Here is a 57671-nt window from a genome sequence, read left to right as displayed (position 1 = left end):
AATTAGGCTTTCCTGCGCATATGTCTAAATTAGTGCGCTCAAGGTCAGCGCGCTTCACCCTCGATGATGCAATCAGCTTAGAGGAATTGACTGAGCTAGCCGGCAAGGGAGAAGTCCAAGAGGTTTTAAGACCTATTGAAGAAGGAATAGTGGATTTGCCGAGGATTAGCGTGTCAGCGGCTTTGGCAGGAAGAGTTCAAAATGGAGCGGTTCTGACAGTCCGCGATCTCATGGCCGAAGGTGTGAATAGCCCATTTGCCGTATTGGATGAACAAGAGAAGCTGTTGGCTGTTTATCAGCACCACCCGGAAAAGAAAGGGTTATGCAAACCTGTTAAAGTTATTCCAAATGTATAGTAAACTATTTGTGGAGACTAGATAAAAGGGGAATCATTATGGAAATAATCAATATTCATCATCCCCATGCTTTCAATGGGGATGAATTTCCCCCATTGGCCATTGCGCTTGGCTATTTTGACGGCGTCCATGCCGGACACCAAAAAGTCATCCAAACGGCTATTGAAGCGGGAAAAGAAAAAGGACTGCATACCGCTGTTATGACATTTGACCCTCATCCTTCTGTCGTTTTAAACAAGGAAGTCAAGCATGTCAGGCAGCTTACGCCCATGAAGGAAAAAGTGGAGCTCCTCGAGCAAATGGGCATTGACTATTTATTTATCGTGCATTTCACGAAGGAATTTGCGAGTTTGAGTCCTCAATCCTTCGTTGAGAAATATTTAATCTCCCTGAATGCCAAGCATATCGTGGCTGGATTTGACTATACATACGGCCATCGCGGTAAAGGAACAATGGAGGATCTGCCGCATTATTCCGAAGGGAAATTAGCACAAACAATCGTTTCAAAACAGGAGCTGGATGCTGAGAAAATAAGCTCTACGAGAATACGGAAGGAACTTCTCGCCGGGAATATGGAAGAGACCGCTCGCCTTCTTGGTAGAGGATTCACTGTGAAGGGGCATGTAATTGACGGTGAAAAGAGAGGACGGCTGCTTGGCTTTCCAACTGCCAATATTGAGGTCGGCAAGGATTATTACTTGCCTGGCGTAGGTGTATACTGCGTTAGAATGCTCGTAAAAGGCGCTTGGCATAATGGTATTTGCAATGTAGGCTATAAACCTACCTTCCATTCGGTAAAGGATGAGATACCGACTGTAGAGGTCCATCTATTAGATTTCGAGGATAATATATATGGTGAAGATGTCTGTATTGAGTGGAACACAAGAATACGAGACGAGAAGAAGTTTGAAGGTCTTGAGGCTCTTGTGGCACAGCTCGAGAAAGACAAAAAGTGTGCGATAGAATATTTCGAAAACTTCTAAGTACTTGCTTTTTCAAGCGGATAGTAGTATTCTAATAAACGTATTAAATGAACCTTTCCTTGGCTGTGCGCATCACCAACGCCTGCTCAGGAACAGGGGATTGAAAAATTAGGAGGTGAATTAGGATGGCATTAACGCAAGAGCGTAAAAATCAGATCATCAATGAGTACAAAACTCATGAGAGCGACACTGGGTCTCCAGAAGTTCAGATCGCTGTCCTTACTGAACAAATCAACACTTTAAACGAACACTTACGCATGCACAAGAAAGATCACCACTCTCGTCGTGGCCTTTTGAAAATGGTAGGTAAACGTCGTAACTTACTTACTTATTTGCGTAACAAAGACGTTACTCGTTATCGCGAACTAATCAACAAGCTTGGTTTACGTCGATAATCTACTCAGAAAAAGCGGGATTTATCCCGCTTTTTTGTTATACATAGAGGGTAATAGCCCACTTTGTGGACACTTTAGCTTTTTAAACTGGGCAATAATAGAGTATACTAATAGTAATTTGGTGTTAAAATCCCACTTTTGTCTGCAAGGACAAAATATTAGGATAAATTATGTATGTTAACGCAGTAGAGAGGAGTTTTGAAGAAATGGAGCAAACAAAACGCACATTTTCTTTAGATTGGGCAGGCCGTCCATTGACGGTAGAAATTGGCCAATTAGCAAAGCAGGCTAATGGCGCTGCCTTAATTCGTTATGGCGACTCGGCAGTATTAAGCACAGCCGTTGCGTCAAAAGAACCGAAGAATCTTGATTTCTTCCCATTAACCGTAAGTTATGAAGAAAAATTGTATGCAGTAGGAAAAATCCCTGGAGGATTTATTAAAAGAGAGGGCAGACCGAGTGAAAAGGCTGTATTAACAAGCCGTCTGATTGACCGTCCAATTCGCCCGCTATTCGCGGATGGATTCAGAAATGACGTTCAAGTGGTCAGCATGGTTTTATCAGTCGATCAGGATTGCCCGACTGAAATGGCTGCTATGTTTGGTTCTTCCCTTGCTTTATGTGTATCAGACATTCCATTCGAAGGCCCGATTGCAGGTGTTATCGTTGGCCGCGTGAATGATGAATTCGTTATTAACCCGACAATTGAGCAGCTTGAGAAGAGTGATATTCACTTGACAGTTGCCGGAACAATGGATGCCATCAATATGGTTGAAGCTGGAGCAGATGAAGTGCCGGAAGAAACAATGCTTGAGGCAATTATGTTTGGACATGAAGAAATCAAGAAATTGATTAAATTCCAGCAGGAAATCGTTGAAGCTGTCGGAAAAGAAAAGCGCGAGATCGTTCTTTATGAACTAGATCAAGCTTTAGTGGAAGAAGTTAAAGGCATGTGCCTGGAGGAAATGAACGCAGCGGTTCAGGTTCAGGAAAAGCATGCGCGTGAGGATGCCATTACTGCAGTAAAAGAGAAGGTTCTTGCTGTATTTGAAGAAAGAGAAGCTGATGAGGATACGGTTAAGCAAGTAAAAGAAATCCTCAGCAAATTAGTGAAGGATGAAGTACGCCGTTTAATTACGGAAGAAAAGGTTCGTCCAGACGGAAGAAACCCGGAAGAGATTCGTCCGCTTTCATCTGAAGTTGGTCTGTTGCCTCGTACACACGGCTCTGGACTATTTACTCGCGGACAGACTCAGGCGCTTTCTATCGCGACGCTAGGGGCTCTGGGAGACGTTCAAATTCTTGACGGCCTTGGCCTTGAGGAATCAAAACGCTTCATGCACCACTACAACTTCCCGCATTTCTCTGTTGGTGAAACTGGACCTATCAGAGGACCGGGCAGACGTGAGATCGGACATGGAGCATTGGGTGAACGTGCTCTTGAGCCTGTTATCCCGAACGAAAATGATTTCCCTTACACAATTCGTCTTGTGTCAGAGGTGCTTGAATCCAACGGCTCCACGTCACAAGCTAGTATTTGCGCAAGCACATTAGCCCTAATGGATGCTGGTGTTCCGATTAAAGCCCCAGTTGCTGGAATCGCTATGGGTCTGATCAAGCAAGGTGAACATTATACTGTCCTATCTGACATTCAAGGAATGGAAGATCACCTTGGCGATATGGACTTCAAAGTAGCAGGAACGAAAAAAGGTGTTACAGCCTTGCAGATGGATATCAAGATTGCTGGACTTACGCGCGAGATTTTGGAAGAAGCTCTTATGCAAGCTCAAAAAGGACGCAATCATATTCTTGAGCACTTAATGAGCACGCTTGATGAGCCGCGTGAACAGCTTTCTCAATATGCTCCGAAGATCTTGACTATGACCATCAAGCCGGATAAAATTCGGGATGTTATTGGACCAAGCGGAAAACAAATCAATAAAATCATCGAAGAGACCGGTGTTAAGATTGATATTGAGCAAGATGGAACAGTCTATATCGCTTCTACCAACCAAGAGATGAACGAAAAAGCGAAAAGCATCATCGAAGACATCGTACGTGAGGTTGAAGTTGGCCAAATGTATCTAGGTACCGTTAAGCGCATTGAGAAGTTCGGCTGCTTCGTCGAAATCTTTAAAGGAAAAGATGGACTTGTTCATATTTCTGAATTGGCTGAGGAACGTGTCGGAAAAGTTGAAGATGTCGTGAAGATTGGAGACGAAATCCTTGTCAAAGTAACAGAAATCGACAGACAAGGCAGAGTAAATCTCTCAAGAAAAGCAGTCTTGAAGGAACAAAAAGAAAAAGCAGAACAGCAGTAATGCAATTGACGGCTAGGAGACACATGTTTCCTAGCCTTTTCATTCATCTCGTGAGCATTATCGGGCGGCTTCAAAGCCAGTCTTCAGATAGCCGGCCTTGGCAGCGGCAGAATTAGCAGGGCATGTTCATGCCAGTATGTAAGCTAAAGAGAAGTTCTAACCTGTCCAATCCCCTCATACATTCTCATTATAGGGGGGAGTACACCGTGAATAAAAAAATGTCGCAATTTCTTGCAATATGTACCATCGGCGGTTTATCATGGGTGTTGGTGCAAAATCCATGGACAGATAGTTATCTCGCCGGCATAAAAAGAGAGCCGGCAAAGCTTGTTTCTGTTAATGACCGTTTGTATGAAGAAATACAACAAGCTTCAGAAAAATATAATGAAAAGCCTGCCGATGCTGTCATTGACCGTGTTTGGAAAAAGACGCCTGGGTACAATGGGATCGAAATTGATGTGAATAAATCCTATAAAAGGATGAAAGCAAAGGGTATTTTTAACGAAAAGCTGCTTATTTTCAAGGAAACCTCCCCTGCAGTCCATCTAAAGGATTTGCCGCCATCGCCCATTTATAGGGCCAATCCTAAGAAGCCTTCTGTTTCTTTTATTATTAATGTGGCTTGGGGGAACGAATATATAGGCTCCATGTTAGACACATTAAAAAAGCACCATATTAAGGCAACGTTCGTACTTGAAGGACGTTGGGTCAAGAACAACCCAGAGATGGCAAAAACCATTGCCAAAGAAGGGCATGAGCTCGGCAATCATTCCTATACACATCCCGATATGAAAAACCTTTCGATGCAAGCCTCTGTGAAGGAAATTGAGGAGACAAATAAAGTCATTCAAGAGGTAACAGGAGTTAAACCGGCTTTGTTTGGACCGCCAAGCGGAAGCTTTAATGATACGACTGTCAAAGCGGCAGCCAGCTTGGGGATGGAAACAATCCTCTGGACGGTAGATACGGTAGATTGGAGGAAACCAGCCCCTGAGGAATTGATCAACAGGGTCGTGACAAAGCTTCATAATGGAGCTCTCGTGTTAATGCATCCGACAGACCCGACTTCAAAATCACTGGAGACCTTAATCACATCCACAGAGAAAAATTACAAGATTATGCCAGTGGGCGAGGCACTTTCTGAAAGCCGAAGCAAGCGATAATTTCTTACCCAATTAGGGAAGTATTCTCTAATTTACGGTGATTTGTACATACATAATGGGTATGGTTATAAAGAGCAACATGAATAGGAGGAAGAATCTTTGATCACTAAATATACATGTCAAAATGGAGTTCGCATCGTATTGGAACCCATTCCGACCGTTCGCTCAGTAGCGATTGGCATATGGATAAAAACTGGATCTCGAAATGAAGGACCAAGCAATAATGGTATTTCTCATTTCTTGGAGCATATGTTCTTCAAGGGGACGACAACACGCACAGCTAAGGAAATCGCTGAGTCATTTGACCGGATTGGCGGGCAGGTTAATGCCTTTACTTCTAAGGAATATACTTGCTATTATGCAAAAGTCCTTGATAATCATGCTACCTATGCCCTTGATGTGCTTGGAGACATGTTCTTCAATTCAACTTTTGCTTCAGAAGAGCTGAAGAAAGAAAAGAATGTTGTTTGCGAAGAGATTAAGATGTATGAAGATACACCTGACGATATTGTTCATGACCTTTTGAGCCAAGCAGTATTTGAGAAGCATCCGCTTGGTTATCCGATTCTTGGAACAGAAGAAGTGCTCGAAACGATTACAACTGATACGTTAAAGCAATATGTCTATGATCATTATACGCCTGATAAGGTGGTCATTTCAGTTGCCGGAAATGTGACTGATGCATTCATCAAGCAGGTTGAAAAATTATTTGGCCAGTACGAGGGCGGGAAGGCCCGTCCGGAACTTGAAAAGCCATCCTTCCATGCAAATAAGCTGGTCAGGAAAAAGGACACAGAGCAATCCCACTTATGTCTTGGCTATAACGGTTATGATGTCGGTCATGAAAATGTCTATAGCTTAATTATCTTGAACAATGTACTTGGAGGCTCTATGAGCAGCCGTCTCTTCCAAAGTGTAAGGGAGGAGCGGGGTCTTGCTTATAGCGTATATTCCTACCACACATCTTATCAGGATAATGGACTTGTCGTCCTGTATGGCGGTACTGGTGCTAATCAGGTAAATGAGCTCTTCTCAACTATTCAATCTACACTCGATCTAATCTCGCGTGAGGGAATTACGACGAAAGAACTTGAAAATTCAAAGGAGCAGCTGAAAGGCAGCCTGATGCTAAGCTTAGAAAGCACAAATAGCCGAATGAGCCGAAACGGCAAGAATGAGCTTTTATTAGGACGGCATCGCTCTCTTGATGACATTGTTGAGTTAATTGATAAGGCATCAATTGACAGTGTGAATCAATGTATTGAGGATGTATTTAAGGGTCCTTATGCTGCGGCGCTTATTGGACCTCAGGATACATGGAATTTATAATATAGCCGCTTATTTAGCAGGCTGCCCGGTCTACATTAGCCAGGGCAGCCGCTTTTTTATGCTCATAAACCTCCCTCAAAGATTCATCTGCGAAAACCGCTTCTAAACAAGCATGAATGCCATATAGATTATATATAAACTATTCTTTTGCAGAAAGAAGGTAAAGCATGAAGCTAAGTGAATTAAGCGGGAAGGAAATCGTCGATGTGAAGCGAGCGGAAAGGCTGGGAGTGCTTGGTCAGACTGATTTTGAAATCAATGAATTAACTGGCCAGATTACCGCTTTGATTATTCCTTCTGGCAAATGGTTCGGTTTCAGAAAGCATGGCAATGAGGTAAGGGTACCTTGGACACATATTCAAAAAATCGGCACGGATATGATCATTATTGATATCCCTGCAAATGGAGATTTTCAAGTTGACTGAATTGAATTTCCCAAAAAAACGCCGATAGGCGTTTTTTTTGTTTATCTATACATAGCACCCCTCAAGGAATTGGTCATATGATGTGAGAGAACTATATGCACGTAGTGAATAACTGCGTTAAAGTAATCACCAGCATACAACCAAACAAAAAAGAAGGTGAAACTCCTCCATGCTCACAGGGATGCAGATTGCTGTCCTTGGCGGTGACGCCAGGCAGCTTGAAGTAATTCGTAAATTGACGGAATTGGATGCAAAAGTGTATTTAACCGGCTTTGAACAATTGGCACATGCTTATACAGGAGCGGTGAAGGAATCGCTTGAGGACCTTCCTGTCACTGAACTGGATGCCATCATTTTGCCGGTAGCGGGAACCAATATGGAAGGCAAAATAGAGACAATCTTCTCTAGCAGCCAGGTTGTCCTTACAGAGGATTTCTTGAACAATACACCAGAGCATTGCACGATATATTCGGGAATTAGCAATGATTATTTATCTGAATTGACCGCTAAGGCGAACCGAAAGCTTGTTCAGCTCTTTGAAAGAAATGATGTAGCCATTTATAACTCCATCCCAACGGTCGAGGGAGCCATCATGATGGCCATCCAGCATACCGATTTCACCATCCATGGCTCGAATGTCATTGTGCTTGGTCTTGGCAGGACAGGAATGAGTGTCGCGCGCAGCTTTCATGCCCTAGGGGCCAAGGTGAAGGTCGGCGCCAGAAAAACAGAGCATATAGCCAGGATTAGCGAAATGGGACTAACTCCTTTTTTCACCTCGGAATTGGAGAAAGAAGTGGATCATGTGGATATTTGTATTAATACGATTCCACACAAAATCATCACGGCCAATGTTCTTGCGAAAATGCCGTCCCGTACATTGATAATCGACCTTGCTTCAAAGCCTGGAGGCACCGATTTCCGCTATGCTGAAAAACGTGGCATAAAAGCGATTCTAGCCCCCGGTTTGCCTGGCATTGTTGCCCCAAAAACAGCTGGTAAAATCCTGGCGAATGTCCTAGGCCAACTTTTGTATGAGGAACTTGAGAAGGGAAAGGGGAAACAATCATGAAGATTAAAGGCAAGCGTATAGGCTTTGGGTTAACTGGTTCTCACTGTACGTATGATGAGGTATATCCTCAAATTGAAAATCTTGTGAATGGCGGTGCTGAAGTCATTCCTGTCGTAACCCATACAGTGAAAAATACGGATACGAGATTTGGCAATGGCGAGGATTGGGTAGCTAGAATTGAAAAACTGACGAATCGCAAAGTCATTGATACAATTGTAGATGCGGAGCCGCTTGGGCCAAAGATGCCCCTTGATTGCATGGTCATTGCCCCAATGACCGGAGTTTCCATGAGCAAGTTTGCCAATGCGCAAAATGATTCTCCGGTTTTGATGGCAGCGAAGGCAACATTAAGAAATCATCGCCCAGTTGTGCTTGGAATCTCAACAAATGATGCCTTAGGTCTTAATGGCGTCAATTTGATGCGATTATTAAGCACAAAGGATATCTTCTTCATCCCATTTGGTCAGGATGATCCTCATAATAAGCCAAATTCAATGGTGGCGAAAATGGATAGCTTGATTGAAACAGTTGAATATGCCCTCGAGATGAAACAAATTCAGCCGATATTAATCGAAAGATTCTCATGAAAAGCACGATGAATCGACAAAAATATAGTATAATATATTCTTAAAAGAACGAATTATCACCAGCAGGGAAAAAATGTTGCTCTTTTTCATAATGGATATGATAATAGTTGTGATAATTGTTTAAATTTTTTCTACAGATATAGCTCATAAATCTATCTATAAATGTTTACGGAAGGGGTAACAAACATGTCTCAAAAAAAATTTCATGTAGCCGTAGTAGGCGCAACTGGCGCTGTTGGCCAGCAAATGATTGAAACGCTCCAAAAAAGAAGCTTCCCAATCGGGGAAATCAGTTTATTATCCTCTTCTCGTTCTGCAGGAAAAGAAATTGAATTCAACGGGGAAAAGGTTATTGTACAAGAAGCGCGTCCAGAAAGTTTTGAGGGCGTTGATATAGCTTTGTTCAGTGCGGGAGGAAGTATTTCAAAGAAATTGGCTCCTGAAGCGGTTAAGCGCGGGGCTATCGTGGTTGACAATACGAGTGCATTCCGTATGGATGAAAATGTTCCGCTTGTGGTACCTGAGGTCAATGAAAGTGATCTTCATGGACATAACGGAATTATCGCTAACCCGAATTGTTCCACCATCCAGATGGTCGCGGCTCTTGAACCGATCCGTGAGGCATTTGGGCTGAAGAAGGTGGTTGTCTCTACCTATCAAGCTGTTTCTGGAGCTGGAGCAGCAGCGATTGAAGAATTGCATACTCAGACTGAGGCGATTCTAAATAATGAAGCACCTAAAGCAGAAATCCTTCCAGTGAAGGGAGCAGAGAAGCATTATCAAATCGCGTTTAATGCTATCCCTCAAATCGATGTATTTACGGAAAATGGATTCACGTATGAAGAAATGAAGATGATCAACGAAACAAAGAAAATCATGCATATGCCTGAACTGAAAGTATCCGCAACTTGTGTGAGACTTCCGATTGCTGTCGGGCACTCTGAATCCGTCTATATTGAAATTGATCAAGAAGGCGTCACGGCTGAGCAGATTCAAAAGCTGCTAAGTAACGCTCCCGGGATCGTTCTTCAAGATAATCCATCCGAACAGATATACCCTATGCCAGCGGATTGTGTCGGCAAGAATGACGTATTTGTCGGTCGTATTCGGAAAGATTTGGATGAAGACAAGGGATTCCATATGTGGGTTGTTTCCGATAATCTATTAAAAGGAGCAGCTTGGAATTCTGTCCAAATTGCAGAGAGCCTTATTCGGTTAGGAATTGTTAAATAACTTGAATTTATAAGAATTGTTTATATATCTATCGGATCTTTAGAACTTACTTGAGTGTAGTATATCCGGCCTTTTTGATTGTTGCAGATCAAAAAGGCCGATTTCGAGGTGTAAAAATGAAAATTATCATTCAAAAATTTGGCGGTACATCCGTTCGTGATCCAAAGAGCAGGGAACTTGCCTTAAATCATATTCGGAACGGACTGAATGAAGGATATAAGGTTGTCGTCGTTGTATCTGCCATGGGCAGAATGGGAGACCCTTATGCGACAGATACATTGCTTTCACTTGTTAATGGTCCAGCTACACTTTTGAATGAACGGGAACAGGACTTGCTTTTATCCTGTGGCGAAGTCATCTCATCAGTGGTATTCGCGAACATGCTTCTTCAAAATGGAATTAAAGCAACAGCTTTAACCGGAGGACAGGCTGGGTTCCGCACGAGTCAGGATTATACGAATGCGAAGATATTGGAGATGGAGACCGATCGCCTCTTACAAGAACTTGAAAGCTCTGATGTCATCGTTGTTACTGGATTTCAAGGTGTGGCCGAAAATGGTGATGTTACGACCATTGGCCGGGGTGGCAGTGACACGTCAGCGGCAGCTCTCGGTGCAGCATTAGGAGCAGAATATGTAGATATATTCACTGATGTGGAAGGTATCATGACAGCAGACCCGCGTATTGCAGAAAAAGCGCGCCCGTTGTCTGTTGTCACTTATACGGAAGTTTGCAATATGGCCTACCAAGGAGCAAAAGTGATTCATCCTCGGGCAGTTGAAATTGCCATGCAGGCAAAAGTACCAATGAGGATTCGTTCCACATATACTGATGGAGAGGGTACATTGGTTACAAGCCATCCGAAGCATCGCCGCGGAAGTGATATCCAGGAGCGGCTTGTTACGGGGATTGCCCATGTTGGTCAAATTACACAAATCAAGGTCCAAGCAAAGGAAGGGCAATATGATTTGCAGACAGAAGTATTCACGGCAATGGCCAATGCCAAAATCAGCGTTGATTTTATTAACATCTATCCGAATGGTGTTATCTACACAGTTTCAGACAAGGACGCTGATACGGCCATTTCTGTCCTAAGGGATCTTGGTCATGATCCGGCTATCGAGCCGAATTGTGCTAAAGTATCGGTTGTCGGAGCGGGAATAACAGGTGTGCCTGGTGTGACGGCCAAGATCGTGACACCATTATCGGAGAGAGGAATTCAAATCCTTCAATCGGCAGACAGTCATACAACCATCTGGGTACTTGTGAAGGAAAAGGACTTGGTGGAAGCTGTCAATGCCCTTCATAGTGCATTTAATCTTCATCTTGAGGACGAAAGTGACATCGATTGGGCGACCGATTATTGAGATAAATCTTAACTAAAAGGGAGTGGAAGTATGGGTCTATTTGGCCGCGTATCCACAGCAATGGTTACTCCTTTTGACAATAAAGGGAATATTGACTTTGCTAAAACAGCTAAATTAGTTGATTATTTGATTGAAACAGGCAGCGACTCGCTCGTTGTCTCAGGTACAACAGGAGAATCTCCTACATTGACGGCAGAAGAGAAAGTGGCATTATTTGAGTATGTCGTCAAAATTGTGAATAAACGTGTGCCAGTTATAGCTGGCACAGGAAGCAATAATACGTATGCCTCCATCAGCTTAACGAAAAAAGCGGAACAAGCAGGCGTTGACGGTATTATGCTTGTTGCCCCTTACTATAATAAACCGAATCAGGAAGGACTATATCAGCATTTCAAGGCAGTTGCTGATTCTACAAGCCTGCCGGTAATGGTCTATAATGTTCCTGGCAGAACGGTTACCAATATCTCTCCTGAGACAGTGATTCGTCTATCAGAGGTTAAGAATATTGTGGCGATTAAAGAGGCGAGCGGGGATTTTAGCGCAATGACAAAAATCATTGCCAACACACCGGATGATTTTGAATTGTACAGCGGGGATGACGGATTAGCCCTGCCAGTGCTGGCGATTGGGGGAACGGGTGTCGTATCCGTTGCTTCGCATATCATCGGTCGAGACATTCAAGATATGGTTCAAAAATTCCTTTCTGGTGATAAAGAGGAAGCTGCAAGGATTCATCAGCGTGTTCTTCCAATCATGGAAGGATTATTCATGGCTCCAAGCCCTGCACCGGTCAAGACGGCCTTACAAATTAAAGGAATAGACGTAGGATCTGTTCGCTTACCTCTTGTACCGATGAATGAGGTCGAAAGAAACACGCTTATCAAGCTGCTAAACACGCTATAAGTATCTTTTATCCTATCGATTCTAATGGACAAAAGCCAATCCAGCGCGGTTGGCTTTTGCTACTGTTTGTTACATATATACATATCACTAAAAAAGTAAAGAGTGTTAGTAATTGAGTGATTTATTGAAAAAGTCCGTCTGGGTAGCGTACATGAGTGGATATCGGTTATAATGGTTTCAATTGGAAATGGACGAGCAGTTAAATACAGGAGGAACTAAATTGGTTAAACAACAAACACAAAATATTAAAGTGATCGCCTTAGGCGGTGCTGGGGAGATAGGAAAGAATATGTATGTCATCGAAGTGGATGAAGACATATTCGTTCTTGATGCCGGATTAATGTTTCCGGAAACCGAGATGCTCGGGATTGATGTCGTCATCCCTGACATCAGCTATTTAATCGAAAATAAAGAACGTGTTCAAGGGATTTTCCTGTCACATGGTCATGAAGACCATATTGGTGCATTGCCTTATATCATTGAGGATCTAGATGCCCCTGTGTATGGGACTCGTTTGACCATTGAATTGGCTAAAGCCAAAATTGAAGAAATCAAAGGAAGAGTAGATGTTGAATTTGAAGTAGTGGATTCCAATACAGCCCTTCGCTTTGCATCATCAAGAATCACATTCTTTAAAACGAATCACAGCATACCAGACTCTGTTGGTATATGCATTGACACGAAAGAGGGAGCAATCGTATATACAGGCGACTTCAAATTTGACCAAGCTGCTCAAGGTCATTATAAAGCGGAAGTAGGCAAGATGGCAGCCATAGGGGATGCTGGGGTCCTTTGCCTGCTTTCTGACAGCTCAGGTGCTGAAAAAGTCGGATTCACGCCTTCTGAATCATTGGTAGCTGCACAAATGTCAGATGAATTTTACAAGGCGAAAGGCCGTATTATCGTAGCCTGCTATGCTTCAAACGTTAATGGATTGCAGCAAGTGTTCAATGCGGCGCATGATAATCAAAAGAAAGTGGCTGTTGTCGGCAAGTCCATGCAAAAGGTACTTGATATTGCTCTTAACTTCAATTACTTAAAGCTAGCGGATGAAACGCTCATTCCAGTTGATCAGCTTGAGAACTACAATGATGATGAAGTGGTTATCCTAGCTGCAGGCCAGCAGGGTGAACCGTTTGAAGTTCTGCAGAAAATGGCCAAGCATGCACATAAGCAAGTGAACATTAAACAAGGCGACACAGTATTGCTGGCAGCTAATCCTTTATATGGCGGAGAGCTGCTTATGTCAAGAACAATCGACCTGTTGTTCCGTGCAGGAGCAATGGTGGTTGCCGGCAAGAACCGCATCCATGTTTCAGGACACGGCAGCCAAGAAGAGCTCAAAATGATGCTTAACTTAATGAGACCTAAATACTTCATTCCTATCCAGGGAGATTACAAAATGCTGATTGCCCACATGCGCATCGCTAAGTCCATTGGGTTCAAGCAGGAACAAATTCTCATTCCGGAGAACGGAGAAGTCATCTCTATTTCGAAGGAACAGATCGAAAGTTCCGGCAAAGTAACAAGCGGCAATGTTCTGATAGATGGGATTGGCGTTGGCGATGTTGGAAATATCGTCCTGCGTGACCGCCGTTTATTATCACAGGATGGAATCCTGATTGTCGTGGTTACTCTCAGCCGTTCTGATAAAAGTATTGTCGCAGGTCCTGAAATTATTTCTAGAGGATTTGTCTATGTCCGTGAATCAGAATCATTAATGGAGAAGTCCAACACGATCGTACGTGAAATCGTTCTTAAGAATACATCTAAAGATCACTTTGACTGGGCTGGAATGAAGCAGGAGATCCGCGATAACCTGCATTCATTCTTATTCGAAAAAACAAAACGCCGTCCAATGATTTTACCAATTATCATGGAAGTATAAAGAGAGCAAAGCTTTTAAGTCCTTAACAAGACAGGCAAAAAAACGATTCCGTTTTTTTGCCTGCTTTTTTTATTTTCGGTTATGAATAGGCTTAATCTGGATTCTATATCCTGCGGCGGAGTAAATCAGGCAAGGCAGAAAAAATTATAAAAAAAATCGAAAAAATTTTAAATAAAGCGGTTTCATTTTCTGAGGTGGGGGTAAACAATAAATGAAAGGAGGAAAGGAAAAAATAAAGAAGAGGCTTAACACCCTAGGCGACTCAATCATATAGTGTTTCGTTCCGATTAAGTAATTGCGAACAGTAATTGAGTAATACGAACGTAGGCTATATAGACTCCTGAATTGCCATTATTAGAAGATTGATTACATGAAGTGCATAGTGAATAGATGTAAATGGTGGATTGCAGACCTGAAGTAAAGTGAGATTCTTTGCAACAATCATAGCTCAATCGGGAGAAGATGGAAAGGCTGATTTGGCAGACAGATAAGAGGGATGTCATAAAAAGCCTGGATAGAATCAACCAAAAGCCTTTTATCGGATCTTCAACATAAAGGTGGCGCTATGGAATAACTCTTTACGCAAAGGCCAATCATTAAATATTACCGATCGAGCATATATTCCTGGCATAAAAGGGAGGAAAGATTATCCCGCATGTAACCAAGTCTTGGCAACAGGTATTGAATTGAGCAACCGAAAATTGAATATAGATGCAGTGTGTTAAATGTTTGAAAAGGTGTAAAGAAACCTTTAAATAAGCGGAACAAACACACTTCAGCTGAACGCAAGAACCAAAAGTGCCTAACTGAAGAAGTAATGAATTGTTTTAAATCAGCTGATGCATGGTTGAGTCACCTAAGGTGTTAAGAGAGAATCCCTTTTTCGGGGTTCTTTTTTGTTTCTCGGTTTGCGTCAGCGGGGCTTGGAAGCGTATGAATCCATCTAAATTGCCCATACTAATGGCAAGCGTTTGCTTGGATTTAGGAAGGGAGATTTTTTTGATATGGATAAAGCCGAAGAGGTACCGCGTGTGGAAAAGCCTGCAGATGATAAGGGTATTGCTTCAAGTGCCTTAATTGATAAGATTCAATCCTTGGGTCAAACAAATGTACCCCAATTGCCGAAGGATTCCAATATACATTGCTTGAATATTATTGGCCAGATAGAAGGGCATATGCAATTGCCGCCTCAAAACAAAACAACAAAATATGAGCATGTAATTCCGCAGCTGGTCGCCATTGAGCAGAATCCGGCAATAGAGGGCTTGCTGGTCATCCTTAATACGGTAGGCGGTGATGTCGAGGCCGGACTTGCCATTTCAGAGATGATTTCTACTCTATCTAAGCCAACCGTATCGATTGTCCTTGGGGGCGGACATAGCATTGGTGTGCCTATTGCCACAAGCTGTGATTATTCCTTTATCGCTGAATCAGCAACAATGACGATTCATCCAATTCGCCTGACAGGTCTTGTGATTGGTGTTCCACAATCATTTGAGTATTTAGATAAAATGCAGGATCGAGTAGTGAACTTTGTCGTTAAGCATTCAAGTATAGATGAAGAGACATTCAAGGATTTGATGTTTGCGCGGGGCAATTTAGCTCGGGATATTGGGACCAACGTTATTGGGGAGGATGCGGTTCGGACAGGCTTAATTAATGAAGTCGGGGGAATCGGAAGTGCCATTGCCAAATTAAATGAGTTAATTAAAGCAGGAAAAGAAGAGGAGGGTACGCCAATTCAATGACCTACTATACGCTTGTTCCAGAAGAATGGCTGACGATGGACTTGATGAATCAAGAATATCACTCTGTCTTTAACAAAAATGGGGTTCCTTTTCTAGGAGAGAGATTATCAGATGGAACGATACGGGTACAGCGAATCATAAGTACGGAACCGAATGATTATTTATCCACTTCTCTGTCGCCCGGCAATATAATTTATAATCCGGAATAAAGAGTTTTGGCATGGCAAATATGCTATAATAAAGGAAATAGGGACAGGCAGCCGAAGGCCAGGCTGCTTTCTTTGTTTTCCTCTCTCGGTCTTTTTGCTGGGTATCCAGCAGCTGCATACATATACAAAAGGTCTAATATGAAAAGGCTAATATTGAAAGAAAAACGGGTGGTTAAATGGCTAAAAATAAACGAAAACCTCGGTCAAAGAAAAAAGACCAGATCAAGTCTACGTTAAAATACGAAATATCAGGACTTGCTTTATTCGGATTTGCAGCGATTGCCATGGCCAGACTTGGAGCTGTTGGGATGTCATTTGTCATTTTAGCACGCTTCTTCATGGGAGAATGGTACATATTATTATTATTGGGACTCATGGTATTCAGTATATATTTGATGTATAAACGCGAGATTCCATTCTTTTTTAAAAGGCAGCTTGTCGGAATTTATTTAATTGTTTTGGCTATTCTTTTGTATCATCATACCATTTTGTTTGAGCACTTAGCTTCGTACGCTAACGATGCCCTGCGTCCAAGTGTGATCCTGAATACGTGGGAGCTTTTTTGGATGGAGGTCAATGGGACGGCCAGTACAACGGATTTGGGAGGCGGAATGATTGGTGCCTTTCTCTATGCAGCCTTTCATTTTCTCTTTGCTGACGCAGGAAGCAAATTCATTGCCTTCCTGTTTGTTGTGGGCGGAATCATTCTCATTACCGGCAGGGGATTGATGGATTCGACTGGAAAGGTCTTTTCTTCCATCGGCCGCTTTTTCAAGAAACAGTGGCTTGCCTTTGTGGAAGATTTCCGTCAGTCAAAGACAACTAGGAAAAAGGCGGACAAATCCACGAAGAATTCTAAACCAGCCATTAAAGACATGGAGATTGATATTTCTGATACAGCAGGTTCTGAGGAGGAAGGGATCGTTGAGGAGAGAATTATATCAAATTTCGCAGACCGGGCTTATCAAGAAACAGATGTACCGATTGATGCCGTTCCAAAGGCAGATACTGTGAAGTCTACTGAAGAGTTAACCTCTGAGAAGGAAGAGCCTATGACCTTTATGGAAGTGGAGAATGTCGATTACCAGCTTCCAAAGCTTACCTTGCTGAAATCGCCGAAAAAGGCAGACCAGAGCGGAGAATATGAGCTCATTCATACGAATGCCGAAAAACTAGAGAGCACATTTAAGAGTTTCGGGGTAAAGGCGAGGGTGACACAAGTCCACCTTGGTCCTGCAGTGACTAAATATGAGGTACATCCCGATGTAGGGGTAAAGGTATCAAAGATTGTATCATTGGCAGATGATCTCGCGCTCGCACTTGCTGCAAAGGATATTCGAATAGAAGCACCGATACCTGGGAAATCAGCCATCGGGATTGAGGTTCCTAATTCAGATGTCGCGGTCGTTTCTTTACGCGAGGTCCTTGAAGTGCAGCCGTCTGAGAAAAGCGGCTCAAAGCTGCTTATTGCTCTAGGCAGAGATATTTCGGGAGAGGCCGTATCAGCTGAATTGAACAAAATGCCCCATTTGCTTGTTGCAGGCGCAACAGGGAGCGGGAAGAGTGTATGCATCAATGGCATTATTACGAGCGTATTAATGCGAGCCAAACCGCATGAGGTCAAAATGATGATGATTGATCCGAAAATGGTGGAATTAAATGTGTACAATGGCATCCCGCATTTATTGGCTCCTGTCGTAACTGACCCTCATAAAGCGGCGCAAGCTTTGAAGAAGGTTGTCAGTGAAATGGAACGACGCTATGAATTATTTTCTCACTCAGGAACGAGAAATATTGAAGGGTATAATGATTTAATTACACGCCAAAACCTGGAAGAGGGCGAGAAAAATCCTCTCCTTCCTTATATTATTGTCATTGTCGATGAGTTAGCAGACTTAATGATGGTCGCCTCCAATGAGGTAGAGGATGCGATCACCCGTCTTGCCCAAATGGCCAGGGCTGCCGGCATTCATTTAATCATTGCGACTCAGCGTCCGTCAGTGGATGTCATCACTGGTGTTATTAAGGCGAATATTCCATCAAGGATTGCCTTCAGTGTATCTTCGCAAATCGATTCAAGAACCATTCTGGATATGGGCGGCGCGGAGAAGCTGCTTGGCCGAGGCGACATGCTATTCCTTCCTGTTGGTGCATCTAAGCCAATTCGTGTCCAAGGCGCGTTCCTCTCAGACCAAGAGGTGGAGGATGTTGTTGATTTTGTTATTTCCCAGCAGAAAGCGCAGTATCAGGAGAATATGATTCCAGAAGAAATCCCTGAGCCAACCAAGGAGGCCACGACAGACGAGCTGTATGATGAAGCTGTGCGCTTAATCGCCGATATGCAAACTGCATCTGTGTCCTTGCTGCAGCGCCGTTTTAGAATCGGCTATACACGTGCAGCAAGACTGATTGATGAAATGGAAGTGCGCGGAGTCGTCGGTCCCTATGAAGGCAGCAAGCCGCGTGCCGTTTTGGTGCCGAAGGATTTTGATCAGGCAAGTAATTCATGACGAATAATAAGATAAGCGGGCTATCTCAAAAGTCACTAACCTGTGGCTTTTGGGATGGCCCTTTTTTCATCTATTTATGGAGGATATACTTGCTGGTCCACTCTATGCGGTTCTGGCGTCTGATATGTGTAGGAAAATGTTATACAATTATAAAAATTTATCGAATTAATATTGTATAAGATTTTATATAAATGCTTATTTTAGTTTTTTTGTATGTCTTAAAAGATTTTTTAGTATAACATTTTTTTGCTGAAACATATTTATTTTTTATGTCATCCATGATAAATTATGATAGTTAGTAGACTGTTTATGAATGTGGTTGAGGAAATATCTGTTGCGGGAGAGGTTTGTAATATGTGGCAGATGTTGTGATGTGAAGTTTAGTGTTTTTTTAGAAGTGAAAGAAAGAGTTTTTGAATGCTTCAAAAATAGGCAAATCATACATACATGAATTCCCTTTGGAATCAAATAGGGGATGAATAGCAATAAACAAAAGCAATCCTCCATTCTTGTCTGTACAATCTGCAGCCGCTTCTTTTCGCTGAAAGAAGAACAGATTTTATCACCATTGTGCTAGGTGAATAATCAAACATATTTCTTAATCATAAAAGGCTAAGAAATAGCTCATATTAAAAAGGCTACTGACTAGATTATATTGGAGGTTAATGCATTGAAGAAAAGAAAATTTGGGCTCGCCCTATCGCTTGTTTTAGCGGCAAGCACCATAATGGGTGCATGCGGTAATTCTGATGACAACAGCAAAGGTGGCAGTGATAAGGATAACTTCACTGTCGCAATGGTCCCTGATACTGGAGGGATTGATGATAAATCATTCAACCAGTCTGCCTGGGAAGGCTTGCAGGCTTTCGGTAAAGAAAATGGATTAGAAAAAGGCAAGGATGGGATTAACTATCTGCAATCTGAATCTGATGCCGATTACACGACAAACTTAAACCAACTCGTCCGTCAAAAATTTGATCTTGTTTATGGTGTCGGCTTCACAATGGAAGAAGCGATTAAAGAAGTAGCAAATCAAAACCCTGAAACAAAATTTGCTATCATTGATGCCGTCGTTGAGGCGGATAATGTTGCGAGTATCATGTTTAAGGAAAATGAAGGATCTTTCCTGGTTGGTGTAATTGCTGGAATGCAATCTAAATCCAATAAAGTTGGATTTGTAGGCGGTATGGAAAATGAACTAATTAAAAAATTCGAAACTGGTTTCATTGCTGGCGTTAAAACGGTAAACCCTAATGCCGACGTACAAGTTAAATACACTGGAAGCTTCAGTGATGCTTCCCTTGGTAAAGCTACAGCAGAGGCTATGTACAAATCAGGCATTGATGTTATATACCATGCGGCAGGAAATAGTGGTAACGGAATATTTACTGAGGCGAAAAATATTAAGAAAAATAACCCTAAAAAAGATGTTTGGGTAATTGGTGTTGATAAAGACCAAGCTAATGAAGGTGAAATCTCTGGAACAGATATGAACGTCACATTAACCTCTATGGTTAAACGGGTGGATATGGCTGTTCAACAAGTGTCAGCTGATGCGAAGGATGGCAAATTCCCGGGCGGAAAAACGGTTGAGTTCGGCCTTAAAGAAGACGGTGTTGACATTGCACCTACAACCGACAATTTAACAGACGATATGATTAATGCAGTGAATGAGTACAAAGAAAAAATTAAGAATGGTGAAATTAAAGTTCCTTCTACTCAAGAAGAACTAGATGCATTCATGAAATAAGGTACCGTTTGGCAAAGATAAACCGGGGATGGATGGCAGACAAACCTTGCTTTTTAAGGGTTTGTCTGCTTTTTATGTTGAAAATACCTAAGTGGGTCCATGAGAAAAGAATGGACTATCATTCATTTAGGTGTCTAATCGCAGTAATAGTATGAATCGTTCTTTTTTCAATGGATGTATGCGGAATGAAGGCAAATGGATAAAACAAAAATAGTAAATAGTTATTTTGATATATAATTAATCAACCAAACTAGTATTTCATGAAGCGCATTATTATGCTTATTCGGGAGTTCAGGAGATGGCCACTTGGAGATGCATGGGGATTCTTTAATCTATTGGAGTGAATAGGATAACCAATATTTCATGAAAACACTTTCAATAGGTTACACTAAATGTAATAGATAGAAAATTTAAAAAATATAATCTTTTCTATTTGCCGAAAGTCTCTTTGTTGAAAAAACATTGATATTACGCGGTTTGTAGAATTATTTAGCTTGGAAATAGATGATTCGACAAGTGTGTCTTATTTATATTTTAGGCAAACCTATTTATTTCTCACAAAATCCATGATAAATTATGATTGGATAGTAGATTTGTACCTTTTAAATGAGCAGGAAATATATAACTGGGGGAAATAACATGTCTATTAAACAGGACAACCGGCAGCTGTATCTGCAGGTAATCGACAAGATTAGACAAGATATTGCATCGGGTGTCTATATGGAACATGAAAAGCTGCCTTCAGAGTTTGCTTGGGCCAAAAAACTTGGTGTTAGCCGAGCCACTTTGAGAGAAGCCCTTCGAGTCCTTGAAGAAGATAAGGTGATCATACGCAGGCACGGTGTGGGCACTTTCGTGAATGCAACACCATTATTTACCTCAGGGATCGAACAGCTTAATAGTGTTACTGACATGATTCGTGAAGCGAATATGACCCCAGGAACCATATTTCTTTCTTCATCCACTGAGGGTGCAACGGAAGAAGATATGAAAAGGTTCAACTGTAGGGAAGACGAGGAGTTTCTAGTAATAGAACGGGTCAGGACAGCAAATGGGGATCCAGTTGTTTTTTGCCAAGATAAAATCCCTGTGAGTGTGCTATCTAATGAGGTATTCTTTCAAAAAGAATCCTTGCTGGCCTTGCTGGAAGAGAAGGCAAATGTACAAATTACATATGCGGTGGCTGATATTGAACCTATCGGCTACGACGATAAGGTATCACCTCTATTGAATTGCAGTCCGGAAACCGCACTCTTGTTATTGAAACAAACTCATTTCGACAGTCAGGACAAACCATATCTCCACTCTGCCAACTTTTTTAGATCTGATAAGTTTCATTTCCATATTCTGCGTAAGAGAATATGAAGAGGCTTATACTAAAAAACTACTACCCAAAAAAATAGTAGGGGGTTAAGAACTTGAAGAAACGCAAATTTGGATTGGCGCTGTCTCTCGTATTGGCTGCAGGAACTATCCTTGGCGCTTGTGGAAACAATGACGATAGCAGTAATGAAGGTGATTCAGAGAAAGATAATTTCACCGTCGCAATGGTCACGGATACTGGTGGCGTTGATGACAAATCGTTTAACCAATCAGCGTGGGAAGGTTTGCAAGCTTTCGGTAAAGAGAATGGATTGGAAAAAGGTAAGGACGGATACAACTACCTGCAATCTGAATCAGATGCTGACTATACGACAAACCTAAACCAATTGGTTCGTCAAAATTATGATTTGATCTACGGTATTGGTTTCTTGCTGGAAAGTGCGGTTAAAGAAGCTGCAGAACAAAATCCAGACAGTCAATTTGGAATCGTAGATTCAGTAGTTGATGCTGATAACGTGGCGAGCATTACTTTCAAAGAGCATGAAGGTTCTTTCCTTGTTGGTGTGATTGCTGGTATGCAAACAAAATCTAATAAAATTGGATTTGTTGGCGGAGTGGAAAGTGAACTTATTAAGAAATTCGAAATTGGTTTCAGAGCAGGTGTTAAATCTGTAAAACCTGAAGCAGACGTACAAGTGAAATACACTGGAAGCTTCAGTGATGCTTCCCTTGGTAAAGCAACTGCAGAAGCTATGTACAAATCAGGCATCGACGTCATTTACCACGCTGCTGGCGCAACTGGTAATGGTGTCTTTACAGAAGCGAAAAACATCAAGAAAAATGATCCAGACAAAGAAGTATGGGTAATCGGTGTGGATAAAGACCAAGCACCTGAAGGCGTTATCGATGGAACTGACATGAACGTTACATTGACTTCAATGGTTAAACGTGTTGACCTTGCAGTTCAGCAAGTAGCTAAAGATGCAAAAGAAGGTAACTTCCCTGGCGGTGAAGTCGTTGAATTTGGTCTTGATGCTGATGGGGTAGATATCGCTCCTACAACAGACAATTTATCGGAAGATATGATCAAATCTGTTGACGAATATAAAGAAAAAATCAAGAATGGTGAAATCAAAGTTCCGGCAACAGATAAAGAACTTGATGAATTCTTAAAATAATATGGCAAATGTTGAAGGGATAAGGGCATATTCATCCTTATCCCTCTTCAATAGCCTTGCATATGACTGTCTGACATCAGACCTCTAAGGAAAAATGGCAAAGGAAAGGTAGCGCAAGGAAGGGATGGGTTGCTTTTCTTTTGCCATCTTACTTATGAATCTTCATGGAATATAAAAGGAGTGAATATCCGTGGACTACGTTATTGAGATGTTAAACATCCGTAAAGAGTTCCCAGGCATAGTGGCGAATGACAATATAACCCTGCAAGTGAAACAAGGGGAAATTCATGCGTTGCTAGGAGAAAATGGTGCCGGAAAATCGACATTAATGAATGTTTTGTTCGGCTTGTACCAACCCGAAAAGGGTCAAATTAAAGTAAACGGTGAAGAGGTGAAAATCACTAGCCCGAATATCGCTAATGATTTGGGGATTGGGATGGTCCATCAGCACTTTATGCTGGTAGATACCTTCACGGTTACTGAAAACATTATCCTGGGCAAGGAGCCTACCAAGGGTGGAAAGATTGACTTGAAAGAGGCTTCTAGAGAAGTCCGAGAGCTTTCCGAGCGTTACGGATTGAAAATTGATCCAGATGCTAAAATCTCTGAAATATCGGTTGGAATGCAGCAAAGGGTAGAAATATTAAAAACACTATACCGCGGCGCAGAAATCCTGATTTTCGATGAGCCTACAGCTGTATTAACTCCTCAAGAAATCAAAGAATTGATTCAAATCATGAAGAATTTAATTTCAGAGGGAAAATCCATTATTCTTATCACTCACAAGCTAAAAGAGATTATGGAAGTATGTGACCGTTGTACGGTTATTCGTAAAGGAAAAGGGATTGGAACCGTCAATGTCAGTGAAACAAACCCGAATGAATTAGCAAGTCTCATGGTTGGCCGAGAGGTTGTATTCACGACAGTGAAGAAAGATGCAAAACCAGCTGGTGATGTGCTGAAAATCAGTGATCTAGTTGTGAAAGATTCACGCGGAGTCGAGGCGATTAGAGGATTAAACCTGTCTGTCAGGGCAGGAGAAATTGTCGGTATTGCCGGAGTTGACGGAAATGGTCAGACTGAATTGATTGAAGCCATTACTGGTCTTCGCAAAAGCGAATCTGGCAGCATCCAGTTGAATGGCAACGAATTGATCAATAAAAAGCCGAGAAAGATTACTGAAAGCGGTCTTGGTCATATCCCTCAGGACCGTCATAAGCACGGACTTGTTCTTGACTATTCCATTGGCGAAAATATGGTGCTCCAAACCTATTATAAAGAGCCTTTTTCAAAAAACGGTATTTTAAAGTTCAAAAATATATTTGATAAAGCTAGAAAGCTTATTGAAGAGTTTGATGTCCGTACTCCAAGTGAGTATACACCTGCGCGTGCCTTATCAGGAGGGAACCAGCAAAAAGCCATCATTGCTAGGGAAATCGATCGAAATCCAGATTTGTTAATTGCGGCGCAGCCGACACGCGGACTTGATGTCGGGGCAATTGAATTCATCCATAAGCGCTTAATTGAACAGCGGGATCAAGGACGAGGAGTCTTATTGATTTCATTCGAATTGGATGAAATCTTGAATGTCAGTGATCGCATCGCCGTCATTTATGAGGGAGCTATCGTTGCGGTTGTAGACCCTAAGAAGACAACAGAACAAGAATTAGGTCTTCTAATGGCAGGAAGTAAAGTGAAGGAAGCGGGGCAGGATACAAATGTATAAACGGCTATCAAATATACTAATCCCTGTAATCGCGGTAATTTTGGGCCTTATTGCAGGTGCTATTGTTATGTTAGCAAGCGGTTATAGCCCAGTTGATGGATATATCGCATTATGGGAAGGCATATTCAGTGACACATATTTCATAGGAGAAACTATTCGCCAAGTAACACCTTATATTCTAGCCGGTTTAGCCGTAGCGTTTGCTTTTAGAACAGGTTTATTCAATATCGGTGTTGAGGGGCAATTCTTGATGGGGTGGCTGGCCTCCGTATGGATCGGAACATTATTCACTGATCTTCCAAGGCTTATCCATCTTCCGCTAGCTGTATTGGCAGCGGCGGTTGCCGGTGCGCTATGGGCTTTCATCCCAGGATTGCTGAAAGCAAAATTCCGTGTTCATGAGGTTATCACAACCATCATGATGAACTATATCTCATTACATGTCGTCAACTACATTATTTCGAATGTATTGACTGACCGATCTGATAAGACAGAAACCATCGCCGCATCTGCTACATTGCGCTCAGACTTTTTCGCAGCGTTGACTGATAACTCGCGCTTGCACTGGGGATTTGCCATCGCGATTGCTGGGGCAATCATTATGTGGTTCCTATTAGAGAAGACAACAAAAGGCTATGAGTTGAAGGCAGTTGGTTTCAATCAGCACGCTTCAGAATACGCAGGAATCAGTGTAAATAAAAACATCATTTATGCCATGCTGATCTCCGGTGCTTTTGCCGGTCTTGCCGGTGCTATGGAGGGGCTTGGAACATTCGGCTACATTGGTGTTAAGGGAGCTCATACAGGCGTAGGTTTTGATGGAATCGCCGTTGCTCTGCTAGGTGCTAACACAGCTATTGGTGTTGTGCTTGCCGCCTTATTATTTGGAGGATTGAAGTACGGCTCCTTGAATATGCCGCTTGAGACAGGCATTCCAACAGAAATTATCGATGTCGTCATCGCGTTGATTATTTTCTTCGTAGCTTCTAGCTACATCATTCGTGTATTTATCAGTAAGATTAGCAAGAAAAAGGGGGTGGAATAAGTGAGTTTTGTAGAGATTTTAGCGATACTTGTTCCGTCTACACTTGTCTATGCGGCTCCGCTTATTCTTACCGCTCTCGGCGGCGTGTTTTCTGAACGATCTGGGGTAGTTAACATCGGTTTGGAAGGTATGATGATTGTCGGTGCATTTACAAGTATTGTATTTAACTTATCATTCTCTGATTCTTTAGGAGAATGGACACCGTGGGTTTCCTTGGTTGTTGCGATGGTCGTAGCAGGTATTTTCTCCTTGCTCCATGCCGTTGCATCCATCACATTCCGTGCCGACCAAACTGTCAGTGGTGTAGCCATTAATATGCTGGCACTTGGAGCTTGCTTATTCCTCGTGAAATTAATTTACGGTGCAGGACAAACGGATAAAATTGCACAGCCTTTTTATAAAGAAGATATTCCAGTGCTAAGCGATATTCCAGTTCTTGGGGATATTCTTTTCTCGGATGTATACTATACCTCCATTCTTGCAATTTTAATCTCGGTTTTAGTTTGGTACGTCATTTATAAAACGCCTTTCGGACTTCGTCTTCGCTCTGTCGGGGAGCATCCGATGGCGGCAGATACAATGGGTGTCAATGTTAATCGGATGAGATATATCGGGGTTTTCCTAAGCGGTATTTTAGGCGGCTTGGGCGGAGCGGTTTATGCGTCAACGATTGCCCTTGACTTCAACCATGCAACAATCGCAGGCCAAGGTTTCATGGCGCTTGCGGCAATGATCTTTGGTAAATGGCATCCAATCGGTGCGATGGGTGCAGCATTATTCTTCGGATTTGCGCAATGTTTAAGTATCGTAAGCTCCATGCTTCCGTTCTTCAGCGAGATTCCGAACGTATACTTGCTTATCCTTCCATATGTGTTAACCATTCTTGCCCTTACGGGATTTATCGGCCGTGCAGATGCGCCAAAAGCGTCAGGTCAGCCATATATCAAAGGGAAAAGATAAATTGTATTTTAAAAAGCAGGCAAAGAGAGATGTCATCCGTCTCCTTTGCCTGCTTTTTTTATGGAAACAGCCAATCGGTGATTGTAATCAGCTCTTTGCTAACATAGGAATTAGTAAGCAGTCAGATTGCTGTCTCTTGCTTTATTTTTGCTAAACCATGTATATTCAATCTAAAGGTTTAAAAATATTCACCAAGACGAACAATAGAAATAATTTCAGGGAAGATAAATTCCATTAGGGAGGTCATTGTATGGCCGTTGTAAAAGAAAGGATTATTAAGCATCAGGGTGTAACCGTTCACATTGTGCCTACGAGCAAATATAAGACCAATACATTAGTCTGGAAAATGAAGGCGCCGCTAAAAGAAGAAACCGTCACCCTTAGGGCGCTTTTGCCGAGCGTGCTGCAAAGCAATACAGAAAAATACTCTACTTCTACGTCCTTCCGCAACCATCTTGATGGCTTATATGGAGCAAGTCTTTTTGCGGATGTAGGCAAAAAAGGCGAGTACCACATTATGAGCTTTCAAATGGAAATGGTCAATGAGAAGTATTTAACGAATAGGGAGCCTTTGCTTGAGAAGGCATTTGAGCTTTTATCTGAGGTACTGACAAAGCCTAATGCCAAAGAAGGCCAGTTTGATCCAAGCACGGTTGCAAAGGAAAAGAGAGCGCTTAAACAAAGGCTTGAATCGATCTATGACGATAAAATGCGCTATTCCTCCATGCGCTTGACGCAAGAGATGTGCGTGGAAGAGAATTACCGGCTTGATGCAAGCGGGATCGCTGACCGGATAGAAGAAATCACGCCAGAATCATTATATGCTTATTATGAGCGCGCATTTATGGAAGATGAATTGGATTTGTATGTAATCGGTGATATCGCTGAGGAGGAAGTGGCCGAAATGGCCAATCGCTATTTCCAATTCAGTGAAAGAAAACCTGAGCATGTCTCATACATAAACCATCAAGTACAGGAAGCGAAGGAGCTTCAAGAAATTCAAGATATTAAGCAGGGAAAATTAAATATAGGCTATCGTACAAATATCACGTATCGTGATCCGGATTATTTCGCCTTGCAAATGTTTAATGGCATCTTCGGGGCATTCTCTCACTCTAAGCTGTTTATCAATGTCCGCGAGAAAGCGAGTCTCGCTTATTACGCTGCATCCAGGCTTGAAAGCCATAAAGGTCTCCTGATGGTTATGTCAGGGATTGATAATAGGAATTATGAGCAGGCTGTTACCATTATCAAAGAACAGATGGAAGCAATGAAAAGCGGTGATTTCTCTGAACAGGAGATTATTCAAACGAAAGCCATCATAAAGAATCAGTTGCTCGAAACCATTGATACATCACGCGGGCTGACAGAGGTCCTATATCATAATGTTGTGGCAACAATGGATATTAGCCTTGATGAATGGCTGGCTCGGATTGACCAAGTGACTAGAGAGGAAATCATCGCTTGCGGGGAAAAGATTGCCCTTGATACAATTTACTTCCTTCATGGAACGGAGGTGGCTGAATAATGGAAAAGCAGACATTTGAACAGCTTCAGGAAGAGCTGTATGTTGAACAGATGGAAAATGGCTTGTCGGTCTATATTTTGCCAAAGCCTGGTTTTAATAAGACGTATGCTACTTTCACGACGAAGTACGGCTCGATTGATAATCACTTCAAGGAGCCAGGGGAGCAAGAGTTTTCACAAGTGCCAGACGGCATAGCTCATTTTCTTGAACATAAGCTGTTTGAGAAAGAGGCTGGAGATGTTTTTCAGCAATTCAGCCGTCAAGGAGCCGCTGCCAATGCGTTTACATCATTTACGCGAACAGCCTATTTATTTTCAAGCACCTCTGATGTAGAAAAGAATCTGGAGACATTGATTGATTTTGTGCAGGAGCCCTATTTTTCTGACCAAAGTGTTGAAAAGGAGAAAGGAATCATCGGGCAGGAGATCATGATGTATGATGATAACGCTGATTGGAGATTGTATTTTGGCATCATCGAAAATTTATACCATCACCATCCTGTTAAAATCGATATAGCGGGAACGGTGGAATCCATTTCAGGCATTACAAAAGAACTCCTGTATAAATGCTATAATACTTTCTACCATCCGAGCAATATGCTTCTTTTCATTACTGGACCGGAAGACCCGGAAAAAATCATGAAGCTCGTTCGGGATAATCAGGCGAAGAAGAAGTTTGAGAAACGTGAGGAGATAAGCCGCAAATTTGAGGCAGAGCCATCATCAGCAGCCATAAAGAATCGCTCCATCCAAATGCATGTCCAAACCCCGAAATGTGTGGTTGGCATAAAAGCGGCTGACACTGAACTCGAAGGAATGGAGATGCTTAAGCGCGAGCTTGCAATCGGTCTGTTCTTGGAGTGCACCTTTGGCAAGAGCTCGGAGTATTATGAGAATCTTTTTGATTCCGGAATGATCGATAATTCCTTCTTTTATGATTATACACAGGAATATGGATTTGGTTTTGGTATGATTGGCGGTGATACAAGGGAGCCGGACCAACTAGCCCAAAAAGTTAAGTCCATCCTCTTTGAGGTGAAAGAAGGCGGATTCTTAACAGAAGAAAAGCTGGATGCTGTAAGGAAAAAACGAATCGGTGCCTTTCTTCGGTCATTGAACTCGCTCGAATCAATCGCCAACCAATTTACACGCTATGCGTTCAATCAAATGGAACTGTTTGATGTTGTTGCTGTTCTAGAGGAAATGACATTAGCAGAAGTAAGAGATGCTGTAAACGGTTTGATTGAAGAAGAGCGCCTCTCTGTGTTTCAGGTTTTACCTTCATAAGAACGAAGAACTGTCCTATAAGCTTGATTGTCTATCAGCTTGGGGACAGTTTTTTTATGAAATGAATCTAGAAATAAATGGCCAAATAAGATTGATGGTTTTCCTTTTGTCCGCCAAGCTTTATAATGAAAAGGATTGTAGTGTTCACCATTTAAGGAGTTTGTTGAAATGTCAGAAAAATTTGCGCTCATTACTGGTGCGAGCGGAGGGATTGGTCGTGAAATTTCTCGGCGGCTAGCATCAGAGGGCTGGAATCTTTATTTGCACTATCATCGAAATGAAGCGGGTATTAAGGAGCTTGCAAAGGAACTTGAAGTATTTCCTATCGAGATAAAACTGATTCAGGCGGACTTAAGTGCACAAGATGGCCATTTAGCCATCCTTGAGCGGGTCTCGGAGCTGGATGCGATTATCCTAAACAGCGGTGATAGCTTTTTTGGTCTTTTAACCGATATGTCAGATGAAGAGGCAAGGCGAATGATTACTCTTCATGTAACGGCCCCATTCTTGTTAGCTAAAGGCTTGGTTGGCAAGCTGATTAATAAGCGGGCTGGAAATATTATTGCCGTCACATCGATCTGGGGTGAAATCGGGGCATCGTGTGAGGTGCTCTACTCCATGGTTAAGGGCGGGCAAAATACGTTTGTAAAGGCACTGGCAAAAGAGCTGGCGCCATCAGGGATACGCGTGAACGCTGTGTCACCAGGTGCCATTTCCACACCAATGCTTAGGTCATTTAATGAGGATGATTTACATGATTTAGCCGAAGAGATTCCAATGGGAAGGCTTGGGCGTCCTGATGAGATAGCAGGCGTCATTTCCTTTTTACTATCAGAGGATGCAGCATATATGACAGGGCAGATCCTCTCTGTTAACGGCGGATGGAGCACGGCATAGGTCGGCCGATTGATATTTTTACTTTTCAGTCCACTGGAAATCAGATATGATAAGACTTAAGGAAAATATTGAAGGAATTTGTCAAATGGTTTTTCCTATGGAGGGGACGCAATGGAGAAAAAGGAATGGTATTTTGAGTATGAAATTCAAATTAACCGTCCCGGACTGCTAGGGGATATTTCGTCATTGTTAGGGATGCTTTCCATTAATATCGTGACCATCAACGGTGTTGATGAAGGACGGAGGGGCATGCTCCTTCTAGCGAAAGATCATCGCCAAATTGAGCGGCTCGAATCAATTTTATATACAATGGATACGATAAAAGTAACCAAACTAAGAGAACCGAAACTGAGAGACCGATTAGCTGTCAGGCATGGCCGTTACATACAACGTGATGCGGATGATCGCAAGACCTTTCGTTTTGAAAGGGAAGATTTAGGGCTGCTTGTCGATTTCATGGCAGAGCTCTTTAAGCAGGAAGGCCATAAATTAATTGGCATAAGGGGAATGCCGCGTGTCGGGAAGACCGAATCGATTGTAGCTGCGAGTGTGTGTGCGAACAAGCGTTGGCTATTTGTTTCATCGACCCTTTTAAAACAGACTGTCCGCAATCAATTGATCGAGGATGAATACAATGAGAATAATTTATTTATCCTTGATGGAATCGTATCGACCAGAAGGGCCAATGAAAAACATTGGCAGCTGGTACGTGAGCTCATGAGGCTTGATGCAATAAAAGTTATTGAACACCCGGATATCTTTGTGCAAAATTCTGAGTATACGATGAATGATTTTGATTATATTATCGAACTCCGAAACGAGCCTAATGAGGTAATTACCTATGAGACGGTAGATAACCAGTTTTTTGGCGAATCAGAATTTGGTTCGTTTGAATTTTAATTGATTTTAGTGAGTAGAAGGTGTTTAAATGACTGAACTAGGAAGAATATTAAAAGAAGCCCGTGAAGCTAAAGGGCTATCTTTGGATGATTTGCAGCAAATCACCAAAATACAAAAACGCTATTTAATCGGAATTGAAGAGGGAAACTACGATATGATGCCGGGCAAGTTTTATGTCCGTGCCTTCATTAAGCAATATGCGGAAGCTGTTGGTCTGGATGCAGAGCAATTATTCGCTGAACATCAAACCGATATTCCCGCCCCTGTTCAGCAGGAAGAGGTCCCGAAAAATCTTTCTCGCGTGCAATCACGGAAATCTATTGCTGTTCAAGGCTCCAAATGGGCTGACCTGCTGCCTAAGATTCTGATTGCTGTCGTCCTTGTCGCTATGGCCGCAGTCATTTATTATTTTGTGGCAAAAGCGATCAGTAACAATGATGATGCCGGAACAACGAATGAAAGCAACCAGCAGGTTCAGGTAGAAGAAGGGGAGAATAATGCCTCTGATACCGAAGAGGATGCCTCTGAAGAGACTAAAGAAGATGAATCGGCTCAGGAAGAAGATAAAGCAGACACTGAGGAAAAACCGAAAGAGGAAGAACCGTCTGCGGGTGAGCTGAAGCTGGCTTCTTCAAGCGGCAATTCATCCACATATGAATTATCGAAAGCAGATGAGTTTAAGGTGGCCATCAAATCAACGGGCCAGACATGGGTAACTGTGAAAGATTCCAATGGAAAATCTTTGTTCAATAATATGATTACAGCAGATAATCCTCAGGAATTTGATCAAACCGAAGACACACAAATCACTATGAATATTGGTCGTTCCACAGATGCGGAAGTATTTGTTAATGGTGAGAAAATCGAGTATGCATCAGATTCTATTGTTCAAAATATTACCATTAAGTACACGAAGGAATAATCGCGGGAGGTCATCAATGGTGATGGCCTTCTCATCTTTCCTTATACATATAGGCAGTCTTAATGCCATGAAAATAAAAAGTAAAGCGAGGAACATCTAGTGAATTTACCAAATAAAATTACCGTTTCAAGAATTTGCATGATTCCGGTGTTTATCATCATAATGATGCTTGATTGGGGTGTATGGGTTATCAATGGAGTAGAGCTACCTATCGCCCATTTCGTCGGCGCCTTGATTTTTATCATCGCATCAACGACAGACTGGGTGGACGGCTACTATGCAAGAAAGCATAATCTTGTCACTAACCTGGGGAAATTCCTCGATCCGTTAGCGGACAAGCTGCTCGTTTCTGCAGCCTTGATTGTTCTTGTAGATTTGGATGCTGCTCCTGCATGGATTGTTATCTTAATTATCAGCCGGGAATTTGCGGTGACTGGACTCCGTTTAATTTTGGCAGGCGGCGGGGAAGTTGTTGCGGCAAATCAATTGGGCAAGATTAAAACATGGACGCAAATCATTGCTATTTCGGCACTTCTGCTTCATAATCTCCCATTTGAGTGGATTTCCTTCCCATTTGCGGATTTTGCCTTATATGTGGCTTTATTCTTTACACTTTGGTCTGGCTGGGATTACTTCGCCAAAAATAAGCACGCGTTTTCAAATTCAAAATAAGGGTATCATTCACATATAGTTCCGTGAATGGAAGGTGAGTGGAATGAATGCTGAAATTATTGGAGTCGGCTCCGAATTGCTGCTTGGCCAGATTGCCAATACAAATGCGCAGTTTATCTCGAAGGGTTTAGCTGAGATCGGCGTGAATGTCTATTACCACACCGTGGTGGGAGATAATCAGGACCGGCTTAGACAAGCGATTGAGACTGCGGAGAAACGAGCTGACCTGATTATTTATACGGGCGGTCTTGGTCCAACAAAGGATGATTTGACGAAAGAGACAGTTGCTGAATACATAGGGAAGACGCTGATTACTGACCATAAGTCAATGGCAAACATCGAGGACTACTTCGAAAAAATCAGCCGTAAGATGACTGAAAATAACCGTAAGCAAGCTTTGGTGATTGAAGGGGCAGAAGTATTTCCAAATCATCATGGTATGGCTCCGGGAATGGCTGTTTCTCACGGAGAGCATATTCATGTTCTTCTCCCTGGCCCGCCAAGTGAAATGCAGCCGATGTACAAAGATTACTTGGAGCCTTTCTTATTGAAGGACATGGGAACAAGAGAGCGGATTGAGTCAAGGATTCTACGCTTTTTCGGCATAGGAGAGTCGCAGCTGGAAACGGATATTGAAGACATACTGGATGCGCAGACAAACCCGACAATTGCTCCTTTGGCAGCGAACGGGGAGGTTACCCTCCGGATTACGGCTAAGCATGAAACGTCAGCAGGTGCCGAGGAAATGATCAGAAAGGCAGAGGAACAGATCCTAAGCCGTGTAGGAGATTATTTCTACGGATACAATGATACGACACTCATGAAAGAAGCAATCGCGCTCTTGAAAGAACGAAAGTGGACCATTTCTGCGGCAGAAAGTCTAACAGGCGGTATGTTCCAAGAGGAATTAACTGGAATACCGGGAGCGGGGCTTATTTTGAAGGGCGGAATCGTCTGCTATACAAACGAAGCTAAGCAAAAACTCTTGCAAGTCAGTGACTCAACGATTAAAGAGCATGGTGTCGTCAGTGAAGCTTGTGCAATCGAAATGGCTGAAAATATTAAAAAGCTGCTTGGTTCTGATGTCGGCATTAGCTTTACTGGAGTCGCCGGGCCTGATGAATTGGAAGGAAATCCGGTTGGAACTGTTTTTGTAGGCCTTGCTTTGCCGGGGCGTGAGCCGTTTGCGAAGAAACTGAACCTTGGCGGCATGCGGGAAGGAAACCGAGTGCGAAGCGTAAAATACGGCTGTCATTTCTTATTGCACCAATTAAAACAATAACCAGCATTCTGTGCTTGTATAAAAAGGGGCCTTGGAAGCATTTCATGGGTCCCTTTTCCATTTCTTATATACTTATAGATATTGTTAAGAAAATTCATTGTGTTATAATCCGGGAAAATTTAAACTTACCCTTATTTTTGTTTCGAAAGACTGGGTATACAGCGCGGGTTTTTCTTTTTTATGCTGCTTTCCCCTATGAAAATCATACGAATAAATGTTCGGTTTTTTACTTGGCAAATGGACACGGATGAGGTATAGTATAAATATGTTCTAACAAGATTATAGGCAATTGTTTTCATATAGATATGGGGAGGAAATAAATAGTGAGTGATCGTCAAGCTGCGCTGGATATGGCGCTAAAACAAATCGAGAAGCAATTTGGTAAAGGCTCAGTCATGAAATTAGGAGAAAGAGCTGACAGAAAGGTATCAACCATTCCAAGCGGTTCCTTAGCTTTAGATGCAGCACTTGGTGTGGGCGGCTATCCGCGCGGGAGAATTATTGAAATTTACGGACCAGAGAGTTCCGGTAAGACGACGGTTGCCTTGCATGCCATCGCTGAAGTCCAGGCTCAAGGCGGACAAGCGGCGTTTATCGATGCTGAGCATGCTCTTGATCCTGCTTATGCACAAAAGCTTGGTGTAAATATTGATGAATTATTACTTTCACAGCCGGACACAGGAGAACAAGCGCTTGAGATTGCTGAGGCCTTGGTGCGAAGCGGTGCTGTTGACATCATCGTTGTCGATTCCGTTGCGGCTCTTGTCCCTAAAGCGGAGATTGAAGGAGAAATGGGAGATGCTCACGTTGGTTTGCAAGCTCGCTTGATGTCTCAAGCTCTTCGTAAATTATCCGGCGCAATCAATAAATCCAATACGATTGCCATCTTCATTAACCAAATCCGTGAGAAGGTTGGAGTAATGTTCGGAAACCCAGAGACAACTCCTGGTGGTCGTGCGCTTAAATTCTATTCAACGATTCGTCTTGAGGTAAGACGTGCCGAACAATTGAAACAAGGCACTGATATTGTCGGTAACAGAACGAAAATCAAGATTGTTAAAAATAAGGTCGCTCCTCCATTCCGTGTGGCAGAAGTTGACATCATGTATGGTGAAGGGATTTCAAGAGAAGGCGAAGTCATCGATATTGGTTCAGAGCTGGATGTTGTTCAAAAGAGCGGATCTTGGTACGCATACAATAACGAACGTCTTGGCCAAGGACGTGAGAACGCTAAGCTATTCCTGAAGGAAAATCCTGATATCCGTGCAGAGATTACGCAAAAAATCCGTGCTGAGTATGGATTAGATTCAGATGTCGCTATCGAGGCACCAAAAGAAGATGAAGATATGATGGATGGTTTTGACCTAGAATAAGACATTAAATAAGGAAGAGGCAGCCTATTCTTTAGGTGTGCCTCTTCTTCATTCTTAAAATAATTTGAGCAAATTTTCTTCAGATAAACTAGGAAAATGCGCATTTCATAATTTTGAAGAGATGGAAAATTCACGGATAGAGATGCGCGTCTAGAAAACTGTCTTTATTTTCAAAAAATGAGCGCGAATCGCATTCTGACTTGCTCTTGACAACAAATTTTCATAACTTTACAATAGAAATGTATTAATTTCTTTTTAAAAGACATACGTGAAATTGATAATGCTGTATATTTTAAAAATGATGTACAAGCAAGAGTGAAAATGTAGTAAAAGAGATTAAAAAAAATTATAGCAAGAGGAGGTGTATTGATGGATCCAATCACTATCATCTCCATTTTGCTTGGCCTAATTGTTGGTGCAGTTGTTGGCTATTTGTTAAGAAAATCCATAGCAGAATCCAAAATTTCCGGAGCGACAAATGCGGCTGAAAAAATTATTGAAGACGCAAAGCGGGAAGCGGATGCCTTGAAGAAGGAATCCCTTTTGGAAGCAAAGGATGAAATTCATAAACTTCGGACTGATGCTGAAAAGGAGGTTCGTGAAAGACGAGCTGAATTACAGAGACAGGAAAACCGAATTCTACAAAAAGAAGAGAATCTAGATCGTAAAGCAGATTCACAGGATAAGCGTGAATCCGTGCTTGAGAAAAAGGAAGATTCTCTAAACCAAAGACAACAGCATATTGAACAGATGGAAAGCAAAGTGGATGAGATAATTCGAGCTCAGCAATCTGAACTTGAACGAATTTCCAGCCTAACGAGAGAAGAAGCAAAATCCATTATCCTTGATCGGGTGGAAAAGGATCTTTCACATGACATCGCAGTCATGATAAAAGAGAGTGAAAACCGGGCGAAGGAAGAAGCGGACAAAAAAGCGCGTGAAATCTTGTCACTTGCCATTCAGCGTTGTGCTGCAGACCATGTAGCCGAAACGACGGTATCGGTCGTCAATCTGCCGAATGATGAGATGAAGGGTCGAATTATTGGACGTGAGGGCCGAAACATCCGGACGCTCGAGACGCTAACAGGCATCGATTTGATCATCGATGATACACCTGAAGCCGTCATTCTATCTGGTTTCGACCCAATTCGCCGCGAGACAGCAAGATTAGCTCTTGAGAAGCTTGTTCAAGACGGTCGTATCCATCCAGCACGAATTGAAGAAATGGTGGATAAAGCTAGAAGAGAAGTTGATGAGCATATCCGCGAGATTGGGGAACAAACTACATTTGAAGTCGGCGTTCATGGCCTGCATCCAGATTTGATCAAAATTTTAGGCCGTTTGCGTTACCGTACGAGCTATGGTCAAAATGTACTTAAGCATTCAATGGAAGTGGCGTACCTTTCCGGCTTGATGGCAGCGGAGCTTGGCCAGGATGTTACTTTGGCCAAACGGGCTGGATTGCTTCATGATATCGGAAAAGCAATCGATCATGAAGTAGAAGGAAGTCACGTTGAAATTGGGGTCGAGCTGGCGACGAAGTATAAGGAGCATCCTGTTGTAATCAATAGTATTGCTTCCCATCACGGAGACACCGAACCAAAATCCATTATTGCTATTCTTGTTGCGGCGGCTGATGCGTTGTCAGCAGCACGTCCTGGTGCAAGAAGCGAGACGCTTGAAAACTATATTCGCCGTCTTGAGAAACTCGAAGATATCTCTGAGTCCTATGAGGGTGTAGAGAAATCATTCGCTATCCAAGCTGGCCGTGAAGTGCGGATTATCGTCAAGCCAGAGAGCATTGATGATTTAGAGGCACATCGTTTGGCAAGGGATATCCGAAAACGGATAGAGGATGAACTGGATTACCCTGGACATATTAAGGTAACCGTAATTCGTGAAACAAGAGCAGTTGAATATGCAAAATAAAGCGGTGATTTTCACCGCTTTATTTTTTTGAATGATTGCTGGTCACAGTTCTTATTTATGTGACACACTAGAATAAGGACAACCGAGGCATATGAAAGGAATTAAATCAGATGAGGCTATTATTTATCGGTGATGTTGTTGGCTCGCCGGGAAGAAATATGGTAAAGGAATACTTGGGGAAACTAAAGGATAAATACCGTCCCCAGTTCGTAATTATCAACGGAGAGAACGCTGCGGCAGGACGCGGCATCACTGAGAAAATCTATAAAGAATTACTGGAGTATGGGGCAAATATGATTACTCTTGGTAATCATTCGTGGGATAACCGTGATATTTTTGAGTTTATTGGTGATGCGAAATATTTGGTGCGTCCTGGTAATTTCCCGGAAGGAACACCGGGAGCGGGCTTGAAGTTCTTGAAGATGAACCAATATGAATTAGCCGTTATCAGTGTTCAAGGAAGAACATTCATGCCTCCGCTAGATGACCCGTTCTTAGTAGCGGATAAGCTTGTCGAGGAGGCGGCGAAACGCACGCCGTTCATCTTTGTTGACGTCCATGCAGAAGCGACTAGCGAGAAGCAGGCGCTTGGATGGTATTTAGACGGAAGAGTATCTGCTGTAATCGGAACCCATACACATGTGCAAACAGCCGATAATCGCATATTGCCAAATGGTACGGCCTATATGTCTGATGTCGGAATGACTGGTCCGTATGATGGTATTTTGGGGATGGAAAGGGAAGCTGTCATCAAGAAATTCCTCACGTCCATGCCAGTAAGATTCGAAGTGCCAAAAGAAGGACGCACTGTCCTGAGCGGTGTCATTATCGATTTGGACCCGAAAACCGGAAAAGCCATCAAAACAGAACGTATCTTAATTAATGAAGACCATCCGTTCTTCTATTGAAGAGGAACTAAAGACCAGCCTGCGGGCTGGTCTTTTTGCATGGCATAACTTATCCCTCATCTGAATATAGTTAACAGAAAATGCAATTTCACCAGGGGACATGTATTGGAATAAGATGAGGGGGACCAGAAATGGAAATATTAAAAGTATCAGCGAAATCGAATCCAAATTCCGTTGCCGGAGCACTGGCAGGTGTATTGCGTGAAAGGGGCGCAGCAGAAATCCAGGCTATTGGTGCTGGTGCGCTCAATCAGGCAGTGAAGGCAGTAGCGATTGCAAGGGGATTTGTTGCTCCAAGTGGCGTTGATTTGATTTGTATTCCGGCATTTACAGATATACTGATTGAAGGCGAGGAAAGAACAGCCATAAAATTAATTATTGAGCCTCGATAAGCGATTGTAGAGCGGACTCATGAAGTGATAGGATGATGATATCGACTTCATAAGGGGATGCTCTTTTTTATGCTGTTTAGGGGGAAAACAAACGATGAAAATATTTGATGCTCATTGTGATGTACTCATGAAAATGCTCTTAGAACCAAACATAAATTTTATAGACGGGCCTATGCTGCATGTCACGAAGGCCGGATTGACAAAGGCGGGTGTCTCGGTGCAAATGTTTGCCATTTATGTACCTGAAGCCATTCATCCTTCCATGCGATTTGAAGCCGCATTAACAATGGTGGAGCTTTTTTTTGAGAGAATTATCAAGGATGCAGGCTTGAGGTTTATCAGAAATAAAGATGATCTTACGTCCTTGAAAAAGGGGGAGATTGGAGCAATCCTTGCGCTTGAGGGATGTGATTGTATTGAACAGGACCTGCTGCGTCTCAGAACCTTGCTGAGACTTGGCGTCAGCTCTGTGGGACTGACATGGAATCATGCGAATGCCCTTGCAGATGGAGCACTGGAGGAGCGACAGGGAGGGCTGACAAGGTTAGGGAAGGAGGCGGTTACTCTTTTAGATGGAGCAGGATGCTGGTGTGATGTCTCCCATCTCTCAGAGGCAGGATTTTGGGATTGTCTCCAGCTGCATAAGAAGGTGATCGCCTCTCATTCAAATTGTCAATCCATCGTTGCGCATCCAAGGAATTTGACTGATGACCAAATCAAAGCACTTATTCATCATGATGGTCAAATAGGGATAACATTTGTTCCTGACTTCCTTACGAAAAGGACGAGCGCTGTTATAGCTGATGTCATTCATCATCTGGACCATATTTGTTCCCTTGGAGGTAAGGAGCATGTGGGCTTTGGCTCTGACTTTGACGGGATTGAGCAGACTGTTATTGGGTTAGACAAAGTTGAAGCATATGAGAACTTAGTGAATGAGCTGCTTAAGTATTATAGAGAAGAAGATGTCTGCGGATTTTTATATGAGAATTTCGCGTCCCGCTTTTAAAAAGATTATTTTTATAATTTTTTGACAAATTACCTTAAAGGGGTTGCGCTTTTCGGGGAGTACGCTTAATATTAAATACGTTTAGATGATTCTTTTACTAGATTTGGCAGCAAATTCATTATTTGATAGAAATACGCATTTATGAGGGACTAGAAGGGGTGTAGGGCAAATGATCGATCAACTTTCATGGAAAGTTGGAGGGCAGCAAGGCGAGGGAATTGAGAGTACAGGTGAGATTTTTTCGATTGCATTAAATCGGCTAGGCTATTATTTATACGGATACCGTCATTTTTCTTCCCGAATTAAAGGCGGTCATACAAATAATAAGATAAGAGTCAGTACGAAAGAAATACGTTCGATTGCGGATGATTTGGATGTACTGGTTGCATTTGATCAAGAGACAATTGATGTGAACTACAAGGAATTACATAGCAATGGCATTATTTTGGCGGATGCTAAATTTGGCCCGGTTGCTCCTGCTGATGCGGATGCGCCATTATATGCTGTTCCGTTTACAGAGATATCAACAGAGCTTGGGACATCCTTGATGAAGAATATGGTTGCTATCGGGGCTTCTAGTGCTGTCATGGGACTAGACATAGCTGTTTTCACAGAAGTGGTGGAGGAAATCTTCGGCCGTAAGGGACCTCAGGTCGTGGAGAAGAACCTGAATGCCATCAAGGCTGGCTATGACCATATGATTGAAAAGCTTGGCGATAAGGCTGGTATCCTTCAATTAGCAGAGGCTGACGGCCAAAAACGTTTATTTATGATTGGAAATGATGCGATTGCTATGGGTGCACTTGCTGGCGGGGCGCGTTTCATGGCTGCCTATCCAATCACACCGGCCTCTGAGATTATGGAATATCTAATCAAACAATTGCCGAAGTATGGAGGAACGGTCATTCAAACAGAGGATGAGATTGCCGCCTGTACGATGGCGATTGGCGCTAACTATGCCGGAGTCCGCAGCCTGACGGCATCCGCCGGTCCAGGACTATCCCTCATGATGGAGGCAATCGGCTTATCCGGCATAACGGAAACACCGCTTGTTATTGTTGACACCCAAAGGGGAGGACCATCCACTGGAATGCCGACGAAACAGGAACAATCAGATTTAATGGCCATGATCTATGGTACGCATGGAGAGATTCCAAAGATTGTCGTGGCGCCAAGCACGGTGCAGGAGGCTTTTTATGACACTGTGGAGGCTTTTAACTTAGCAGAGGAGTATCAATGCCCTGTCATTGTTTTATCCGATCTGCAGCTATCCCTGGGCAAGCAGACGGTCGAACCGCTTGATTTCAGCAGGGTGGAAGTTAGACGAGGAAAATTAGTTCAGGAGGAATTGCCGGAGATTACCGACAAATCTTATTTCAAGCGTTATGAGGTAACTGAGGATGGCATATCGCCTAGGACAATTCCGGGGATGAAGAACGGCATTCACCATGTGACAGGAGTAGAGCATGATGAGACGGGCAAGCCTTCAGAAGTAGCGGCTAATCGGGTCGCTCAAATGGATAAGAGGATGCGCAAGATTGAGTCAGTCAATTTCAAGAATCCCCTTCATATCAATGCTGCCCATGAAGAGGCAGACCTTCTCCTCGTAGGCTTTAACTCCACCAGAGGGGTGATTGAGGAAGTAATGACGCGGCTTGAGGCTGATGGCGTGAAGGTTAATCATGTGCATGTCAGGCTGATTCACCCCTTCCCGAGTGCGGAGATGCTGCCGCATATAGAGAAGGCCAAGAGAGTCGTTGTTATAGAGAATAACGCAACCGGCCAGTTGGCTAATCTCATGAAGATGAATGTTGGCCATGCTCACAAGCTGACGAAGATATTGAAATATGATGGCAACCCGTTTTTGCCGAATGAAGTGTATTTTACATGCAAGGAGCTGGTTTAATTGGCTACATTCAAAGAATTTCGTAATAATGTCAAACCAAACTGGTGCCCTGGCTGTGGAGATTTCTCTGTTCAGGCATCCATCCAAAGGGCCGCAGCTAATGTGGGCCTTGAACCAGACCAGCTAGCGGTCATTTCCGGGATTGGCTGTTCAGGCCGTATATCAGGCTATATTCAATCCTATGGTTTTCATAGCATTCACGGAAGATCGCTGCCGATTGCACAAGGGGTCAAAATGGCAAACCGGGAATTGACGGTTCTCGCCTCAGGCGGGGACGGAGATGGATTTGCAATTGGGATGGGCCACACGGTCCATGCCATCAGGCGGAACATCGATATTACCTATATTGTCATGGATAACCAAATTTACGGATTGACAAAGGGGCAAACCTCTCCGCGTTCAGCCGCTGGCTTTAAAACGAAATCAACCCCTTCAGGTTCGATTGAGCAGGCTATCTCTCCGATGGAAATGGCGCTGTCAGTTGGGGCTACATTCGTGGCGCAAAGCTTCTCAAGTGATCTAAAGGACTTGACGGCACTGATAGAGGCAGGCATCCGTCATAAGGGATTCTCTTTAATTAATGTGTTCAGTCCTTGTGTGACCTATAACAAAATCAACACGTACGATTGGTTTAAGGAGAACTTAACGAAACTAAGCACGATTGAAGACTATGATCCGAATAACAAGGAAATGGCCATGCAAACCCTTATGAAGCATGATGGGCTCGTAACAGGCTTGATCTATCAAAATACGGAACAGCCATCCTATCAGGAATTAGTCTCCGGGTACTCCGAAGAGCCGCTAGCTGCGGCAAATCTTGAATTAACTCAGGATGATTTTGATCGGTTAACGGCGGAATTTATGTAAGTAGTATGAAAAGGGCAGAAATGTTTGTGAAAACATATCTGTCCTTTTCTTATGCCATTCTTTAATCGCATCAGAAAGGCAAGAAGGAGGAGTGGATGAAATTATAATAGAAAAATATCCGCAGAAAAGCCAGATGTCTCTACCAGAAGGAATCGCTATTTACAAAAGGTATTAACTATTCTAAAATTTTGTAATATTCAGGTTCTAGTAAAGGGTGTGGGGAAGTTGGACGGAAAAATGAAGGCGGTAGTAAAGGCTAAAAGGGGATTTGGTGCTGAATTGAGCATGATTGATATACCAACCATTAAGGAGGATGAGGTTCTTATTAAGGTGATGGCCACCTCCATTTGCGGGACTGATGTGCATATATATACATGGGATGACTGGGCAAAGAACAGAGTGAATCCTCCTTATGCTTTCGGACATGAATTTTCAGGAGAAATAGTCAAGATTGGTGCGTCCGTTACAGGTATCAATATAGGCGATCATGTATCTGCAGAAACACATATCGTCTGTGGTAGATGTCCTCAATGTATGACGGGGCAGTTCCATATTTGCCAAGAGACAAAAATAATAGGGGTCGATACACAAGGGTGCTTTGCTGAATACGTTGCCCTTCCTGCCCGAAATATATGGGTGAACCCAAAAGATATGCCGGCCGCTATGGCTTCCATACAGGAACCGATGGGTAATGCCGTTCATACGGTTCTCTCAGGAGAGATTGCCGGCCGTACGGTTGCTGTGATTGGGTGTGGTCCAATCGGAATCATGGCGGTTGGAGTAGCAAAGGCTGCAGGAGCATCAAAGGTCATTGCGCTCGATGTCAATGAATATAGATTGGGGTTAGCCAAGGACATGGGAGCGGATGCCGTTATCAATTCTGCCAAAGAGGATGTGCTCGAAACCATGAAGGATTTGACAGACAATATTGGTGTCGATATTGTTTGTGAAATGAGCGGTCATCCCGATGCAATCAATCAAGGGTTCAAGATGGCGACAAATGGCGGTAGGGTGTCCATATTAAGCCTTCCCGTTAAACCTGTCTCCATTGATCTGACCAATGACATTGTATTCAAGGGATTGACCGTCCAGGGGATTACAGGGAGGCAAATGTTTAAGACCTGGCAGCAAGTGTCACGTTTGCTGAAATCAGGCCAGATTGATGCAGGAAAGCTCATAACGCACGAGTTTCCTCTCGAGGAATTCGAGAAAGGGTTTGACTTAATGATCAAGGGCCAATGCGGCAAGGTTGTCTTACTGCCTTAAGCTAATAGAATTGAACCATTAATTTGTGAGGAGGAATGAGATTGAAAGGGTTGGAGTATTTACAAGCTGAGTTAGATGAGATGAAGGAAAATGGGGTATTTCGAACACTCGTGCCGCTAGATACGGAGCAAGGCTCGAAGGTGAAGATTGAAGGGAAAACGGTGATTCAATTATCGTCTAATAATTATTTGGGGCTCACCTCTCATCCTCGCCTGCGCGATGCGGCTATGGAGGCCATTCGGTCATATGGTGTAGGGACGGGGTCTGTGCGAACCATTGCAGGAACATTTAAGATGCATGCAGAGCTTGAACGAAAGCTTGCGGAATTTAAGCATACAGAAGCGGCATTAGTGTTCCAATCCGGTTTTACGACCAATCAGGGCGTTCTTTCAGCCATTTTAACGGAAAAGGATGTCGTTATTTCTGATGAGCTTAATCATGCTTCAATAATAGATGGAATTCGGCTGACAAAGGCTGCTCGCCGAGTATATACCCATGTGGATATGGAGAGCCTTGAAGCAGCATTAAAGGAAACGCAATCCTACCGTAAGCGCTTGATTGTGACGGATGGTGTGTTTTCGATGGATGGGAATATTGCCCCGCTTCCTGCTATCGTAGAACTGGCAGAGAAATATGATGCCCTTGTTATGGTTGATGATGCGCATGCTTCAGGTGTATTAGGCAAAAACGGACGCGGTACCGTCAATCACTTCGGACTCGATGGCCGTGTGCATATACAGGTTGGCACATTAAGTAAAGCAATTGGCGTGCTTGGGGGATATGTGGCAGGTCCGCAGGCTTTAATAGACTATTTGATTCATAAAGGGCGTCCATTCCTCTTCAGCACATCGCATCCACCTGCAGTGACAATGGCGAATATGGCCGCTATTGATGTGCTGATAAGTGAGCCTGAATTAATTGAAAAGCTTTGGGAGAATGCGAGATTCTTTAAGGAGGGGCTTTTATCCCTCGGTTTTGATATTGGAGAGAGCAAGACACCTATCACGCCCGTTTTCGTTGGTGAAGATAAGGCAGCTTATGAGTTATCTGACCGGTTATTGGAATATGGTGTATTTGCCCAAGGAATCGTCTTTCCGACGGTTGCCAAGGGCAAGGCGAGGGTTCGTACAATAGTGACTGCTGAGCATACCAAGGAGGAATTGGAGGAGGCATTAAGTGCCTTTGAACGAGCTGGCAAGCAATTGAATCTAATAAAATAATGAATGGAATCCATCAGTCGCCTTTATTTATTGGCGGCTGTTTTTGTGTTTTGGGGAAATGATTATGCGATTATCCGTTTGTAAGAGGATTTTTGGGGAAATATTGGTAAGGAGAAAATGATAGGTTTATCCTCCATCAAGAACAGTTTGGAAGGAGTAATAAAGAGGAATGGACAACCGGAAAGTAATCGAAGAAATTGCCTCATGGCTTAAACCCATCCTAATTGCGGTTATAGTAGTGCTCGTTAGCCGTCAATTTATCTTTTTGCCCACAACAGTTAGGGGTGAATCAATGATGCCTAGCTTACAGGACGGCAATCGCGTCATCTTAAGCAAGATCACTCATATAGACCGGTTTGATGAAGTTGTGTTTCATGCAACGGATTCGCCTGATAAATATGTAAAACGAGTCATCGGACTCCCTGGAGATACGATTGAAATGAAGGATGATACTTTATACATTAACGGGGAGCCTTATGAAGAAGAGTATCTCGAAGAACTAAGGTCCAGTCAGGATCAGGGGGCTTCGTTCACGGAGGATTTTACATTACAGGAGCTGACCGGGAAAGAGAAAGTTCCGGAAGGCCAAATGTTCGTATTAGGTGATAACCGGCCGAACAGTAAGGATAGCCGTGTTTTTGGCTTCGTACCGATGGAGAGAATCGTCGGAGAGGTGAAAATGCGCTATTGGCCGATGAAGGATATTGGGTTTGCTTTGTAGGAAGAAAACAGCCGCGCTCATCAAAATGGGTGCGGTTTTTATATGACCGGTCATTTTCCTAATCTGCATAAGCTTCCAGCATATTGTGAAATTCCCCTAAAAGCTTTATACTTACTTAATGTAAACTTACCTATTACCAATCCCGTGGAATTTTTTCCATAAATGATGAAATTGGATAGAAAGGGGATTTTTATGAACGAACAGCAACGATTAGATTCGGCCGCTGCTAAATCTGAAAAGAAACCTGATAAGGATTACAGCAAATATTTTGAAGCTGTCTATATGCCCCCTTCCTTGAAGGATGCAAAGAAGCGTGGAAAAGAAGCGATTAGCTATCACCAAGATTTTAACATTAATGAAAAATACAAAGGTATGGGTGAAGGACGTAAATTCTATATCCGTACATATGGCTGCCAAATGAATGAGCACGATACGGAAGTCATGTCCGGAATTTTGATGGCTTTAGGTTATAAGCCGACTGATAAGGTGGATGATGCGAATGTCATTCTTTTGAACACATGCGCCATCCGAGAGAATGCCGAAAACAAAGTGTTCGGGGAACTTGGCCATCTGAAAAGCCTGAAGAGAAGCAAGCCCGACCTGCTGCTTGGGGTTTGTGGATGTATGTCTCAGGAGGAGTCCGTCGTCAATAAGATTCTTAAGAAGCATGCTTTTGTTGATATGATTTTCGGCACGCACAATATTCACCGGTTGCCAGAGATCCTGATGGATGCCTATATGTCCAAGGAAATGGTTATCGAGGTTTGGTCGAAGGAAGGTGACATTATTGAGAATCTTCCGAAGGTGCGAAAAGGCAATATTAAAGCATGGGTCAATATCATGTATGGCTGTGATAAATTCTGTACCTATTGTATTGTTCCATACACGCGGGGCAAGGAGCGCAGCCGCAGACCGGAGGATATTATTCAAGAAATCCGCGGTCTGGCAGCGCAAGGCTATCAGGAAATCACCTTACTTGGCCAAAACGTGAATGCGTACGGGAAGGATTTTGAAGACCGTCATTATCGTTTAGGCGATTTGATGGAGGAAATCCGCAAGATTGATATCCCGCGCATCCGCTTTACAACAAGTCACCCTCGAGACTTTGATGATCATCTGATCGAGGTGCTTGCTAAAGGCGGCAATATGATGGACCATATTCACTTGCCTGTTCAATCCGGCAATAACGAAGTGCTGAAAATCATGGCACGTAAATATACACGTGAACAATATTTAGAGCTCGTCAGGAAAATTAAGGCGGCCATTCCGAATGTCACCTTAACGACGGATATCATTGTCGGTTATCCGAACGAAACGGATGAGCAGTTTGAAGAAACGCTCTCCCTTTATAAGGAAGTCGAATATGATTTGGCGTATACATTTATCTATTCTCCGCGGGAGGGTACTCCAGCAGCGAAGATGAAGGATAATGTGCCGATGGAAGTGAAGAAAGAGCGGCTTCAGCGCTTGAATGCGGTTGTGAATGAAATGGCGCTTAAAAAGAACCAGCTATATAAAGGGCAAATCCTGGATGTGCTTGTTGAAGGGGAAAGCAAGAATAATCCAGATGTGCTTGCTGGCTATACAACGAAGAATAAGCTAGTTAACTTTGCAGGTCCAAAATCAGCTATCGGCAAGATTGTCAAAGTGAAGATTACAGATGCAAAGACCTGGTCGTTAAACGGTGAGATGGTACAAGAGATGGATTTGGAGAAAAAAGGGGAAAAGGTGGGCGTATAAATGGAGAAATTCACGAAAGAACAAATTATTGATAAGGCAAAAGATTTGGCCAGAATGATTTCTGATACAGAAGAGGTAGACTTCTTTAAAAGAGCGGAAGCACAAATAAACAGTAATCAAACTGTCGCTGAGCTAATGTCTGTCATTAAGGGACTGCAAAAGCAAGCGGTCAACTTCCAGCATTACGGAAAAACAGAAGCCTTGAAAAAAACGGAGGAGAAATTGGCGAAAGTCGAAAGGGAACTTGATGAAATTCCGATCGTCCAAGAATTTAAGCAATCACAAATTGAAGTAAACGATATGCTGCAAATGGTTGCTACCGTTATTTCAAATACTGTTACCGATGAGATTATTAAATCTACAGAAGGTGACCTCCTTCATGGAAAAACGGGCTCTAAGCTAAAAAGTGAAGAAGGCAGCCACAGCTGCTAAACAATAGAAATCCAGGTGGGTACATAAACCTTCTGGATTTCTTTTTTTCTGTTTTGTATTACCAAGTACACCAATAAAAGTGTATCTCTTGTTACATACTAACAAGAAATAAAGACTTGATAGGAGTATGGTATGTTCAAGAAATTTATATACACGGTCTTATGGGCGCTTGGAATCTTGCTAGTATTTTTTGGCCTGCTCTTAACGTGGATTCATCAGGATATTAGAAATGGTCGAGAAGCCGCTAAGGAGGACAGCAAGCCGGTTGTCTATCCCATCAGGCAAAGTGAATTCAAGCTATATACGGATTGGGATACCTTTTATCCTCGTTTTGCAAAGGATATAGAGAATGCAAAGGAATATGTGTATATCCACTTCTTTTCAATTGGCAGCGGGAAAGCAAGCCGCCAATATTTTGATTTATTGAAAAGAAAAGCGAAGGAGGGGGTCCAGGTTTACTATTCAGTAGACCGTGCCGGATCTCTAAAAGGAAATCGCCAATGGTTTAAAGAGCTCGAGAAGGCAGGTGTCCATGTCACCTATAGCAACGAACCTCATTTTCCGCATATATGGTATACCATTCAGCATCGGAATCATCGCCGAATCGCCATCTTGGACGGGAAGGTCGCTTATACGGGCGGAATGAATGTTGGGGAAAAGTATACGAAGTCTAGCTGGCATGATTATCAGCTGAGGATGACAGGAGAGGGCATACAGGATTTTGAGAAGCAATTTTGCCATGATTGGAAACACAACACAGGCCAATCTCCTCCTATTCATACTGCCAGAGCTGGGTCAGGAACCACTTCTCATTATTTAAAATCATACTCAAGCGGATATGAGGTGGTGGATGATCTTATAGAAGCGTTTGATGCGGCTGAGGAAGATATTATCATTGCTACCCCATATTTTATTCCTGATAATGAACGCTTCATGGATTCTTTAAAGGCTGCGAAAAAGCGCGGAGTGGAAATAACGATTATGTGGCCGAAGCATTCTGATGGGCTTATGCTCACCCAAGCAGCCTATCCATTTGTGAAGGAGGCTCTCAAAAATGGAATGAAGGTGTATCAGTATGAGAAGGGGATTTTTCATGGGAAGCTTGTGATGATTGACCGTAAGTATCCTATTATAGGAACGGTAAACATCGATTCACGCTCTTTCCGCCTAAATGATGAAATGACACTATTCATGGATGAATCTCCCTTTAGCGATATAATGATGAAGCAAGTGGAGAAAGATCTTGATGATTCTTCTAGAATTACATTGGATTATTTCGAAAAACTTTCCACAAAAGATAAAATTTTAATGAAAATTGCCAAATATGCACATTATTACTTATAATAGACATAACCACAAGAGCGAGCACCTGCAAAAGGAATCTCGCTCTTTTTTTATAGCGATTTTATACCAGCTTGAAGGGAGCCAGGAAATGAGTAAAGTAAATTGGGGAATTTTAAGTACAGCTAACATCGGGCAAACACAGGTTATTCCGGCTATCAACCGTTCCACGCTGGGGGAGGCATTGGCCATCTCAAGCTCAAGCGGGAGGGCAAAGGAGGCGGCCGATAAACTGGGCATTCCAAAGGTTTATGATTCTTATGAAGACTTGCTCGGTGATGAAGAGATTGATGCGGTTTATATTCCGCTGCCGAACCATCTTCACGCAAAATGGGTAATGGAGGCTGCAAAAGCGGGTAAGCATGTTCTCGTTGAAAAGCCTGCTTCATTAACAGCGCATGAAATGAAGGAAATGCAGGAGGTGTGCAGCCGTCATGGAGTCCTTTTTATGGAGGCTTTTATGTACCAATTCCATGCCCAGCATAAACGTGTGAAGGATATTATAAAAACAGGCGAGATTGGTGAAGTGAACTATATGTATGCGAGTCATTCCTTCTTCCTGGATGATGATGGAGATAATATCCGTTTATCCGCTGAAAAGGGAGGAGGCGCATTGTATGATGTCGGCTGTTATAATATACATGCCATTCGCCATATATTGCAGGCAGAACCGGCAGAGGTGAAGGCTTTTTCCAAGCTAGATCCAAAGTTTAAAGTGGATATGACAACAACCGGACATCTTTGGATGGACAATGGGATCCAAGCGATGTTTGATTGCAGCTTCCAGATGAAATCGAGGGATGAATATAGGGTGTCTGGAAGCAAGGGAGAAATTATTTGTCAGCATGCCTATCGTCCCGACCGGAAAGGCCATAAGGGGACATTGATTATCAGGACGGAGGGGGAGACAAGAAAAGAGATTATCACCTGTGACCAATATCTCATGCAGGTTGAACATTTTGCAGAGTGCATACTTGAAGGGAAACAGCCGCTATATACAGGCGTTGATACTCTGCAGAACATGAGGGTTATTGATGCCTGCTATGAATCCATTCAGTCTGATAAAACAGTCAAGCTTCCTTAATGGGGCAATGCTATCTGATTTACTAAAAACAGGTGGGAACTCTTCCGAATGAAGGGTCCCGCCTGTTCATATTTACATAGAATCTTACCATCCGCGAGAAGCGCCGCCCCCGCCGGATGAGCCGCCGCCCCCTCCGCGAGGACCGCCTCCTCCTCTGCCGCCGCTTCTTGCAATGCTAGAGAGGATATGGAGTAGCATATACGTAAATGTACCTCCGAAGAAGGACATATCAATGATGATGAACACAATGACAATAGCCGCAATCAATATCTTTTTCCAAGCAGCCATTCCGCCATCTTGCTCTGAGCTGCCAGATTCATTCGGTATTCCTGAGCCGATGTTGGAATCTTCCGTTTCATCAAGTCCATATTCTGCTGCAACCTCTTTGAATAATTGCTTGTATGTAAGAATGATGGCTTCATCTGGCTGGCCATTCTTCCAATAGGGCATCGTGTATTCATCGAGGATGCGGCCGACCTTGCCATCTGGCAGCGCTCCCTCTAGCCCATAGCCGACTTCAATCCTGGCTGATTTATCAGCATCATTTTGCTCAAATGCCATGAGAAGAAGTACGCCATTCTCAAGCTCCTTATCACCCAGTCCATATTTTCGGAAAGCTTCAAGCGCATATTCCTCCGGTGAGGAACCATCTAATGAATCTACGGTCAAAACAGCGATTTGCGCCTTTGTCTGGTCTTCAAGTTTCCTTCCTAGCCCATTCAGTTCCTGCTTTTGCTGATTGGATAAAACCCCCGCGAAATCTTGAACATAAATATCTCCTTTTGGCTCTGGGACTTCAGCGTGAGCGCTATTCCCTGCAAAGCTTGAAGCAATGATTGCTAGAAGACTTAGAATCAGGAATAATCTTTGGCGCATCATTCTGTACCAAAATCAACTGTCGGCGGTTGGTCGGCACCGGCAGAAGAACGGAAATATTCCTTTTCATCGAAATTAAACATGGCAGCAATCATAGAACCTGGGAAACGCTTCACCTTTTTGTTATAGCCGGCTACTTGCTCGTTATAATCCTTGCGGGCTACGGCAATGCGATTTTCTGTGCCGGCAAGTTCATCCATTAATTGCTGATAATTTTGGTTTGCCTTCAGGTCGGGATAGTTTTCAACGACGACGAGCAAGCGATTTAAAGCACCGGTTAATTCGTCATTGGCGGTTGCCTGGTCTGCAGGGGTATTCGCATTCGCGAGATTTGCCCGTGCGTCCGTTACATCCTTTATGACTGATTCCTCATGAGAAGCATAGCCTTTGACGGTGTTGACTAAGTTGGGAATCAAGTCAGCTCTCCTTTGCAGCTGCGTCTCAATCTGAGAATACGATTGGTCCACATCCTCTTCAGCTGAAACAAAGCTGTTATAGTTTGACGCGAACATGGCAATTAAAATTCCGACAATGGCAATGCCGCTGATGAGAATAATAGTTCCTCTTTTCATATACAGACACTCCTTTCTTCTTATAAGCTATATACCGTTTTACTTTGCGAAAGGTTTCACCTCACCATTTTACCCTGAAAGAAGCCAAAACAACCTTCCTTGCGGCTGGTGTTCTATATTGTTTAATTTTGGCATAGATAGGGGATAGGATTCTTAAAATATATAAAGAAGGGGAAGCTTGATGAATAAAAAAATCTTGAATACGATTTTCTTCCTGCTGGTCATTATCACAAACGCACTCGCCAATATATTGCCGATTAACGGGAAGACAACAGGGGAAATATCCAATCAAATCAATGTATTAATTACACCGGCAGGATATGCCTTTTCCATTTGGTCTCTCATTTATTTGCTGATTGGAATTTGGATTATCAGACAGTTCGTCGGTGACAGGGGAGACTCCGCTGTTTATACACAGACAAGCACGTGGTTTATCTTAAGCAGCTTGTTCAATGTAAGCTGGATTATTGTGTGGCATTATGAACTATTCGCCCTAAGTGTCGTGGTTATGCTCCTGTATTTAGTCAGTCTCATTATGCTGTATAGGAAATTGACCGAGGCTGGAGCTTCTTTCTTTGAGAAAGCTCCCTTCTCCATTAATCTTGGCTGGATCAGCGTGGCTACCATTGTCAATATTGCCTATGTACTGAAAGTGAATGGCTGGGATGGCTTTGGCTTGACTGATGAAATCTGGACCGTAATCATGCTTATCGTTGGGGCTGCTCTTGCCGTTTTATTCAGGATAAAGGAAGAGAATTTCCTGTATCCGCTCGTGTTTGTTTGGGCCTATATCGCAATTGGGGTCAAGAATTATGGAGAAACAGATTTTGCTGCTTATACAGCCTTTGTCTTTGCCGCTATCATTTTGGCGGCTGACCTCATCCCTTGGAGAAAATGAGCTAAGAAGTGAATGGGAGCGGGAAAAAGGCAATTGAAGAGAAAAGAAAAAGGTTATAAAATAGGCTGGTCAATCTTCCTGAGGGAGATGGAATCAGTCTTTTTCTAATCGAATTGGATTGAAAAAAACAGCACCCAAGCGAAGGGCGCTGCTGCAGGACTTATATGGAAACAGCCTTGATTTCCTTTTTTATGTAAAGGCGATACATGATGAGATAAATAATCGCTGAAGCAAAGGCAACGAAAGCCAAAATATAAGTCGTCTCTCTAGAACCAATAAGACCCGCTAAAGTGATTGAGAGCGGAGCGAGCACCCGGCCAATGCTGAAACGAAGCTGGGCAGCTGAGAAATACATGGCCCGCTGGTGTGTTGGCGCAATCGTTGAGACGAAATTTTGGGCAATGCCGACGGTCATCAGTTCAGCGAGGCTGAAGATTATAATGCTAAGGATATACATCCATGGGTAAGGGAATAACCCCATTAATAAAATGGATAACCCATATAGGATGGAGGATCCGGCAAATACATATTTTTCAGGATAGGTCATCATCCATTTTGTCACAAGTACTGTACATAGAGCGACAATGCCTCCGTTAACGGCTACAACGAGTCCAAACAGCTCCGTTGCATTCAAGGTGAGGTCAAAATTTCCTATGGATAATAGGCGTGCCTCATCTACTGTCTCTGTAATATGAATAGGAATAAATAAATCCAGCTGCATGAATGTTTGGGAAACAAGAATTCCGGCCAGGATGAAAAGCAATAGCACCCGATCGGTAAAAATGACCCTGTAATCGGCAAACTGTCCTTTAATAACCTCCTTGAAGGTTATTGGTTTTTTCGTTACAGCTGTGCCTTCAGGTATGGTTTCATGGGAGAATAGGAACAGCAGCAGGAATAAAAGCGCTGACCCGCATGTTACGACAACCAATAGCCAGAAGCGGTGGTTTGTGAAGAAAATAGCACCGATTATAGGTCCAAGGACAACCGCTATATTCATCATCATATAGAAGACAGAAAATACATAGCTTCTATCCTTAGACTCTACCACATCTGCTACCATTGCTTGTGCGGCCGGCTGGTAAATATTCGAGAATAAGCTCGCAATCGTAAAGCCGATAAACCCAATCATGGCTGAATCGATTCCTGGATGGCTCGCTGCCGCAAAAATTCCATAGCCAAGAAATTCACCGGCAATAGCGATGAGCATCATTCTTCTCCTTCCGAAATGATCGGCAAAAAAGCCCCCAAATAAGCCGCATGCTACCGCGATGATTTGTGAAAGCATTAAGAGAGCGCTCGCAGTAGTCACACCCATTTTTTCAGCAAAATAAATCGCCAGGAAAGGAAAAACCGTCCAAAAGGCGATTTGCACAAATGCTTCGCCAAGTAAGCGGATTTTCAGGTTAATATCCCAATCTCTAATTCTCATATGTCTTACTCCTTCGGATGCTCATTAAGATTAAGCGAGTGCTTGAATAGCTATTCTGATCATTTCCAAACAATATCTTTATTCTTCTATAATACTTCTTCTTTATGAAAATTCAAATTTATTTTCCGAATAAAAAAGACCCCTTAACAGAGGTCTTAGACTGAAGAGAAAATGAGGCCGGGACATAACTTATAAACAATCCTGAAAGACGAACAATACCTAAATAAATCATAATAGCTTTTGTTTTTTCTTAATGAGTTTCATTGGAGAAAAGTCCGTTGCATTGCGCTACAGCCACTCGCTTTCCGCGGGGAGGAAGCAGAGCCTCCTCGGCTACGCCTGCGGGGTCTCAGCCTTTCCTCTACTTCCCGCAGGAGTCGAGTAGCTTTCGCTCCATTCCACTAGTGATGAATAATGAGATGCAAAATAAACAAATGTATTGAATACAACTTAAAAGGCCAACGATTAGACGTAATATATATTAATATATTCCTTAATAGTCAGGAGTTATCTTTGACTGAAATACTTCAAGATCCTAAGTTGAGGACAACGGGATTTATACTGGGGCAACTCGTTCAGCCAAATAGGCATCTTCGGCTAATGAGTAAATGAAGGAGAAATCAATGGCGGCTTCCACTTTTCAGACCAGATGGTTCTCAGGGACCAGTTTATCTAATGTAATCATTTCTAATCGTTCGAGGTTTTTAGGGGTATATTTGGTTAACATGTCATCATCACCTTCGATAAGATCGTTAACTCTATAATACCAAAATGAGGAAGTTTTGGCTTTGTGATTGCTGTTTTTATGAAGCGCAGACACCTATTTTCGGCAGAATGGGCGAGACTCCTGTGGGAGAAGGAGGCAGGCTGATGACAGCTCTTGCCGAAGGCGAGCTGGCGAAAGCAGCTCCCCCCACGGTTCGCTGAGTCCATTCTGCCGAAAATAGCTTTCAGTCCATAATGGGTGCGAGAGTATAAAAAAACTGTAGACCAAACCTTTATGGGATTTTGTCTACAGTCTGAGACCCCTTAACAGAGGTCTTAAATAAGAATGCTGGCTATATAGCTGTGAGGCTGATTCCAGAGTTACGAAGGGCCTGCTTTAAGGTGCTTGCCGTGGAAAATTGGCTTAGATCAATGCCGGATTGGACGGTATAAAGGGCCACTTCAGGCTTCATGCCGGAGATTGTAACGGAGATGCCCAGCATGCTGAGCATCTTGGTCAGTTTAGAAAGCTGTTCAGCGATAAAAGCATCCATGAGAGGGACTCCTGACATATCAATGAAAAGACGATTCACATCTAAGCTGATGCATTGCCGAGGAACAGCACTTAGAATAAATTCAAAGCGATTAGCATCCATCTGCCCGGTTAAAGGAAGAATTCCTATGTTCCCGATGAGTGGAATAACAGTGGTGCTTATTTCATTAATAAGATTTTGCTGCTTGGATAATTGCGTGTTTTTAGCTTTATCCATCTGGTCAATAAAGAGAGAGAAGAGACGGTCAAACCCTTCATTAATAACCCGAAGCCAATGACAGGCTAATTCGGGCTTTATGGAAGTTTCTTGACTCAGGATAAATTGTTCAATATATAGGGAATAAATTTGACGATAATTTGTCAGTAGATCAGCCAAATAGGATACAGAAAAATTAAGGTATAAATTGCTTTTGACTACCGCTAGCCACTCGTTTAAATGGGATTCAAAAAAGTGAGAGCTGTCCAACAATCGACTCGTGATGGTTTTGGTTGTAATGATTGGGATTTCTTTTGAAACATCCATAGAACGGCCTTCGTGGCTTATTTGTACGTTTGTCATATCTTTAATAATGGAATCATTGTTCTCTTTTAAAAAGTCATACAGCTGGATATCTGTTAATGGTCTCATTTTATTTCCCCAATTCTAAATTTGATCTCGCTATGGACGTCGATATGTTTAGTGTAACGTACCATTGAGAAATTAGTAACTTACAAATAATTCTAAAAATCTGTTAATAGTAACTAAATATGTAGGCAGAGGTCGAAAAAAATCAAAGGATGCTTGTTCATTTAGATTTATATCAAATAAAACTGAAGAAAATATAAACAATTATAGTCTTAATACATCTTTAGAAGTGTTTTTGCCTATAGATTAAAATTAAACATTGTTCACATATATTTAATTGATTATTTCCATATGTCGAAAAATTTTGGTAAAATATAACGGAATAAAGGGTAAAAATTTGTGAGAATACCAGATTTTGATTAGAATAATAGAGAGTGTTGGTATTCTTTGTTAATTGTGAGAAGGATGGATAATAAAGACTGAATATTCAGAACAACACGATTTATTAGGGACGAGGAGGGTTTTAATGGTAACAAAGCAGGATACAAGTTTGCCCCTTCGCAAGGAAGTTAAGATGCTCGGCAATATTTTAGGGGAAATCTTAATTTACCAAGGCGGGAATGAACTATTTGATACAGTTGAACGAATCAGAATCATGTGCAAGTCCCTTCGCCTTCATGTCGAGGATGAGACATATCATGAATTGAAAAGAGAAATAGCTTCTTTGTCACCTGATATGAGAATGCAGGTTATCAGGGCATTTTCCGTTTATTTTCATTTGATTAATGCGGCTGAACAGAATCACCGGATACGCCGCCGCCGAGACTATCAATTAAACACGGATAATGAGCAGCCTGGATCCATTGAACAGGCCATTCAATCTATGAAGGATAAACAAATATCCGGTGAAATCATCCAGGATGTGCTAAAGCGTTTATCTTTGGATTTAATTATCACTGCCCATCCAACCGAAGCAACAAAGAGGTCCATTCTAGAAATACAGAAAAGGATAGCCAATCTGCTTATTCGCTTAGATAGCCCTCTATTAACAAATAAGGAAAGAAAAAATATTGAAGAAAGCTTATATAATGAAATTACGACTTTATGGCATACCGATGAACTAAGGGACAGAAAGCCTACAGTCATTGATGAAGTGCGCAATGGTCTCTATTATTTTGATAAAATCTTTTTTGATGTCCTACCCGACATTCATCAAGAGGTGGAAGAAAGCCTGAATAAACATTATTCCGAGGATGACTGGAACGTGCCTACATTCCTTCGCTTCGGTTCCTGGATTGGCGGGGATAGAGATGGCAATCCGTTCGTAACGTCGGATGTTACGTGGGAAACATTGATACGCCATCGGTCACTCGTCTTAAAGAAGTATGAAAAGGGATTAATTGAATTAATGAAGCGTTTATCTCACTCCAATGCGCGAACAAAGATTAGTGAATCTGTTCTTCAAGCAGTAGAACACGGCGAGAAGAACTATATCACAGCCGACAAGAGATGGCCTGTACATAATGAGGTATACCGGCGAATGCTCGCGGTTATGATTGAGCGTCTGCGCATGGTTGGAGATAAAAACAAAGGATATGGTAAATCCAGTCAATTGCTGGACGATTTATTGATGATTAAAGACAGTATTTATGGGCATCATCCTAAAGCACATGAATTAAAACTTCTGCAGAAGCTTATCCGTCAGGTTCAATTATTCGGATTCCATCTTGGAACGCTGGATATAAGGAATCATAGTGAAGAGCATTCTGCCGCCTTGGCAGAAATCTTGAAGAAGGTGAATGTGGAGAAGGATTACCAAGGCCTATCAGAAGAGAAGAAAATGGCGATTCTTAATAATTTGCTTACCGACCCCCGTCCTATAGTCCTCGATCGTGAGGAATATAGTGAGGAAACAAGGGAAATG

Annotated in this window: 49 protein-coding genes (2 of these 49 cut by a window edge); 45 read left to right on the top strand and 4 right to left on the bottom strand. The window is 42.7% G+C overall.

Annotation, left to right across the window (positions count from 1 at the left end; genetic code table 11):
- The 43 genes from truB to CYL18_RS07840 form a co-directional block, all read left to right on the top strand.
- Window positions 1-356: the 3' end of a tRNA pseudouridine(55) synthase TruB gene (gene truB, locus CYL18_RS08050; RefSeq protein ID WP_104848974.1), read on the top strand. Its footprint begins 571 nt before the window's first position; only the last 356 of its 927 coding nucleotides appear in the window; its start codon lies beyond the left edge, outside the window; it ends in the stop codon at window positions 354-356.
- A 38-nt stretch (window positions 357-394) separates the two neighbouring features.
- Window positions 395-1339, top strand: coding sequence for a bifunctional riboflavin kinase/FAD synthetase (locus CYL18_RS08045; RefSeq protein WP_104848973.1), 945 nt, complete (start codon window positions 395-397; stop codon window positions 1337-1339).
- 125 nt (window positions 1340-1464) lie between these two features.
- A complete protein-coding gene (rpsO, locus tag CYL18_RS08040) occupies window positions 1465-1734 on the top strand; it encodes a 30S ribosomal protein S15 (protein ID WP_104848972.1) in 270 nt (89 codons plus the stop codon).
- Window positions 1735-1940: 206 nt separating this feature from the next.
- Window positions 1941-4055, top strand: coding sequence for a polyribonucleotide nucleotidyltransferase (pnp, locus tag CYL18_RS08035; protein WP_104848971.1), 2115 nt, complete (start codon window positions 1941-1943; stop codon window positions 4053-4055).
- Window positions 4056-4273: 218 nt separating this feature from the next.
- Window positions 4274-5218: a polysaccharide deacetylase family protein gene (locus CYL18_RS08030; protein WP_201741260.1), complete on the top strand. Its 945-nt coding sequence runs from the start codon at window positions 4274-4276 to the stop codon at window positions 5216-5218.
- 99 nt (window positions 5219-5317) lie between these two features.
- The gene (locus tag CYL18_RS08025) at window positions 5318-6547 is read left to right on the top strand and encodes a M16 family metallopeptidase (RefSeq protein WP_104848969.1); all 1230 of its coding nucleotides are present in this window, start codon (window positions 5318-5320) and stop codon (window positions 6545-6547) included.
- Between the two features lie 167 nt (window positions 6548-6714).
- Window positions 6715-6972, top strand: a complete 258-nt coding sequence (locus CYL18_RS08020; RefSeq protein WP_104848968.1) for a YlmC/YmxH family sporulation protein — start codon at window positions 6715-6717, stop codon at window positions 6970-6972.
- A 169-nt stretch (window positions 6973-7141) separates the two neighbouring features.
- Window positions 7142-8044 carry a dipicolinic acid synthetase subunit A gene (dpaA, locus tag CYL18_RS08015; RefSeq protein WP_104848967.1) on the top strand — a complete coding sequence of 301 codons (903 nt, stop codon included), beginning with the start codon at window positions 7142-7144 and terminating at the stop codon, window positions 8042-8044.
- Complete coding sequence (locus CYL18_RS08010) at window positions 8041-8631, top strand: dipicolinate synthase subunit B (RefSeq protein WP_104848966.1); 591 nt, start codon at window positions 8041-8043, stop codon at window positions 8629-8631. The genes dpaA and CYL18_RS08010 overlap by 4 nt, the downstream gene beginning before the upstream one ends.
- Before the next feature lie 186 nt (window positions 8632-8817).
- Complete coding sequence (locus tag CYL18_RS08005; RefSeq protein WP_104848965.1) at window positions 8818-9864, top strand: aspartate-semialdehyde dehydrogenase; 1047 nt, start codon at window positions 8818-8820, stop codon at window positions 9862-9864.
- A 116-nt stretch (window positions 9865-9980) separates the two neighbouring features.
- Window positions 9981-11231, top strand: a complete 1251-nt coding sequence (gene dapG / locus CYL18_RS08000) for an aspartate kinase (protein ID WP_104848964.1) — start codon at window positions 9981-9983, stop codon at window positions 11229-11231.
- 30 nt (window positions 11232-11261) lie between these two features.
- Window positions 11262-12134, top strand: a complete 873-nt coding sequence (gene dapA / locus CYL18_RS07995; protein ID WP_104848963.1) for a 4-hydroxy-tetrahydrodipicolinate synthase — start codon at window positions 11262-11264, stop codon at window positions 12132-12134.
- Between the two features lie 220 nt (window positions 12135-12354).
- Window positions 12355-14022 carry a ribonuclease J gene (locus CYL18_RS07990; RefSeq protein WP_104848962.1) on the top strand — a complete coding sequence of 556 codons (1668 nt, stop codon included), beginning with the start codon at window positions 12355-12357 and terminating at the stop codon, window positions 14020-14022.
- Window positions 14023-15026: 1004 nt separating this feature from the next.
- Window positions 15027-15770, top strand: coding sequence for a ClpP family protease (locus CYL18_RS07985; protein ID WP_104848961.1), 744 nt, complete (start codon window positions 15027-15029; stop codon window positions 15768-15770).
- On the top strand, window positions 15767-15979 hold the full coding sequence (locus CYL18_RS07980; protein WP_104848960.1) for a YlzJ-like family protein: 213 nt from the start codon (window positions 15767-15769) through the stop codon (window positions 15977-15979). Before CYL18_RS07985 ends, CYL18_RS07980 begins: the two co-directional genes overlap by 4 nt.
- A 176-nt stretch (window positions 15980-16155) precedes the next feature.
- Window positions 16156-18489, top strand: coding sequence for a DNA translocase FtsK (locus CYL18_RS07975; RefSeq protein WP_104848959.1), 2334 nt, complete (start codon window positions 16156-16158; stop codon window positions 18487-18489).
- Between the two features lie 670 nt (window positions 18490-19159).
- Window positions 19160-20239: a BMP family lipoprotein gene (locus tag CYL18_RS07970; protein ID WP_104848958.1), complete on the top strand. Its 1080-nt coding sequence runs from the start codon at window positions 19160-19162 to the stop codon at window positions 20237-20239.
- Between the two features lie 639 nt (window positions 20240-20878).
- A complete protein-coding gene (locus CYL18_RS07965; RefSeq protein ID WP_104848957.1) occupies window positions 20879-21604 on the top strand; it encodes a GntR family transcriptional regulator in 726 nt (241 codons plus the stop codon).
- Window positions 21605-21657: 53 nt separating this feature from the next.
- Window positions 21658-22740: a BMP family lipoprotein gene (locus CYL18_RS07960; protein WP_104848956.1), complete on the top strand. Its 1083-nt coding sequence runs from the start codon at window positions 21658-21660 to the stop codon at window positions 22738-22740.
- A 190-nt stretch (window positions 22741-22930) separates the two neighbouring features.
- Window positions 22931-24466 (top strand): ABC transporter ATP-binding protein, encoded by a 1536-nt coding sequence (locus CYL18_RS07955; RefSeq protein WP_104848955.1) that lies wholly within the window; start codon window positions 22931-22933, stop codon window positions 24464-24466.
- Window positions 24459-25511: an ABC transporter permease gene (locus tag CYL18_RS07950; RefSeq protein WP_104848954.1), complete on the top strand. Its 1053-nt coding sequence runs from the start codon at window positions 24459-24461 to the stop codon at window positions 25509-25511. Before CYL18_RS07955 ends, CYL18_RS07950 begins: the two co-directional genes overlap by 8 nt.
- Window positions 25512-26471: an ABC transporter permease gene (locus CYL18_RS07945; protein WP_104848953.1), complete on the top strand. Its 960-nt coding sequence runs from the start codon at window positions 25512-25514 to the stop codon at window positions 26469-26471.
- A gap of 250 nt (window positions 26472-26721) precedes the next feature.
- A complete protein-coding gene (gene yfmF, locus CYL18_RS07940) occupies window positions 26722-27999 on the top strand; it encodes an EF-P 5-aminopentanol modification-associated protein YfmF (protein WP_104848952.1) in 1278 nt (425 codons plus the stop codon).
- Window positions 27999-29285, top strand: a complete 1287-nt coding sequence (gene yfmH / locus CYL18_RS07935; RefSeq protein WP_104848951.1) for an EF-P 5-aminopentanol modification-associated protein YfmH — start codon at window positions 27999-28001, stop codon at window positions 29283-29285. The genes yfmF and yfmH overlap by 1 nt, the downstream gene beginning before the upstream one ends.
- Before the next feature lie 168 nt (window positions 29286-29453).
- Entirely contained in the window at window positions 29454-30182 is a 729-nt protein-coding gene (gene ymfI / locus CYL18_RS07930) for an elongation factor P 5-aminopentanone reductase (RefSeq protein WP_104848950.1), read from the top strand.
- Between the two features lie 111 nt (window positions 30183-30293).
- The gene (locus CYL18_RS07925) at window positions 30294-31082 is read left to right on the top strand and encodes a DUF3388 domain-containing protein (protein WP_104848949.1); all 789 of its coding nucleotides are present in this window, start codon (window positions 30294-30296) and stop codon (window positions 31080-31082) included.
- Window positions 31083-31110: 28 nt separating this feature from the next.
- A complete protein-coding gene (locus CYL18_RS07920; RefSeq protein ID WP_104848948.1) occupies window positions 31111-32004 on the top strand; it encodes a helix-turn-helix domain-containing protein in 894 nt (297 codons plus the stop codon).
- Window positions 32005-32103: 99 nt separating this feature from the next.
- Complete coding sequence (pgsA, locus tag CYL18_RS07915) at window positions 32104-32676, top strand: CDP-diacylglycerol--glycerol-3-phosphate 3-phosphatidyltransferase (RefSeq protein ID WP_104848947.1); 573 nt, start codon at window positions 32104-32106, stop codon at window positions 32674-32676.
- Window positions 32677-32719: 43 nt separating this feature from the next.
- A complete protein-coding gene (locus CYL18_RS07910; protein ID WP_104848946.1) occupies window positions 32720-33958 on the top strand; it encodes a competence/damage-inducible protein A in 1239 nt (412 codons plus the stop codon).
- A gap of 323 nt (window positions 33959-34281) precedes the next feature.
- The gene (gene recA, locus CYL18_RS07905; protein WP_104848945.1) at window positions 34282-35331 is read left to right on the top strand and encodes a recombinase RecA; all 1050 of its coding nucleotides are present in this window, start codon (window positions 34282-34284) and stop codon (window positions 35329-35331) included.
- 369 nt (window positions 35332-35700) lie between these two features.
- Entirely contained in the window at window positions 35701-37260 is a 1560-nt protein-coding gene (gene rny / locus CYL18_RS07900) for a ribonuclease Y (protein ID WP_104848944.1), read from the top strand.
- Between the two features lie 110 nt (window positions 37261-37370).
- The gene (locus CYL18_RS07895) at window positions 37371-38168 is read left to right on the top strand and encodes a TIGR00282 family metallophosphoesterase (protein WP_104848943.1); all 798 of its coding nucleotides are present in this window, start codon (window positions 37371-37373) and stop codon (window positions 38166-38168) included.
- Window positions 38169-38299: 131 nt separating this feature from the next.
- Window positions 38300-38560, top strand: coding sequence for a stage V sporulation protein SpoVS (gene spoVS / locus CYL18_RS07890; RefSeq protein WP_104848942.1), 261 nt, complete (start codon window positions 38300-38302; stop codon window positions 38558-38560).
- 94 nt (window positions 38561-38654) lie between these two features.
- On the top strand, window positions 38655-39569 hold the full coding sequence (locus CYL18_RS07885) for a dipeptidase (protein ID WP_104848941.1): 915 nt from the start codon (window positions 38655-38657) through the stop codon (window positions 39567-39569).
- A gap of 169 nt (window positions 39570-39738) precedes the next feature.
- Entirely contained in the window at window positions 39739-41475 is a 1737-nt protein-coding gene (locus CYL18_RS07880) for a 2-oxoacid:acceptor oxidoreductase subunit alpha (RefSeq protein ID WP_104848940.1), read from the top strand.
- Window positions 41476-42342: a 2-oxoacid:ferredoxin oxidoreductase subunit beta gene (locus CYL18_RS07875; RefSeq protein ID WP_104848939.1), complete on the top strand. Its 867-nt coding sequence runs from the start codon at window positions 41476-41478 to the stop codon at window positions 42340-42342.
- Between the two features lie 225 nt (window positions 42343-42567).
- Window positions 42568-43608: an L-threonine 3-dehydrogenase gene (tdh, locus tag CYL18_RS07870; RefSeq protein ID WP_201741254.1), complete on the top strand. Its 1041-nt coding sequence runs from the start codon at window positions 42568-42570 to the stop codon at window positions 43606-43608.
- Window positions 43609-43649: 41 nt separating this feature from the next.
- On the top strand, window positions 43650-44828 hold the full coding sequence (locus CYL18_RS07865) for a glycine C-acetyltransferase (protein ID WP_104848938.1): 1179 nt from the start codon (window positions 43650-43652) through the stop codon (window positions 44826-44828).
- A gap of 169 nt (window positions 44829-44997) precedes the next feature.
- Complete coding sequence (gene lepB / locus CYL18_RS07860) at window positions 44998-45549, top strand: signal peptidase I (protein ID WP_104848937.1); 552 nt, start codon at window positions 44998-45000, stop codon at window positions 45547-45549.
- 192 nt (window positions 45550-45741) lie between these two features.
- A complete protein-coding gene (gene miaB, locus CYL18_RS07855; RefSeq protein WP_104848936.1) occupies window positions 45742-47289 on the top strand; it encodes a tRNA (N6-isopentenyl adenosine(37)-C2)-methylthiotransferase MiaB in 1548 nt (515 codons plus the stop codon).
- Window positions 47290-47721, top strand: coding sequence for a RicAFT regulatory complex protein RicA family protein (locus CYL18_RS07850; RefSeq protein WP_104848935.1), 432 nt, complete (start codon window positions 47290-47292; stop codon window positions 47719-47721).
- 132 nt (window positions 47722-47853) lie between these two features.
- Complete coding sequence (locus CYL18_RS07845; protein ID WP_104848934.1) at window positions 47854-49065, top strand: phospholipase D-like domain-containing protein; 1212 nt, start codon at window positions 47854-47856, stop codon at window positions 49063-49065.
- A gap of 88 nt (window positions 49066-49153) precedes the next feature.
- Window positions 49154-50146 carry a Gfo/Idh/MocA family protein gene (locus tag CYL18_RS07840; RefSeq protein ID WP_104848933.1) on the top strand — a complete coding sequence of 331 codons (993 nt, stop codon included), beginning with the start codon at window positions 49154-49156 and terminating at the stop codon, window positions 50144-50146.
- A gap of 84 nt (window positions 50147-50230) precedes the next feature.
- Here CYL18_RS07840 and CYL18_RS07835 read toward each other — a convergent pair whose 3' ends face one another.
- Window positions 50231-51025, bottom strand: coding sequence for a TPM domain-containing protein (locus tag CYL18_RS07835; RefSeq protein ID WP_104848932.1), 795 nt, complete (start codon window positions 51023-51025; stop codon window positions 50231-50233).
- Window positions 51022-51594: a LemA family protein gene (locus CYL18_RS07830; RefSeq protein WP_104848931.1), complete on the bottom strand. Its 573-nt coding sequence runs from the start codon at window positions 51592-51594 to the stop codon at window positions 51022-51024. The genes CYL18_RS07835 and CYL18_RS07830 overlap by 4 nt, the downstream gene beginning before the upstream one ends.
- A 181-nt stretch (window positions 51595-51775) precedes the next feature.
- Here CYL18_RS07830 and CYL18_RS07825 point away from each other — a divergent pair, with 181 nt between their 5' ends.
- Window positions 51776-52492 carry a tryptophan-rich sensory protein gene (locus CYL18_RS07825; RefSeq protein ID WP_104848930.1) on the top strand — a complete coding sequence of 239 codons (717 nt, stop codon included), beginning with the start codon at window positions 51776-51778 and terminating at the stop codon, window positions 52490-52492.
- A 160-nt stretch (window positions 52493-52652) separates the two neighbouring features.
- Here CYL18_RS07825 and CYL18_RS07820 read toward each other — a convergent pair whose 3' ends face one another.
- Both CYL18_RS07820 and CYL18_RS07815 read right to left on the bottom strand, forming a co-directional pair.
- Window positions 52653-53924 carry an MFS transporter gene (locus CYL18_RS07820; RefSeq protein ID WP_104848929.1) on the bottom strand — a complete coding sequence of 424 codons (1272 nt, stop codon included), beginning with the start codon at window positions 53922-53924 and terminating at the stop codon, window positions 52653-52655.
- 1058 nt (window positions 53925-54982) lie between these two features.
- Window positions 54983-55810, bottom strand: coding sequence for an STAS domain-containing protein (locus CYL18_RS07815; protein WP_104848928.1), 828 nt, complete (start codon window positions 55808-55810; stop codon window positions 54983-54985).
- Between the two features lie 463 nt (window positions 55811-56273).
- Between CYL18_RS07815 and ppc the strand changes: the two genes are divergently transcribed.
- Window positions 56274-57671 carry the 5' portion of a phosphoenolpyruvate carboxylase gene (ppc, locus tag CYL18_RS07810; RefSeq protein ID WP_104848927.1) on the top strand. The gene runs 1353 nt beyond the window's last position, so 1398 of the gene's 2751 nt are visible here — the first part of the coding sequence; the start codon lies at window positions 56274-56276; its stop codon lies off the right edge, out of view.

The organism is Pradoshia eiseniae, from assembly GCF_002946355.1.
In the GTDB taxonomy this organism is placed as follows: Bacteria; Bacillota; Bacilli; order Bacillales; family Pradoshiaceae; genus Pradoshia; species Pradoshia eiseniae.
This window is presented reverse-complemented; position numbering and strand designations above follow the sequence as displayed.

What these genes read in the sequence shown, in the direction of transcription:
- CYL18_RS08045 (WP_104848973.1), top strand. Translation starts at nt 395, where the DNA reads ATGGAAATAATCAATATTCATCATCCCCATGCTTTCAATGGGGATGAA.
- rpsO (WP_104848972.1), top strand. Translation starts at nt 1,465, where the DNA reads ATGGCATTAACGCAAGAGCGTAAAAATCAGATCATCAATGAGTACAAA.
- pnp (WP_104848971.1), top strand. Translation starts at nt 1,941, where the DNA reads ATGGAGCAAACAAAACGCACATTTTCTTTAGATTGGGCAGGCCGTCCA.
- CYL18_RS08030 (WP_201741260.1), top strand. Translation starts at nt 4,274, where the DNA reads ATGTCGCAATTTCTTGCAATATGTACCATCGGCGGTTTATCATGGGTG.
- CYL18_RS08020 (WP_104848968.1), top strand. Translation starts at nt 6,715, where the DNA reads ATGAAGCTAAGTGAATTAAGCGGGAAGGAAATCGTCGATGTGAAGCGA.
- dpaA (WP_104848967.1), top strand. Translation starts at nt 7,142, where the DNA reads ATGCTCACAGGGATGCAGATTGCTGTCCTTGGCGGTGACGCCAGGCAG.
- CYL18_RS08010 (WP_104848966.1), top strand. Translation starts at nt 8,041, where the DNA reads ATGAAGATTAAAGGCAAGCGTATAGGCTTTGGGTTAACTGGTTCTCAC.
- CYL18_RS08005 (WP_104848965.1), top strand. Translation starts at nt 8,818, where the DNA reads ATGTCTCAAAAAAAATTTCATGTAGCCGTAGTAGGCGCAACTGGCGCT.
- dapG (WP_104848964.1), top strand. Translation starts at nt 9,981, where the DNA reads ATGAAAATTATCATTCAAAAATTTGGCGGTACATCCGTTCGTGATCCA.
- dapA (WP_104848963.1), top strand. Translation starts at nt 11,262, where the DNA reads ATGGGTCTATTTGGCCGCGTATCCACAGCAATGGTTACTCCTTTTGAC.
- CYL18_RS07985 (WP_104848961.1), top strand. Translation starts at nt 15,027, where the DNA reads ATGGATAAAGCCGAAGAGGTACCGCGTGTGGAAAAGCCTGCAGATGAT.
- CYL18_RS07980 (WP_104848960.1), top strand. Translation starts at nt 15,767, where the DNA reads ATGACCTACTATACGCTTGTTCCAGAAGAATGGCTGACGATGGACTTG.
- CYL18_RS07975 (WP_104848959.1), top strand. Translation starts at nt 16,156, where the DNA reads ATGGCTAAAAATAAACGAAAACCTCGGTCAAAGAAAAAAGACCAGATC.
- CYL18_RS07965 (WP_104848957.1), top strand. Translation starts at nt 20,879, where the DNA reads ATGTCTATTAAACAGGACAACCGGCAGCTGTATCTGCAGGTAATCGAC.
- CYL18_RS07950 (WP_104848954.1), top strand. Translation starts at nt 24,459, where the DNA reads ATGTATAAACGGCTATCAAATATACTAATCCCTGTAATCGCGGTAATT.
- yfmF (WP_104848952.1), top strand. Translation starts at nt 26,722, where the DNA reads ATGGCCGTTGTAAAAGAAAGGATTATTAAGCATCAGGGTGTAACCGTT.
- yfmH (WP_104848951.1), top strand. Translation starts at nt 27,999, where the DNA reads ATGGAAAAGCAGACATTTGAACAGCTTCAGGAAGAGCTGTATGTTGAA.
- ymfI (WP_104848950.1), top strand. Translation starts at nt 29,454, where the DNA reads ATGTCAGAAAAATTTGCGCTCATTACTGGTGCGAGCGGAGGGATTGGT.
- CYL18_RS07925 (WP_104848949.1), top strand. Translation starts at nt 30,294, where the DNA reads ATGGAGAAAAAGGAATGGTATTTTGAGTATGAAATTCAAATTAACCGT.
- CYL18_RS07920 (WP_104848948.1), top strand. Translation starts at nt 31,111, where the DNA reads ATGACTGAACTAGGAAGAATATTAAAAGAAGCCCGTGAAGCTAAAGGG.
- CYL18_RS07910 (WP_104848946.1), top strand. Translation starts at nt 32,720, where the DNA reads ATGAATGCTGAAATTATTGGAGTCGGCTCCGAATTGCTGCTTGGCCAG.
- rny (WP_104848944.1), top strand. Translation starts at nt 35,701, where the DNA reads ATGGATCCAATCACTATCATCTCCATTTTGCTTGGCCTAATTGTTGGT.
- CYL18_RS07895 (WP_104848943.1), top strand. Translation starts at nt 37,371, where the DNA reads ATGAGGCTATTATTTATCGGTGATGTTGTTGGCTCGCCGGGAAGAAAT.
- spoVS (WP_104848942.1), top strand. Translation starts at nt 38,300, where the DNA reads ATGGAAATATTAAAAGTATCAGCGAAATCGAATCCAAATTCCGTTGCC.
- CYL18_RS07885 (WP_104848941.1), top strand. Translation starts at nt 38,655, where the DNA reads ATGAAAATATTTGATGCTCATTGTGATGTACTCATGAAAATGCTCTTA.
- CYL18_RS07880 (WP_104848940.1), top strand. Translation starts at nt 39,739, where the DNA reads ATGATCGATCAACTTTCATGGAAAGTTGGAGGGCAGCAAGGCGAGGGA.
- lepB (WP_104848937.1), top strand. Translation starts at nt 44,998, where the DNA reads ATGGACAACCGGAAAGTAATCGAAGAAATTGCCTCATGGCTTAAACCC.
- miaB (WP_104848936.1), top strand. Translation starts at nt 45,742, where the DNA reads ATGAACGAACAGCAACGATTAGATTCGGCCGCTGCTAAATCTGAAAAG.
- CYL18_RS07850 (WP_104848935.1), top strand. Translation starts at nt 47,290, where the DNA reads ATGGAGAAATTCACGAAAGAACAAATTATTGATAAGGCAAAAGATTTG.
- CYL18_RS07845 (WP_104848934.1), top strand. Translation starts at nt 47,854, where the DNA reads ATGTTCAAGAAATTTATATACACGGTCTTATGGGCGCTTGGAATCTTG.
- CYL18_RS07840 (WP_104848933.1), top strand. Translation starts at nt 49,154, where the DNA reads ATGAGTAAAGTAAATTGGGGAATTTTAAGTACAGCTAACATCGGGCAA.
- CYL18_RS07835 (WP_104848932.1), bottom strand. Translation starts at nt 51,025, where the DNA reads ATGATGCGCCAAAGATTATTCCTGATTCTAAGTCTTCTAGCAATCATT.
- CYL18_RS07830 (WP_104848931.1), bottom strand. Translation starts at nt 51,594, where the DNA reads ATGAAAAGAGGAACTATTATTCTCATCAGCGGCATTGCCATTGTCGGA.
- CYL18_RS07825 (WP_104848930.1), top strand. Translation starts at nt 51,776, where the DNA reads ATGAATAAAAAAATCTTGAATACGATTTTCTTCCTGCTGGTCATTATC.
- CYL18_RS07820 (WP_104848929.1), bottom strand. Translation starts at nt 53,924, where the DNA reads ATGAGAATTAGAGATTGGGATATTAACCTGAAAATCCGCTTACTTGGC.
- CYL18_RS07815 (WP_104848928.1), bottom strand. Translation starts at nt 55,810, where the DNA reads ATGAGACCATTAACAGATATCCAGCTGTATGACTTTTTAAAAGAGAAC.